Annotated in this window: 36 protein-coding genes and 1 rRNA gene (1 of these 37 running past the window's edge); 18 read left to right on the forward strand and 19 right to left on the reverse strand. The window is 46.2% G+C overall.

The features are described 5' to 3' along the window. Together CLV42_RS22715 and CLV42_RS22720 are read right to left on the reverse strand one after the other, a co-directional pair. Positions 1 to 424, reverse strand: the 5' portion of a protein-coding gene (locus CLV42_RS22715) for an N-acetylmuramoyl-L-alanine amidase (protein ID WP_106604254.1). It extends 404 nt beyond the left edge of the window; the window shows 424 of its 828 coding nt (coding positions 1–424); its start codon is at positions 422 to 424; its stop codon lies beyond the left edge, outside the window. A gap of 127 nt (positions 425 to 551) precedes the next feature. Continuing rightward, positions 552 to 2840 carry a GH92 family glycosyl hydrolase gene (locus CLV42_RS22720; RefSeq protein ID WP_106604209.1) on the reverse strand — a complete coding sequence of 763 codons (2289 nt, stop codon included), beginning with the start codon at positions 2838 to 2840 and terminating at the stop codon, positions 552 to 554. A 354-nt stretch (positions 2841 to 3194) separates the two neighbouring features. Here CLV42_RS22720 and CLV42_RS22725 point away from each other — a divergent pair, with 354 nt between their 5' ends. Continuing rightward, complete coding sequence (locus CLV42_RS22725; RefSeq protein ID WP_106604210.1) at positions 3195 to 4760, forward strand: S41 family peptidase; 1566 nt, start codon at positions 3195 to 3197, stop codon at positions 4758 to 4760. 2 nt (positions 4761 to 4762) lie between these two features. Here CLV42_RS22725 and CLV42_RS22730 read toward each other — a convergent pair whose 3' ends face one another. The 3 genes from CLV42_RS22730 to CLV42_RS22740 are packed head-to-tail and all read right to left on the reverse strand — an operon-like array spanning position 4763 to position 9662. Next, positions 4763 to 5659 carry an aldo/keto reductase gene (locus tag CLV42_RS22730; protein ID WP_106604211.1) on the reverse strand — a complete coding sequence of 299 codons (897 nt, stop codon included), beginning with the start codon at positions 5657 to 5659 and terminating at the stop codon, positions 4763 to 4765. Between the two features lie 23 nt (positions 5660 to 5682). Next, positions 5683 to 7971: a DUF2357 domain-containing protein gene (locus CLV42_RS22735; protein WP_106604212.1), complete on the reverse strand. Its 2289-nt coding sequence runs from the start codon at positions 7969 to 7971 to the stop codon at positions 5683 to 5685. 2 nt (positions 7972 to 7973) lie between these two features. Next, entirely contained in the window at positions 7974 to 9662 is a 1689-nt protein-coding gene (locus CLV42_RS22740) for an McrB family protein (protein ID WP_170117611.1), read from the reverse strand. A gap of 546 nt (positions 9663 to 10208) precedes the next feature. Here CLV42_RS22740 and CLV42_RS22745 point away from each other — a divergent pair. From CLV42_RS22745 to CLV42_RS22800, 12 genes are all read left to right on the forward strand, one after another. Next, positions 10209 to 10865, forward strand: a complete 657-nt coding sequence (locus CLV42_RS22745; protein ID WP_106604255.1) for a GIY-YIG nuclease family protein — start codon at positions 10209 to 10211, stop codon at positions 10863 to 10865. Positions 10866 to 11019: 154 nt separating this feature from the next. Further along, positions 11020 to 11826 carry a DUF6515 family protein gene (locus tag CLV42_RS22750; protein WP_106604214.1) on the forward strand — a complete coding sequence of 269 codons (807 nt, stop codon included), beginning with the start codon at positions 11020 to 11022 and terminating at the stop codon, positions 11824 to 11826. 589 nt (positions 11827 to 12415) lie between these two features. After that, on the forward strand, positions 12416 to 19399 hold the full coding sequence (locus CLV42_RS22755; protein ID WP_106604215.1) for a type I polyketide synthase: 6984 nt from the start codon (positions 12416 to 12418) through the stop codon (positions 19397 to 19399). A 20-nt stretch (positions 19400 to 19419) separates the two neighbouring features. Beyond that, entirely contained in the window at positions 19420 to 23652 is a 4233-nt protein-coding gene (locus CLV42_RS22760) for a type I polyketide synthase (protein WP_106604216.1), read from the forward strand. Further along, on the forward strand, positions 23640 to 23948 hold the full coding sequence (locus CLV42_RS22765; protein WP_106604217.1) for an acyl carrier protein: 309 nt from the start codon (positions 23640 to 23642) through the stop codon (positions 23946 to 23948). The genes CLV42_RS22760 and CLV42_RS22765 overlap by 13 nt, the downstream gene beginning before the upstream one ends. Continuing rightward, a complete protein-coding gene (locus CLV42_RS22770) occupies positions 23930 to 24757 on the forward strand; it encodes an alpha/beta fold hydrolase (protein WP_106604218.1) in 828 nt (275 codons plus the stop codon). Before CLV42_RS22765 ends, CLV42_RS22770 begins: the two co-directional genes overlap by 19 nt. Beyond that, positions 24724 to 25953: a glycosyltransferase gene (locus CLV42_RS22775; RefSeq protein WP_106604219.1), complete on the forward strand. Its 1230-nt coding sequence runs from the start codon at positions 24724 to 24726 to the stop codon at positions 25951 to 25953. Before CLV42_RS22770 ends, CLV42_RS22775 begins: the two co-directional genes overlap by 34 nt. A 13-nt stretch (positions 25954 to 25966) precedes the next feature. After that, positions 25967 to 27166: a glycosyltransferase gene (locus tag CLV42_RS22780; protein WP_106604220.1), complete on the forward strand. Its 1200-nt coding sequence runs from the start codon at positions 25967 to 25969 to the stop codon at positions 27164 to 27166. Between the two features lie 16 nt (positions 27167 to 27182). After that, positions 27183 to 28496, forward strand: coding sequence for a condensation domain-containing protein (locus CLV42_RS22785; RefSeq protein ID WP_106604221.1), 1314 nt, complete (start codon positions 27183 to 27185; stop codon positions 28494 to 28496). A 7-nt stretch (positions 28497 to 28503) separates the two neighbouring features. Beyond that, positions 28504 to 29778, forward strand: coding sequence for a condensation domain-containing protein (locus CLV42_RS22790; protein ID WP_106604222.1), 1275 nt, complete (start codon positions 28504 to 28506; stop codon positions 29776 to 29778). Further along, a complete protein-coding gene (locus CLV42_RS22795; RefSeq protein WP_106604223.1) occupies positions 29759 to 30256 on the forward strand; it encodes a hypothetical protein in 498 nt (165 codons plus the stop codon). Before CLV42_RS22790 ends, CLV42_RS22795 begins: the two co-directional genes overlap by 20 nt. Positions 30257 to 30337: 81 nt before the next feature. Continuing rightward, entirely contained in the window at positions 30338 to 31453 is a 1116-nt protein-coding gene (locus CLV42_RS22800) for a hypothetical protein (protein WP_106604224.1), read from the forward strand. Here the strand turns inward: CLV42_RS22800 and CLV42_RS22805 are convergent, their stop codons facing one another. The 4 genes from CLV42_RS22805 to CLV42_RS34000 form a co-directional block, all read right to left on the reverse strand. Further along, positions 31454 to 32080 (reverse strand): LuxR C-terminal-related transcriptional regulator, encoded by a 627-nt coding sequence (locus tag CLV42_RS22805; RefSeq protein ID WP_106604225.1) that lies wholly within the window; start codon positions 32078 to 32080, stop codon positions 31454 to 31456. 92 nt (positions 32081 to 32172) lie between these two features. Next, positions 32173 to 33387 (reverse strand): lanthionine synthetase C family protein, encoded by a 1215-nt coding sequence (locus tag CLV42_RS22810; RefSeq protein ID WP_170117612.1) that lies wholly within the window; start codon positions 33385 to 33387, stop codon positions 32173 to 32175. A gap of 59 nt (positions 33388 to 33446) precedes the next feature. Further along, complete coding sequence (locus CLV42_RS22815; RefSeq protein ID WP_106604227.1) at positions 33447 to 33635, reverse strand: hypothetical protein; 189 nt, start codon at positions 33633 to 33635, stop codon at positions 33447 to 33449. 38 nt (positions 33636 to 33673) lie between these two features. Continuing rightward, positions 33674 to 33832, reverse strand: coding sequence for a hypothetical protein (locus tag CLV42_RS34000; protein ID WP_170117613.1), 159 nt, complete (start codon positions 33830 to 33832; stop codon positions 33674 to 33676). Positions 33833 to 34071: 239 nt separating this feature from the next. Here CLV42_RS34000 and CLV42_RS22820 point away from each other — a divergent pair, with 239 nt between their 5' ends. After that, the gene (locus tag CLV42_RS22820; RefSeq protein ID WP_106604228.1) at positions 34072 to 37188 is read left to right on the forward strand and encodes a lantibiotic dehydratase; all 3117 of its coding nucleotides are present in this window, start codon (positions 34072 to 34074) and stop codon (positions 37186 to 37188) included. Here the strand turns inward: CLV42_RS22820 and bla are convergent. Both bla and CLV42_RS22830 read right to left on the reverse strand, forming a co-directional pair. Further along, a complete protein-coding gene (gene bla / locus CLV42_RS22825; protein ID WP_211303517.1) occupies positions 37181 to 38071 on the reverse strand; it encodes a class A beta-lactamase, subclass A2 in 891 nt (296 codons plus the stop codon). The two genes, CLV42_RS22820 and bla, sit on opposite strands and share 8 nt — an antisense overlap. 15 nt (positions 38072 to 38086) lie before the next feature. Beyond that, the gene (locus CLV42_RS22830; RefSeq protein ID WP_106604229.1) at positions 38087 to 40732 is read right to left on the reverse strand and encodes a non-ribosomal peptide synthetase; all 2646 of its coding nucleotides are present in this window, start codon (positions 40730 to 40732) and stop codon (positions 38087 to 38089) included. Between the two features lie 537 nt (positions 40733 to 41269). On the opposite strand from CLV42_RS22830, the gene CLV42_RS22835 reads away from it, so the two are divergent. After that, positions 41270 to 42091, forward strand: a complete 822-nt coding sequence (locus CLV42_RS22835) for a class I SAM-dependent methyltransferase (RefSeq protein ID WP_106604230.1) — start codon at positions 41270 to 41272, stop codon at positions 42089 to 42091. A 4-nt stretch (positions 42092 to 42095) separates the two neighbouring features. On the opposite strand, the gene CLV42_RS22840 is transcribed toward CLV42_RS22835, so the two are convergent. The 7 genes from CLV42_RS22840 to CLV42_RS22870 form a co-directional block, all read right to left on the reverse strand. Further along, positions 42096 to 42836: a polysaccharide deacetylase family protein gene (locus CLV42_RS22840; RefSeq protein ID WP_106604231.1), complete on the reverse strand. Its 741-nt coding sequence runs from the start codon at positions 42834 to 42836 to the stop codon at positions 42096 to 42098. Positions 42837 to 42848: 12 nt separating this feature from the next. Then, positions 42849 to 43973 carry a radical SAM/SPASM domain-containing protein gene (locus CLV42_RS22845; RefSeq protein WP_106604232.1) on the reverse strand — a complete coding sequence of 375 codons (1125 nt, stop codon included), beginning with the start codon at positions 43971 to 43973 and terminating at the stop codon, positions 42849 to 42851. A gap of 236 nt (positions 43974 to 44209) precedes the next feature. Continuing rightward, positions 44210 to 45595, reverse strand: coding sequence for a tRNA uridine-5-carboxymethylaminomethyl(34) synthesis GTPase MnmE (gene mnmE, locus CLV42_RS22850; protein WP_106604233.1), 1386 nt, complete (start codon positions 45593 to 45595; stop codon positions 44210 to 44212). A 96-nt stretch (positions 45596 to 45691) separates the two neighbouring features. Next, positions 45692 to 46531, reverse strand: a complete 840-nt coding sequence (locus CLV42_RS22855; RefSeq protein WP_106604234.1) for an energy transducer TonB — start codon at positions 46529 to 46531, stop codon at positions 45692 to 45694. 41 nt (positions 46532 to 46572) lie between these two features. Next, positions 46573 to 47172, reverse strand: a complete 600-nt coding sequence (locus tag CLV42_RS22860; protein WP_106604235.1) for an ExbD/TolR family protein — start codon at positions 47170 to 47172, stop codon at positions 46573 to 46575. Between the two features lie 73 nt (positions 47173 to 47245). After that, positions 47246 to 47890, reverse strand: a complete 645-nt coding sequence (locus tag CLV42_RS22865; protein WP_106604236.1) for an ExbD/TolR family protein — start codon at positions 47888 to 47890, stop codon at positions 47246 to 47248. 70 nt (positions 47891 to 47960) lie between these two features. Beyond that, positions 47961 to 48815: a MotA/TolQ/ExbB proton channel family protein gene (locus CLV42_RS22870; protein WP_106604237.1), complete on the reverse strand. Its 855-nt coding sequence runs from the start codon at positions 48813 to 48815 to the stop codon at positions 47961 to 47963. A 725-nt stretch (positions 48816 to 49540) separates the two neighbouring features. On the opposite strand from CLV42_RS22870, the gene CLV42_RS22875 reads away from it, so the two are divergent. From CLV42_RS22875 to CLV42_RS22885, 3 genes are all read left to right on the forward strand, one after another. Further along, entirely contained in the window at positions 49541 to 52102 is a 2562-nt protein-coding gene (locus tag CLV42_RS22875) for a zinc-dependent metalloprotease (RefSeq protein ID WP_106604238.1), read from the forward strand. Between the two features lie 152 nt (positions 52103 to 52254). Beyond that, positions 52255 to 53277, forward strand: a complete 1023-nt coding sequence (locus tag CLV42_RS22880; RefSeq protein WP_106604239.1) for a LacI family DNA-binding transcriptional regulator — start codon at positions 52255 to 52257, stop codon at positions 53275 to 53277. A gap of 30 nt (positions 53278 to 53307) precedes the next feature. Continuing rightward, positions 53308 to 54126, forward strand: a complete 819-nt coding sequence (locus tag CLV42_RS22885; protein WP_106604240.1) for a hypothetical protein — start codon at positions 53308 to 53310, stop codon at positions 54124 to 54126. A gap of 69 nt (positions 54127 to 54195) precedes the next feature. Here CLV42_RS22885 and rrf read toward each other — a convergent pair. Next, positions 54196 to 54298: ribosomal RNA gene (rrf, locus tag CLV42_RS22890) — 5S ribosomal RNA — on the reverse strand; the annotation flags it as partial.

Here is a 54298-nt window from a genome sequence, read left to right on the forward strand (position 1 = left end):
CAATGCCAATGGAGCAGGAGTTCATGTCGGTTACATTGCCCCATTTGGACAAACCAGCATGCCAGGCACGCAGATAGTCGTTCAGCATATGATTGATCGTTCCATCGCCACAGATCACGTAATGTGCGCTTACCTGTGTACGGGGCAGGGTGAAGGTGCGGAAAGTAGAATCGCAGGAGCCTTGTGCAGTATGATGAATAATAACATAATTAGGCTTCCTCATATTAAAATTCGTAGTACCGATCCAGTTCGCTGCTAAAGGAGCGCCGTCTGCAGGTACCGGGGCTGGCTGTACTTTCAATACATTGGCGTATTGTTTCGCCTGCTGACGGTACGCCTTATTGGTCGTTGCATAAGGTTTAGGGGCACAACTGTATATCGTTGCGACCATTACCCATAACATTAAACGTGGATATTGTTTCATTGTACTCATCTTTGGCATCTTAATTTAATGATTATCCGTTAATTAACAAGCCCGGCTCTATTAAAACGAGCCGGGCTTGTTGTTAGTATCTGTTGTTATCAGTCTGCGGACAGATATACAGATATATTTATTTCAGTTCCTGTGACAGGGAATAAGGAGCGTCCTTGTCAGCGGTACCTCTTGCTTTGTTAGGCACAGCGTCCATATCGAAGTTGATGGTTGCACCTTTCATGATCGCATTGTGGTCCAGCCAGTTGTTGGTATATGGCTTGCCGTTGAAGGTCATCCCTTTTACATAGCGGTTTGCTTCGCTGTTCTTAGGTGCGGAGATGATCAGCTGTTTCCCGTTTTCCAGGGTTACAGTGGTCTTTTTGAATAAAGGCGCACCTACTACGTACTGCTGTGTACCCGGACATACAGGATAGAAGCCCATCGCCGTAAATACATACCAGGCAGAAGTCTGGCCATTATCTTCATCACCGCAGTATCCCTCAGGAGTAGCAGAATACAGGCGGTTCATTACTTCTCTCAGCCAGTACTGTGCCTTCCATGGCTGACCTGCATAGTTGTACAGGTAGATCATGTGCTGGATAGGCTGGTTACCATGTGCATACTGCCCCATGTTCATGATCTGCATTTCGCGGATCTCATGGATGGTACCACCATAGTAACTATCGTCATATACCGGCGGCATTGCAAATACGGAGTCCAGCATTTCTGCGAAGATCTTTTTGCTACCCATCAGGTCAATCAGGCCCTGTACGTCGTGGAATACAGACCAGGTATAGTGCCAGCTGTTACCTTCTGTGAAAGCATCACCCCATTTGAAAGGATTGAAAGGCGTCTGGAACTTACCGTCCTTGTTCTTACCACGCATCAGCTTTGTTTCCGGATCGAATACATTGCGGTAGTTGCGGGCCTGTTTTGCGAACCTTTCTACTTCAGCAGCCGGACGTTTCAACGCCTTAGCCAGTTTATAGATGGTGAAGTCGTCATATGAATATTCGAGTGTACGGGCAGTGTTCTCATTCACATCTACATCGTAAGGCACATATCCCAACTCATTGTAGTAGTTCACACCTGCACGGCCAACAGAACTCAGTGGACCTGCATTATTTGCATTTTTCAGGATGGCTTCATAAGCAGTGTTCACGTCGAAACCGGTTACACCTTTTAAGTAAGCATCTGCGATCAGCGAAGCTGAGTTGGAACCGATCATACAGTCACGGTGACCAGGGCTCGCCCACTCAGGCAACCAGCCGCTTTCTTTGTAAGCATTCACCATACCTTCCATGATGTGCGCGTTCATAGACGGGTACATCAGGTTGAAGAATGGGAATACAGCGCGGAAAGTGTCCCAGAAACCATTGTCGGTGAACATATAACCCGGCAGTACCTGGCCATTGTATGGGCTGTAGTGTACTACCGCACCCTTGGCGTCATATTCGTAGAATTTACGCGGGAACAGCATAGCACGGTACAGGCAGGAATAGAAGGTACGAGTCTGATCAGAAGTACCGCCTTCTACCTTGATACGGCTCAGTTCTTTGTTCCAGGCAGTCTTTGCCTTTTCTTTCACCACATCGAAATTGCTGCTGCCGATCTCCTTCTGGAGGTTCAGCTCAGCCTGTTCAGGGCTGATAAAGGAAGATGCCACTTTTACGTTCACCTTCTCCCCTTTTACAGTAGCGAAACCAATTACGGCGCCTACGTGTTTGTCCTGGGCTTCCGCTTCGCCGGCTTTCAGTTCACCGTTTTTGAAGGTAGCCACATAAGTAAATGGCTTGTCGAAAGTCAGTACGAAGTAGTTCTTAAAATTAGCTGGTACGCCACCGCTGTTTTTGGTGGTATAACCTACTATCTTATGTTCAGCCTGTAATACCTTGATGTAGGAGCCCCTGTCCAATGCATCGATCACCACAAAAGCGCTGTCAGTCTTAGGATAGGTGAAACGGATGGCCGCAGCCCTTTCTGTAGGCGTGATCTCTGTGGTCACGTCATGGTCAGCCAGGTATACGCTATAATAGTATGGCTTGGATACTTCTGCTTTGTGAGAGAACCAGCTGGCCCTGTCATCTTCCTTGAATTTCACCTTTCCGGTTACCGGCATGATGGCAAACTGACCATAGTCGTTGATCCATGGGCTGGGCTGGTGGGTTTGTTTGAAACCACGCAGTTTATCAGCATCATAGGTATAAGCCCAACCGTCTCCCATTTTACCAGTCTGTGGCATCCAGAAGTTCATGCCCCATGGAGTGGCGATAGCGGGATAAGTGTTACCAGTAGACAGGGACCCTTTGGAATCGGTACCCATCAGTGGGTTGACCCATTCTACAGGATCGGTTACGCTGTTGACGGTTTGCGCCTTTACCCAGCAGGAGGCCAGCATAAGGGCGGAGAAAATAACTCTTTTCATGTTGAGACGGATGGAATTTTAGCTTTTTATAGTCTGTAAAAATAGCTTTTCAGGCGAAAAACAGCTATCTATTTTTTTTAATGGCGAAACCGTGACTGATAGCCAAGCTTAAATGATTTAGCTTTGCCTCCCGGAATGCCATCTTTATTAAAAAACTTAATATGTTCGTAGCCTGGGAATAAACCTGCCCCAATTTTTAAAGTCAAACGATAGAAATTGTCGTTTGACAGACGAAAAGAGGCTATGTGATGTTTCCTCATACGACAAGATGCCAATCTGCCGTTTAAAATTCAAATCAAATCGTGAAGTTCGCAAATCCCGTTTCAAGTCAACTACCTAAATGAACATGAACATATGAGCAAACATTTTACGCTAGCCATAAAAATGGTTGTAGTGAGTGTTGTTTTCAGTGCTGCCTTCAGCGCCTGCCGCAAGAAGGACAGCACCAAGGTGGACAATACCACACCGACTTCCTCCTCAGTAGTATCAGATGAAGATTCCCTCAAATATCTTATGTACCGCATCATGCAGGTAACATATGTAGATGGGGGCCGTAACAAGACCACCGACCTGCCAACTTATTTCTGGTACAACCAGGTGCCACAGCTAGACCCTTCCAGCAACACCTATGTAACAGCCGATGACCTGCTCAGTACCATGAGAACGTATTCGAAGAATAGCGCCGGTACCGTACTGGACCGCTATAGCTTCCTTGACCGCACAGGCTCATTGTCCAGTTCATTACAAAATGGTCTTTCGGAGACTTTCAATAAGGTAAGCGCTACCGGCAACTACGGTATGGAGGTCAGCTATGCCTCTGATGGCACCAAGTCTTATCTGTATATTGTCTATGCAGATAAAAATTCCCCTGCCGGCCAGAAAGGACTGACCCGCGGAGATGAGATCATTGCCGTGAATGGAGACAGCAACATCAGTTATGATGGTGCCAATGGTACCAACGTCTCCAAAGTAACCAATGCCATCTATTACTCCAGCTCCGTTACCCTAAAGGTAAAAAAGGCCATAACAGGCGCCGAGGTCACTTATAGTCTTACCTCAGGCTCTTTCACCATCAACCCTGTATTGTTTGATACCGTTTACACGGTGAACAGTCAGAAGGTGGGCTACTTTGTATTCTATACATTTACCAATACCTACAACACACAGGGGGCCAGTACATTGACGAAAAGTAAACTGGATGGTCTTTTCGCCAAATATAAATCCGCCGGTATTACCAATCTGATTGTGGACCTGCGTTACAACCAGGGCGGTTCCGTTACCACGGCTGAGTACCTTGACAGTGCAATTGCACCGGCTTCTGCTGCCAACAAGACGATGTACTACTATCAGTACAATGACAAGCTGACGGCTAACCTGGACGGTACAGGACTGGATGCCAGTGTGAAGTTTCCGAATGTTACCGGTGGACTGAACCTGAACAATGTGTTCTTCATCACAGGCGCTCACACGGCTTCTGCCAGTGAGCTGACCCTGAACAACCTGAAGCCTTATATGAGTGTGAAACTGGTAGGAGATACTACTTATGGTAAGCCAGTAGGTTTTATCACATTCAACATCTCAAAGTACGACAGCACACATACCAAGCAATACCTTGCCGACCTGTATGCTATCAACTTTGCTACGGAGAATGCTAACCATGTAGGCGGTTATTACACGGGTATAGTGCCTGACCAGGCGGCGAATGACTATGTCAATGTGCCCTGGGGATACAGGAATGATGATGAGAACCTGGACAGGATCTTCAACTATATTACTACGGGCAGCTTTGCCAGGACCTCTGCCAACGCCCGTGTGCTGACAGAAACCACGGCCAATCAGCGTGCCGCTATTCCTTCGTCTATCGCCTCTCCCCGCTTCAACGGGATGGTGGATTATCGTATAGGTAAACGGATTCAATAATATCAGCGATACTGGTCGTAATAATTTGCGACCAGCTCAAATCCCAATAGTACTCTGTCCGCTGACGTGAGCGGAGTGGTAGCAGGTAAGCCCGCCGCCTCTTCCAATTGCGTCAGCGTTCTTATTCCCACTACAGCCGCTCTCACTGCAGGTTCTCCCAGTACATAACAAATGGCGGTTTGCGCCGGGGTACGTTTATCTTCGGAGAATTTAGCTACTATTTCCGCCATCTTGCTGACCTCTTCTGCGCTATAGTTCAGATAGGCCGCTGCCGGTTTTCCTGCCAGCAGTCCTTTGGCAACACTGCCTCTTGCCAATACGCCAATGTTGTTCTTATCCAACAAACGGAACACTTCTTCTTCCGGTCTTCTGTCCAGCAGGCTATACTGCATCATTACACTGCTGATGTTCGATTTTTTCACATATTCCCTGATCACGTTAGGCCTAATGGAAGAAATGCCATAATACCGGATCTTTCCCTGTCTTTCCAACTGTTCGAAAGTCTCAATAATATCATCAATAGGATCATCCAGCGTACCGCCATGTAACTGGTACAGGTCGATATAATCTGTACCGAGGCGGCGCAGGCTGTCATCCACCGCTTTCTTAATGTATTCCGGTGAGGGATTCCAATCCCACCCGCTGCCATCTTTTCTCCACTGGTTACCTACCTTGGTGGCAATGATGGCATCGTTACGGCGCTCTTTCAATGCCCTGCCCAGCTGTCTTTCATTTTCTCCCTGCTGATAAAGGTCTGCCGTATCAAAGAAATTGATCCCTTTATCCAGGGCCTGATGGATCAGGGTTTCGTTTTCCGTAGCATTATTGCCTAAAGACATACAGCCGAAGGCGATCTCAGAGATGTCAAGCGTAGAGTTACCAAGAATATTGTAGTTCATGGTTCTAATTTAAGCAATTCTGCTTATGAACCGGATTGCTCTTTGTCGCGGCCGGGCCTGCGTACATCTTTTTCAGGAACTGTGCTGATAAAACCATCCTTCGGATTGTAGAGATGTTTTATCTGTGTATATCTTCTGTTACTGGCCATTCCCTTGATCCGTACGTAGTCGTCCAGCATTTCCTTACGCTTCAGCTTTAATACCATGCATTTCCGGCCTTCATCAAGGAACAAAGGATGTCCGGGTGAATGTGCCTTCCTACGAGGCATCATGTCGGAATACTCTATTTCATAAAAGCAGGTAATGCCCCTACGCTCTATATAGGGAGCAAAGTAGCGCACTCTCCCTGTTATCACAGCCGAGTCAAACTTCCTGCCGGCATAAATTACGGCCTCTCCTTCCACAAGGTCATTATATAATGCAGCATCCATCGCCGGCACAAAATCAACAAATACAAAAGCGTCAGACACTTTGTAAGCCTTACCTTTTTGCGGCTGCATTTTATCCAGCTGGCGTGCGGTATCTTCCGTTATAATATATCTCAGGTGTTTCCCCAGCAAGGCTGATCCTGCTTCATCACCCGGCAGGAAAGGAAAACCTCCGATATGTGATTTAAAGATGATCTCACGGTAATAACGGCCATGCAACTCCGCATTGCAAATGCCAGGGAACAATACATATCCCCCCATTACTTCCTTGGAATGCTCATTGTCTGCTCCGTCTTCCTCCTTTCTGTAAATAGACTCCTTGTAGTCACGCATCTGTCTCAGATCCTCCGGCAGCGGTTCATCCATTTTCTCTATCTCGCTATACCTGGTTGACTCTATCAGGCGGTATTTGGCATCAAACAGATAGGTCAGGTACAGGTTTCTCGGCTGATCCCTTCTTCCTATCCGTAGAATAATATCCGGGCACTTGCTTCCATCGAAGGTTCCTGCGTCATCGGCATCGAAGTTATTTGTATAACGCAATTCCTGGTAAAGCTCAATATTGATGCCATCAGCACATTCGAAAACCAGTTTGGAATGCATATCCTTATCTGGCGAAAGACGAAATGTGTTGCTCTTTATCGTTGGCATTTTTTTGACATCTGGCTTTACGCCCGTAATCTTCTCTATCATCTCTGTCATAGCGAAGAAGCACCAGAGCTGATAGAGATAAGCAATATTCTTCAGCTCTATTTCATACAATCCTTCCTGTAACTCAAATCCCATCTTCAGGGTTTCCCAGTCTTTTATCAGTCCTGCATATCCGACCCGTTTAGCAAGCACGGGAGAAAACCGTTTTCTATCCTTCAGTTTTCCTACACCTTTGAAAAAAGGGTGTACCAGTAAATGCGACATCGCTTCTTCCGCAAATTCCAACTGCATCCGGTATGCCTTGTCCATCCTTGTATTACTGCTGTCTTTCTGAACCAGCTTGTAAATACGTTTATATTGATCAAGTATGTCTGCTATGATATATTTTACATACTGGTTCTCATAATTGTCTTCCACCAGGAGTATCATGTCCACTTCAAAGTATTTGTCCGGACGTCCCTCAAATCGCTCCAACTTGTCCGCCAGCCGGCCTTTAGCCTTTTTTATCTTGTCTGCGCGCACAAACCCTTTCCCCCTGGATAACGCTTTATGGGGATCCTTCACAATAACTTTCAGGTGCCACAAAATGCGTCTGAAAATATTCCCGAAAATAGTCCACCAAAGAATATCACTTTCGCCACTGCCCTGTACCTCAAAATAGTGATAGGTTTTCCTGAGATAGTCGACCGCCAGCCGGGGATATATCTTTTCTATCTGCTTCACCATGGCAAGGTGGTCTTTCTGGGTATCGAGTTTTGATGAGAATACGGTGAACTGGAACAAGACGCTGAGTGAAACCGTTTTCAGCTGATAATCGATGATCAGGTCAAACTCTCCTGGTTCATTATCAAACTTCAGTTCTCCCGAAGCAAACTGGGTATCACCTTTTGTGGTCTTCACCTTAAACATGTTCCTCACATTCCTCACGCGTGAGTAGATGGAAGCAGATACTACCTCCGGTTGAAAATCGATGCTTACTGAATATCCTATATTTTCGAAGAATACCGGATGTTTTACAGCATAGATGTCTGCTCCTTCTACTTCCCCCGATGCAGGCTGCCATATCTCAAATTTTCTGAGCGGACCCGTAAAAAGATATGCTGTTTCAAAGTGCTCAGGGGCGTGCCTCTTCTTTGAGGTTTTAAATGTATTTTCAAAGTCGTCCACTCCACCAGGATTTAGCAGATCTATCTCGATGAAGAAGTCTTTGTGGTTGATAATTAATATATTCATGATCACCAGAATGATGTTAAGCCGGTTTTTCTTAACTGTTGCTGTATTCTTGATAATTTTCGCTGGCAGGCAGGATACTGCATAGTAGCCGTCTGTAATCTTTCAATAATCCCTCCGCAGTCAGCATCATCGCCAGCTATCCTTGTCAGGATTTTCATACAGATCGCTTCATCCAGGCAGATATTCAGCCAGTTTCCCGGCATAAGCCCGTTAGCAGCCAATGCCTCGTTATAAGCGCAGTATAGTATCACATCCTCCCTTACACGATAGGAAAGCGCAAATGGGGAATCTTCCAGTATTTTACTCAACCTTGTCAGTTCGTCGGTGATCCGGTCGACTGCTTTAGCGTTGTTGTTATACGCTTCCGATCCGCTTAATCGACCTGTTATCAACGCGGTTGCGGCTTCATATGTGTCTGGGTATTTCCACGTTTCCGCCGGGGAGGTCGCCCCATGTTTCATATCGACGCCCTGTATTTCAATCACCATCGTTCTGTCCAATACCCGCTGACTAATGGTGTGAGTTGTTTCATCCATGTTGATAGTCCCGATCACGATCAGATTGGCCGGCATAACGATGCCCCTTTCAAGAAAATAGGCCTGCAGATTAGTATCACCTTCTATCCCCAGTTTAGCCCAGAAACCGGGATCTTCCTGACTGTATAGGAACACATCGTGACTGCTGATGAAAGCATCATAAGCCATCATATCACCTTCCCACCGGGCTGTTTCGAGTATACTCAGGAAGTCTGAAAAATAATGCTCAATCCTGGCCAGATTCATTTCATCCAGGCAGGCAAAGAACGGGATATGCGGATACCGGCATGCCCTGACAATAAAGCGTAACAGGCCTGTACATTGATACCTGAAAATGCCGCCCTGGGTCACCAGATATCCCAGCAACTCGTTGGGTTCATGCCAGTCAGGTCTGACCCTGACCATCTCAAAGTTGCCGGGATGTTTAGTATTTCTCAGTGCAGCATCAGCACAGGTGATGTAGGCCAGCTTTCTGACCAGCCACGATTTTCCCGTTCCACTTACCCCACTCAGTAAAACAAAGGGCTTCGTTTTAACGGCCATGAGCAGCTGCCGGTAGGGATGACTGAACGTCAATCCCGTTTTCCCGTTTTCCAGCCCTTTTACGGCCTTTTTTGACCGGGGAGGGCCAACTAGCTTCATTTCTATTTTCTGCTCATTAACAGTCAGATTTACCCCCTCTACGTGCAGATTACACATTTCCAGCACCTCCGGTGCCGGTCCTTTGGGAAATAACTGCTTCAGATCATGTAAGCGGGTCAGCCGGGCCGTATTGTCAGCCGTTTCCGATATCGACAACTCAGCGATGTTATTCCGCCGGAGGGGGTGAGTCCATTTCCAGCCTGTGGGGATAGTGGCGGCCTGCCGCACCTTGTACATTCTGAACTCATCCCCCTCCTTTGCACCGTATATACTGCCCTTGTACTCGAATTCTTTCAGCCAGGAACGCCTGCTCCGGGCGCCTGTTCGCAGTACACTCGTCGCCACCGTGTACAGGACCTCCCTCTGCTCCCTGTTTACGAAAAAGACCACCTCTCCCGAACGGGTGTCTTTCAAGATGTCCTCATTCCAGAAAATGAAATCCCTGTTGTCAGATAACAGATTGCGATAGTCCGTATCCCCATTCCTGACATCATATACCCTTGCGCGTTTCATACAATGCAATTTCATCTCAATATCAGATCAAAAAATCATACATTCAATTAATTATCAATCTTTTATCAATATAACAATTACATTATTATGCTGATTCTGTAAATATTACTATGCACTTCCCGGCCACATTTCCTGGCCCGGTAATCCAATGCTACACGGGATTGTGGGTTTGTGACCGTTGTTAATCCCTTCATTGTAGCATCTGATCCCTATACTTCCATATCGCTTTACCGTCATTTCCATATCATTTCACCGTCATCTCTATATCGAATCGATATACATATGCCGGTAAAGTGATATCCAGATGACGGTATAGCGATATGGAGATATAGGGATCAGATGCTACCCAGCGCGAATCTGCATACAGAAATACTCATAGGTATCCCGGGCGTAGGCCCTATCCATGGCGCAACAACGCCGTTTAACCAGCCCCGTTCATTCAGAAACGCAGTATTTCTCAAAAAAAATCAGCAATTTGCGTTAGTAACCAGTGTCGCAGAACGGAAGTAAGTTTGTCATTATCACACCCATGAACTAATGAACCCGATGGAGCAAGTACAGATCGGTAAGTGCGTTTACATTATAAACACAGGGAAAAACCTCTATAAGATCGGCAAGACGCAGGATCTGCAGAAGCGTTTGGCCGCTTACCATACCCATCTGCCCGTTATGTTCCGGGTGATCAGGCAATACGCTTCCGCTAACATGACCGAACTGGAAGAATGCCTGCATATCATCTTCCAGCACAAACGCGTCAAGGGGGAATGGTTTGAACTAAGTAAAGACGACCTCGTCATTTGTGACAACATCGCCCGCAATTATGCCCTCACAGAACTCCACAAACAGGCCAGGAAGTATGCCGTGATCCGCTATAGCGACAATCCGCTGCTGCAGGTAATGGAAGCCAATGAGAAATACCTGCAGGATTATTCCCGCGTGGCACAGGATATAGAACTGGGCCTCAGCACTGACGAGATCTTCGAACTGAATGAAGGACAGACCAGCAAAGCCATCATCGAAACCGTCAGGCGACTCCTGAAATACCGTACCCCTAATTCCGAATTCCTCAGTAAATGGCTCCGGGTGGTGAATGACCTCGGGGAAGGACTGAGCGAAAATGCTATCCTCGAACGCTACAAAGGTCAGATCAGCCGTACCACCATCCAGATGATCAAAAGAATACTCCGCAACCAGCTATATTAGGAACAGCCCTGCTTCAACTAATTGATTATCAAATAACATTTATTTGGTATAAGAATTGTTAATTTAAAATTTAAGTTAAACCCTGCCGTTAAGTAAGTGTCTAACTACTAATAACAGGGAGAGACGATCTCTCTTTTTTAAATCATCTATCAACATGAAAAACAGGATATATTTACTGTTCTCACTCATTCTCCTGGCCGGGATGAGTACAGTAAGCAGCGCGTATGCACAGCGGGGACGTTTTGGAGGAGGACATGTGTACAGGGGGGCCGGGAGCAGGATCGTTTCATCACCACACGTGTCAGCAAGAGTTGGAGTAGGATTCGGATATGGCGGAGGTTATTATCACTACCGCGCACCAATCCGTTATTACCACGGATATGGCGGCGGATACTATTATCGCCCTCATTACTACCCATACCGTTATTACGGTCCGGCCATTGGTTTCCGTGTCAGCTTCCTGCCTTATGGCTTCCTGACATTTAACACCGGATGGGGTCCTTACTATTACTACGATGGTTTCTTCTATCGCCCATATGCGAACACACAAACGCAGACCGAACAATATGAAGTGGTTGATCCACCTATGGGTGTTGTAGTACCTACCCTGCCAAGCGGCGCGAAACAGGTGAAAATAGACGGCAACATTTATTATGAAAAGAATGGTACCTTCTACCAGGAAGTACAGCAAGACAATAAGACAAAATACGTAGTCGTAGGAAAGAATGGTGAGCTGAATACCGGTAGTGGTGAAGACAGCCAGGACCAACAGTACCAGCAGGATCAGAATGCACCTGTTCCCGGAGATGTGATGGCTACATTACCTGATGGTAGCCGCAGTGTAGAAATCAACGGTCAGCAACTGTATGTTTCTCCGGATGGCATGTATTATCAGGAAGTAACCAATCCCGATAATTCACGGGGTTATAAAATAGTCGGAAAAACATCCGCTGATAACTAAGCATTACGCTAAGTGAATGAACAAGTGTAACATAGTAGCTCACGCTATCATGTCACACTTGTTTTTTTATTTACATGAGTGCATATGCCTAATATTAACTTCACGTTACGCGCCAACTTAATTCAATTTGACACTTCTTTTATAAAAATTATTTTGTTAGTTTAGCATAGATTCATGCTTTTGCTCAAATAACCATAACACCATATTTGTTTTTTATGAAGACTATAACCCGACATGAAGACATCACCCGCAAGGGGAAGCCATTAGCACGATCTGCCGGTCCCGTCGAATGTCCATTAGAATAATAAGCATATTGAAATCTTGTCGTAAATACTGAACAGTGACTACAACACATGTGTGTTGCTCATGTGAGAGATTCGGGCCGTTTAGCCTATATTAATTCTGCGCTATGAAAAATCATCCTATTTCGAAAAACAGGATGGTTATGTCTTGTCTATGACGTCCCTCAGGGCATAACCAGGAATTACAGCCAGATATCTAAAATTAATACGTGCGGTATAGCTTTTATCGATGATTCGTAAATCATGGTCAGGATTAGTTATGCCTGTTACCTACTAAACGTCCAAGAATGGAAAATCCTACTATTATCGGGCTCACTCCGATGGAGTACCCCGACGTGCCATTGACCCTCGCATTGGCCAAAGCAAATGCGTTCCCTGTATTACATCTCGGACGCAACAAAGACATCGCAGTGAAAGCCCTTGAAGACCTGACACAACATGGTTATGCCTTTGGTGTCTGCTACGCGGAAAAAGAAATGACAGAGATCCCGTTACCAGAACAGGTTACACTCATCATCGCTCCCTATCACATTAAAGTAAACACGCGTAAGCGTACACGCATTCTGTACCAGGTACACACTTTATTTGAAGCACAACAGGCCGCACAGGACAAAGCAGATGGTATTATTATAAAAGGAAATGAAGGTGCGGGTAAAGTAGGTGATGAATCATCTTTCATTCTCTTCCAACAGATCATTAAGGCACTTCCTGATACAAAGATATGGGTACAGGGTGGCGCAGGTATTCATACTACAGCCGCACTGATGGCTACCGGCGCCAGTGGTGTGGTCCTGGACAGCCAGCTGATATTATTCCCTGAATGCAAAGCCCCTGCTGCTATCAAGCATGTATGTGAAAAACTGAATGGCAACGAAGCCCGGGTGATAGATGGATACCGTATACTGATACGCCCTAACTCACCTGCCCTACCGGAGAACGCTACACATGAAGATATAAAACCATTGCTGGGGATTGCAGATCTTGATAAAGGCCTCCTGCCTATGGGACAGGACGTTGCCATATCTGTCGATCTCGTAAAACGCTATAGAAAACTGGGCAGAATGATCGATGGTATACATGAAGCCATCCGTGGTCACCTCTTACAGGCAAAGACCGTGAATGTGATCAGCCCCGGTAATGCACTGGCTAAAGAGCTGAACATCACTTACCCTATTGCACAAGGCCCGATGACGCGCGTCAGCGATATACCTGCATTTGCAGCTGCTGTTGCGGAAGCAGGTGCATTGCCATTTGTGGCCCTTTCATTATTGAAAGGCACTGCTGCACAAGACCTCGTAAAACAAACAAAAGCACTCGCTAAAGACAACACCTGGGGTGTCGGCATATTAGGCTTTGCACCACAGGAACTGCGTGATGAACAGATCGAGATCATCAAAGAAGCTAAACCGCCCCTGGTATTAATTGCAGGCGGTCGTCCTTCACAGGCAAAAGCGCTGGAAGATATAGGTATCAAATCGTTCCTGCACGTACCATCAGCCTCACTGCTGGATATGTTCATCAAAGAAGGTGCTAAGAGATTTGTATTTGAAGGCCGTGAATGTGGTGGTCACGTAGGACCATTGTCCAGCCTTGTATTGTGGGAGAAACAGATCGAACGTTTGCTACAGGAAGAACAGGCGTCGCAGCTGAATATCTTCTTTGCGGGTGGCATACACGATGCATTGTCAACCGCTTTCATTGCCGTAATGACTGCATCACTAGCTACCAAAGGTGCAAAGATCGGTGTGCTGATGGGGACTGCTTATATCTATACCAAAGAGGCAGTGGAAACAGGGGCTATCCTGCAGCAATTCCAGGATCAGGCTATTGCACATACCGGCACGGTATTGCTGGAAACAGCTCCCGGCCATGAAACACGTTGCCTGCAGTCACCATTTGCTGATTTCTTCGAGGTAGAAAAGAACAAACTCAACGCTGCACAGCTGGACAAAAAAGAGATCTGGAGCAGGCTGGAAGCCCTGAATGTAGGCAGGTTACGTATAGCTGCCAAAGGAGTGGACAGAACAGAAAATGGACTCATAAACATCGATACCGCACAACAGCTGCAGGAAGGTATGTACATGATAGGTCAGGTGGCCGCCATGCGCAATACAACAGTAAGTATGACCGACCTGCACAAGGACGTGGCTGAAGATAATTTTACGCATATACAAAATGCCGTGCTACCTGCACCTATTGTACATCCGGAAAAGGCACTGGACATTGCCATCATTGGTATGGCTTGTATCTACCCCGGTGCACGTAATATAGAAGAGTTCTGGAGCAATATACTGGCGGGTAAGGACTGTGTAACAGAAGTACCTGATGAGCGCTGGAATAAGGAACTATATTATGATGGCAACTCTCCTGATGGAGATAAATCACCTTCCAAATGGGGCGGTTTTATTCCTAAGATAGATTTTGATCCGGTGACCTTTGGCATTCCGCCGCAGTCACTGGCTGCGATTGATCCCACACAGCTGCTGGCATTGCTGGTGGCGAAACAGGCACTGGACAATGCGGGATATGGCAACCCGGATCATAATACAGAAGATATCTCTGTGATCATTGGTGCTGAAGGTGGTAATGACCTCGCCAATAACTATGGCTTCCGTTCTCTCTACCGCCAGTTCCTGGGCGAAATGCCGGAAGAACTGGATGCAGCATTACCTAAGCTGACAGAAGATTCTTTCCCCGGCGTACTGGCCAATGTGATCTCAGGCCGTATCACCAACCGCCTGAACCTGGGCGGCAGGAACTATACCGTAGATGCTGCCTGCGCTTCTTCTCTGGCCGCTATCGACCTGGCCTGTCAGGAGCTGACACTGGGCAAATCGGAGATGGTGCTGGCCGGTGCAGCTGACCTGCATAACGGTATCAACGACTACCTCATGTTTGCCAGCACACATGCGCTGTCACGCAAAGGACGCTGTATGACTTTCGACTCCGGCGCTGACGGTATTGCATTAGGTGAAGGTGTGGCGATGCTGGTATTAAAAAGATATGCTGATGCGAAACGCGACGGAGACCAGGTATATGCCGTGATTAAGGGCGTCGGTGGCTCCAGTGATGGTAAGAGCCTCGGACTGACCGCTCCGCGTAAAGCAGGGCAGGTAAAAGCACTGGAAAGGGCCTATGAGCAGAGCGGTGTATCGCCGGCTGCACTTGGACTTGTTGAAGCACATGGTACCGGTACAGTGGTTGGCGATAAAACAGAACTCAGCGCTTTATCAGACATGCTGATACAGTCAGGCGCCATCGCCGGACAAACATATCTGGGTTCTGTGAAAACACAGATCGGACATACCAAATGTGCGGCAGGACTGGCGGGCATGATCAAGGCAGCCCTTTCAGTATATCATGGTGTAAAGCCTCCTACCCTGCATATCAAAGCACCTAACGCTTTCTATAATGAGGCTACCAGTCCTTTCCTGTTCAATACACAGGCCGGCGTATGGCTGGATGAACACAGGCTGGCAGGCATCAGTGCCTTTGGCTTTGGCGGCACCAACTTCCATGCAGTGATAGAGAATGATCCTGCAGGAAAGGAAAAGCCTGTTGCAATGACGGCCTGGCCGGCAGAACTGTTTGTATTCCGCGGAGAAAATGATGCGGATGTAAAACGCCTCGTGCAAGCCGTACACACGATCCTGGAATATAATGACCAGATAGCATTGAGAGATATTGCATACAGCCTTTACCGATATAATGAGGCTCCTGTTCGTTTGTTGATCGTTGCCTCCGGTCGGGAAGACCTCATGCTGAAAACAGACCTGGTATTGTCTGGTGCTACTTCTAAAGACATCCATGTCACCAGCAAGGTAGAGGGTAAAGTAGCTTTCATGTTCCCCGGACAAGGCAGTCAGCGTGTTAATATGGCGAGAGAGCTGTTTGTAGCTTTTCCGCAGTTACGTAAACTGCTGAAAGCATATCCGCAGTATGAAAAAATACTCTTCCCTTCTGCTGCGTTCAGCGAAAGCGCGTTACAGCAGCAAAAAGAGAAGATCAAAGATACCCGCATCACACAGCCACTGCTGGGCATTGTAGACCTGGCGATGGCTTCCTTTCTGAAAGATCTTGGCATCCTACCGGATATGGTAGCAGGACACAGTTACGGTGAATTACCTGCGCTCTGCTTTGCAGGTGCATTCGCCGAAGAACAATTGGTGCCCCTCAGTGAGAAAAGAGCCAAAGCTATCCTGGATGCTGTGGAAGGAGATAAAGGTGTGATGGTGGCGGTGAATATCACCAAAGAAGCACTGACCCCATTCACTGAAAAAGGAAGTGGTGTATATGCAGTGAACCATAATTCTCCGCAGCAATGGGTACTGGCAGGTGCAACGAAAGACATGGAACAACTCATGATCCAGCTGAAAGAGCAAAAGATCTCCTTCAAACAGATGGAAGTGGCCTGTGCGTTTCATAGTCCGCTGATCGCAAAATCAGCGACCCTGTATAAGGTAGCAATCGGTAAGACAACCTTCAGTAAACCAACTATCCCGGTATGGTCTAACACCACTGCAGCATTATATCCTGATACAGCAACGGCTATTAAGGAAAGATTGGCAGAACACCTGGTAAGCCCGGTACTGTTCTCTGAAGAAGTGGAAAAAATGTATGCAGCCGGCGCCAGGGTATTTATTGAGGTAGGTCCGGGTAAGGTATTAACTGGTCTGACCCGCGCCATCATCGGTAAAGAAGGGCTGGCATTACACTCAGAAGATAGTGAACCGAATGCTATCGCTCATCTGCTTAATACTATTGCAAAATATATTGCCAGTGGCAGGGATGTACAGCTGGATAAACTGTTTGAAGGTCGCACTACACAGACTATTCAGTTAGATACACCTGAACAGTATAAGAAGAGCGCTACTATCTGGCATGTGAACGGTCAGCTGGCGGTACCTACCACAGGCAAGCTGCCTGCACATGGCGCGCTGCCGGTATTACAGCCGATACAGCTGAAGACAGCAATGGCGGCGCAACCTGTTATTGTCAACGGGAATGCTGAGCATATGGTACAGGAATACCTGAACAGCGTTAAATACCTGATACAGGCACAACGCGATGTTATACTGGGCTACCTGGGACAAAACCCCGCTAATATCAGTCGCCTGGAAATTCCAGAAACACCCGTGGCCAAAGCAGCAACGCCTGCAAAGAAAGAACAGGAGCCAGCGACTACACAAGTGAAAGTATCTGTCAGCACGCAACCGGCAAGAGGGAAACAGGACGTGAAGAAGATCCTGATAGAAGTAGTCAGCGCCAAGACCGGTTATCCACATGAAATGCTGGGTATGGAGATGGATATGGAGGCAGATCTCAGCATTGACTCCATCAAAAGAATGGAGATCATCGGCGAGCTGAGAACGCAGATGGGCGGCTTTCACGCCAGCGGTAAAAGTGATGAAACCGCTGTAGAGCAGCTGGCAGGTATCAAGACCCTGAACGGACTGCTGGAGTGGATCGCCAATAATGTAGGCGATGCCCAGGCGGAAACAGGAGGTATCTCCTTACAACATGCCATTGAAAAACCAACTAATACCACGCCCGCCAGTCAAGGCTGGACGGAAAATGACATCAGAAGTACCATACTGCTGACTGTCAGCGAAAAAACAGGTTATCCGCAGGAGATGCTGGGAATGGACCTGGATCTGGAAGCAGATCTGAGCATCGATTCAATCAAACGCATGGAAATACTGGGCGAGCTGCGGATGAAGATAGGAGGATTAGCACAGTCTGACGAGAAAACAGAAGCACTGACCGGTATCAAAACACTGAATGGCCTGGTTAGCTGGATCTCCGCTAATATACCTGCTGCTACCGCACCTGCACCAGCATCTTCTGAGGAACCTGCCACTGTATTAACATCACCAGCATCCCTGTCGAGGATACGGTTTTCATTAGTGCCCAGCGGCTTCGATGAGAAAACAACAGTGAGCATTGCAGGTAAAAGCCTGGCGGTAACGGATGATGGCAGCCATCTGCCACTGGCCATTAAAAAACTGCTGGAACAACAGGGCGCCAAGGTAGACATCGTGACAGAAAAGGACCTGCTGGAAAGCTACCAGGGACTGATCATCCTGGACATGATATCTGCACCGGAACGGCCTGACATTCTCAGCACTTTTGCTACTATCAAGAAGCTACATCCCGACAATGTAAAATGGGTATACGCCATCTCAGGCTCCAGCAACAACGATACCCGGCAATTGCGTGAACTGCAGGGATATCCTGGCTTCCTGAAAAGCCTGGACAAAGAATGGGATCATGCAAAATGCAGAAGCATCAGCCTGACCGGCTCTGTATCACCGGAAAAAATCCCCGCCATCCTACTCGGTGAATTACTACATCCAGATACACCTGCGGAGGTCATCTATCACGATGGCATACGGCACATCTTCGACCTGATACCTACAGAGCTGAGCACAGGATCTACATCAGACATCAAGCTGAATAAGGAATCTCTGGTACTGGTGCTGGGTGGTGCGCAAGGCATCACGGCAGAACTGATGGTGCGCTTCTCGAAAGAGTATCCTTGTCACTATGTGCTGGTAGGCAGATCGCCTGATCCGCGGGAGCAGGACATGCCTAACTATACCGGGCTTACAACCAAAGACGAGATACGCCAGCAGCTGATCCTGGAAGGGAAACTGACATCACCGGCAGCTATCGAAAAACATGCATCAGATATCCACAAATCCAACCAGATACTGCAAACCATCCGGGGACTGGAAAGCAACGGCTCAACTGTTAGCTACCAGCCACTTGACCTGCGGAATGAAAGTGAACTAGGGACCTTCATCGATAAGCTGTATAAACAGTATGGAAAGATAGATGGAGTGGTACATGGTGCTGGATTGCTGGAAGATAAACTGTTCCGGCAGAAAACGTCCGACTCCTTCGAAAGGGTGTTCACTACCAAGGTTACACCGCTGAGGATACTGGCGGAGAAGTTAAAACCAGATACACAATTTGTTGTGCTCTTTTCAAGCGTAGCGTCTGTATATGGTAACCGTGGGCAAACCGATTATGCAGCCGCCAACAGTGTACTGGACCGTTATGCCTGGGAACTGAAGAATGTGATTAAAGGGAAGGTGACGACCATCAACTGGGGCCCATGGAAAGGCACCGGCATGGTATCGCCCACACTGGAGAAGGAATATGAACGCCGGGGCATAGCGCTGATACCATTACAGGCAGGCATGGAAACCTTCGTCAACGAGTTGAAATACGGCAATGAAAGCCAGGTGCTGATTATGGCAGAATAACCATCATTAAAGTCATGACAATGAAAAAACAGGTGGATGCTGCCATTATCGGTATGTCCGGGATATTCCCGGGCGCCGGAGATATACAAGCGTACTGGCAGAACATTATCAATAAAAGAGACGCTATACAAACTGTGCCCGGCAACAGGCTGGACGCCAGTTTCTTTGATACCCGCTCTAATGCGGTAGACCGTTTCTACTGCAGGAAGGGCGGATTCATCGACGATTATGCCTGGTTTGATCCTATCCAGTTTGGCATTCTGCCCCTCGCAGTGGAAGGTACGGAACCGGAACAACTCCTAACCCTTTCACTTGCCAAGCAGGCATTACAGGATGCCGGCGTGCCAGACAGCGCGCCGCTGGACAGGACGGGCATTATCATCGGAAAAGGTAACTATACAGGTCCCGGTGCTACCCGGGCTATTGAGATCGTACGTACCGGTGAACAGATCGTGCAGATCTTACAATCAGCCTTGCCCGGGCTAACAGAAGAAGAACTGGATAAAGTGAAGAAAGAGTTCCAGGTAAAGAAAGGACGCTTCGGACCTGATACGGCCATGGGACTTATTCCGAACCTGGTGGCTTCACTGGTGGCTAACAGACTTAATCTTGGCGGGGCTGCCTATACCATAGATGCCGCCTGCGCCAGCTCGCTCATAGCAGTAGATCATGCCATCGGGGAATTGAGTACCGGAAGGGCCAACATGATCATTGCAGGAGGTGTACATGTTTCACAGAATGCCCCTTTCTGGAGCATCTTTACTCAACTGGGAGCACTTTCCCGGCGTCAGCAGATCCGTCCCTTCGATCAACATGCGGACGGCCTGCTGATAGGAGAAGGCTGCGGCTTTGTAGTACTGAAAAGACTGGAAGATGCGGTGAAAGATCAGGACAGGATCTATGCCGTTATTAAAGGCACCGGCGTATCCAGCGATGGCGCTGGTACGAGTGTGATGAGCCCTTCTGTAAAAGGGCAGGCCATCGCCATCAGGCAAGCCTGGGAGGCTGCGGGTATTGATGTGCAGCAGGTGGGTTATATCGAAGCGCATGGCACAGGTACTCCATTGGGCGATAAAACAGAACTGGAAACACTGGCAGCTATATTCGGTCAGCCGGGTAAACTGCCTAAAGCAGGTATTGGTTCGGTGAAGTCTATGATAGGACATACCATGCCTGCAGCCGGTATTGCAGGTCTTATTAAAACAGCCCTGGCACTGTATCATAGTCAGCTGCCCCCTACCCTTCATTGCGATACACCGCTGGACATTATGCAACAGACACGCTTTGAACCGGTCAGGGAAACACAGGACTGGAACCTGCTGGACCTCCCGAAAAGAGCGGGTGTGAATGCTTTCGGCTTTGGTGGCATTAATGCACATGTGGTAGTGGAAGGCCTCACTGAAAGCAATCTCACGCCGAAGAAAGTCTTCAATGGTATTGCACCCGGCAAACCGCAGGTATTATTATTGGCGAGAGATAGTCAGCAGGCATTGATACAGGCGCTGGAACAAAAAGACAGTCATCCGGGACAAGGCGACTACCGTATTGCGCTCTTCGATCCCAGTGCTGAGCGTATCCGCAAAGCCATTAAGATCGTAGAGAGGAATACACCATGGAGGAACAAGCAGGATATCTGGTTCACCAATGAACCACTTGTGAGCAAAGGCGGTAAAGTGGCATTCTTGTTCCCCGGCCTGGATGGTCTGGCCGGCGGAGAGATCGATTCTGTGGCGGGGTATTTCGGATTGCAGTTATCTGGTCAGGCAAGTGCTAATAAAGAAGGCGTCTGGGACTCTGCCATACAGTTACTGGAGAAAAGCCATGTACTCGATACCGCCCTCAAAACATTGGGTGTGTATCCTGATATGAACGCAGGGCATAGTCTCGGGGAGTGGCTGGCAGGCCGTTCATCTGGTCTGGCGGCGGAAAGCTCTGTGCTGATGTTACTGCAGGAGTTAAACCCGGCAGCCTTTGAACAGAAGAACACCCGCTTCCTCGTGGTAGGTTGTGGATATGAGCGTTTGTCTCCCTTACTGAATGGAATAGCTGATATTCATCTCTCGATGGATAACTGTCCGCAGCAGGTCATCCTCTGTGGCACCAATGAAGCGGTTGACCAGCTGATACCTATCCTGAGAAGGGAGCAGATCTTTCACCAGGTATTGCCTTTCCAGTCAGGTTTCCACTCTCCTTTTGTAGCGAATAAACTTGACCTGTTGCTGGATGGGATCAATAAGGTACAGTTCCAGGATACAAAGATCCCCTTATGGTCTGCCACTACCCTGGATACTTATCCGCGGGAGTTTGAAGCGATCAGGCAACTGAGTATTGATCATCTTATTAAGCCGGTGCGATTCCGGGAGTTGATTGAGAAACTGTATGCAGAAGGCGTGAGTGTGTTCGTACAGGCAGGATCAGGTGGATTAACAGGCTTTGTAGATGATACGTTGAAAGGGAGGTCTTATAGTGCTGTTTCCGCAAATATTCCTACCCGTTCGGGACTGGATCAACTGCAAAGAGTATTGGCCGCCTTATTTGTGGAAGGGAAGGATATCAACCTGTCATTCCTGGGTATTCCCGCGGACAAAGAAGCGCCTAAAGGTATACCGGTGAAACTGGAATTAGGTTCTCCTATTGTAAGGGATATAAGCGCATTGAAATCGTTACGCCCGGTTCCAGCGAAGGTGCCTGTAATGGAAGAAGAAACACCGGTCCTACGTGCGTTTATCGATAACTGTGATGAGATCTCCGCTATACAGGAAGAGATCATTGCCTTGTTCAATCAGAGTACCATAGCAGCACCGAAGAGACTACCCGTCTCAAAAGACCTGGATATCTCACTGGAGAATACTCCCTATCTCATTGATCATGCTTTACTACGGCAAAAACCCGGATGGCATTGTGCAGATGATATGGACCCGGTTATTCCCATGACCATGATCTTTGAACTGTTTGCCGATATCGCAGCAGCCAATGCGCCGGGTACAAAGGTGAAAAGCATCTCCCAGATACAGGTATTCCAGTGGATGAATGTAGCCACTCCATTCAGAGCAACGGTAAAAGGACAATGGCAGGACCCGTATACTGTTTCCATGAGCATTGACAAATATGCCAATGCGCTGGTTACTTTGTCTGAGGCGTACACTATTCCTCCGCAACGATCCTTACACAGTGGGAAGTCTTTAGGCATTACCAGATCATCCGCAGAAATATATGGACAACACATGTTCCATGGCCCTGCCTACCAGGGCATCCGGAAGATAGTGGCCGTGGGCGATAAGGGTATTGCAGGTATCATAGAAAGCAGTTCAGGTAAAGGGTCTTTGCTCGACAACGCCGGACAGTTGTTTGGATTGTGGCTGCAACTCACCTTACAGAAAGACAGGATCGCCTTCCCTGTGAAGATACAGGAGGTAGCATTCTACGGAGATATGGAAGACCAGAGCGGCGTATTTGAATGCACCTGTGAACTGACAGATATCAATGATGATACCGCTACAGCAGATTTCATCCTGAAGCGGGATAACAAGGTGTGGGCCATCATCACCGGCTGGCAGAACGCAAGGTTGGAAATAGATGAACCGCTGTGGAAAGTATCAATGGCGCCATTGCATAACAGCCTCTCAGAAGAGATCGTGCCGGGTGTATTCCTGTTCCGCAATACCTATCAGCGTGTCGTATCCTGGGATTTCATTATGAAGCGTTACTTCAACCAGGCAGAGAAAGCTGATCTCCGGGCCATGTTACCCAATAAGCGCAAGGAGCGTATCATCAGCCGGGTAGCGGTAAAAGATGCCGTAAGGGCCTTGCTGAAGAAGGAAAAACAAGAAGCATATTACCCCATAGAATTTGAGATCAGGAACGATGAAGCCGGGAAACCATTTCCCGAAGGAACAATGACTAACAATATTCATGTCTCTCTGGCACATAAGGATAAAGAGGCGGTCGCTATTGCCCGCAGCGGTACACCGGTAGGTATCGACATAGAAGTGATCAGTGAAAAGAATGAAGGCTTTAATGGACTGGTCTTCCACCCCGAAGAACTGGCGCTAATTACATCTCCCGACAGGACCGAATGGATCATCCGCTGCTGGGTGGCCAAAGAAGCCTATGGCAAGTACCTGGGCAAAGGTCTGCAGGGCAACCCGAAAAAATATAAGATAGACGCGATAAACGGCACTACTCTCACGATCGGCGATGTTACTATTCAAACAATTAAACACAATAACTATATCATAGGATGGACGCTATAACTACACAACACAAACTGAGCAATGAAGAGATCTTTACTATTCTGAAATCATTCATCACAGAAGTAATAGGCGAAGAATTTGTAGAAGACATGGACATCTCCCGTGAAAGCTCATTCACCAGGGATCTTGAAATGGATAGTATTGAAATTGTTTCCTTCTCTGAGAAGGTGAAGTCACACTTCGGCGAGCACATCGACTTCACTGGCTGGCTGTCCAGCATGGACCTCGATCAGCTGATCAACCTTAAACTTGACGACATCATAAACTACATAGAAACATGCCAGTCATCCAAGTAAAAAACAAAAGCGTTCATATCCAGGAACTGAACAAGGGCGCGAGGGAAACCGTTGTGCTGGTGCATGGTATGTTCAGCAACCTCTCTGTTTACTATTTCAATATTGCGCCGGTACTGGCCCAGTCTTTCCATGTAGTGATGTATGATATGAAGAGCCATGGTATGAGTGAACGTTGCGAATATGGTTATGACCTGCTCTCCATGACAGACGATCTGCGGGATCTGCTGGATGCATTGCATCTTAAATCAGTATACCTGGCGGGATATAGTTATGGTGGACTGGTGGCGATGAAAATGGCTATGCGTTATCCATCAAGGGTGAAGAAGCTGGCCGTTATAGAAGCGCCTGATCCCAGCGACAATGAGACGCTGAGCATCATTGATATTTACAGCAAGGAGTTCCTGGTAGATTATATCAACAACTACACAGACACCACCCGTATGCGGATGGGCAAAAGACAGCTGGACAAAAATCACCGGATGTATGAATACCTGTTCTACGAAACAAGTATTAAAGAAGATATGCACAATGAGCGTTTCTTCTTTGCTGATGATGCTATTGGCAACATCGCTCATGATACGCTGCTGATATATGGTAAAAGCTCTAACTGTCTGCCATCCGGCCGGAAGCTGTATCATACGGTGCCACGTTCCAAAATGACACTGATAGAAGGAGATCATAATCTGCCTATCCAGCAACCGCTGGAAACCGCCAACAAGCTGAAAGATTTCTTTGTGGGATGGCAGGTGAAGTTCAAACAGATCAATCACAAATTATGGCAAGCTTTGCGTTTATCGTACCACCACTGATGGGGCATATCAATCCTACGCTCAGCCTGGGAGCCGCGTTACTGGGGCGCGGGCACCGCGTAGCCTGGATCAGCCTCGACGCCTCACTGGCAGACAGATTGCCACAGGGAGGAGAATTGCTCCTGGTACAATACGATCAGGATGATGTTGCTAAAAAGAACAGTGAACAATATCTTGATCAGATCACGAAGAAGAACGTGTCGGGCATAGAAAGTATCAAGTTCCTGTATGAGGAAGTGCTGATCCCTTTGAACAGGTTCATGTTTGATGGGATCATCACTATCCTGCAGGCATTCAAGCCGGATGTTATCATCAATGATCACCAATTATTTGCAGGCGCTATTGCAGCTTGTCGTTTACTAATACCCTATGCCACTTCCGTTACCGCGCCGGCAGCCATCAAGATGATGGAAGACCTGCCAGGTATACATGAATGGGAGATCAAACAGATCGTCGGACTGCAGCAGGAACTGGGCATTCCCGGAGACAGATCTGTAGCTACCTCCGAGGCCCTTACACTGGTGTATACTTCCAGGCACTTTTTCGGAGAGATGTCCTTACCGGATCATTACAAGTTTGTGGGACCTGTTATTCAAAACAGGCAGGTCATGAACAGTTTTGACTGGGAGCGGTTCCGCGGGATGGATAAACACCCGCGGATACTGGTATCCATCGGTACCACCTTTGACCACAGTTACAAAAAGGAATTCTTTGGGAAAGTGATTGAAGCATTGGGAAATGAACCGGTATCTGTCATTGTTGTATCGGATACAGCACTCTTTGACACGTGGCCAGACAATTTCCTGGTGCAGGAGAAAGTACCTCAGCTGGAGCTCCTACCTTATCTGGATGCAGTCGTGTGCCATGGCGGCCACAATACAGTATGTGAAACCTTATCTCACGGCCTGCCATTGGTGGTTATCCCTATAGCCTATGACCAGTCGCACGTAGCGGGCAGGGTGATACATGCGGAAAGCGGGGTCAGGCTGAACTACAAGAGATTCAAGGCCGTTCATCTGAAGGAAGCCGTATGGGATGTGCTGTCTAACCCGGCCTACAAGGCAGCAGCACAACGTGTGAGGCAGTCCTTCGAGCAGGCAGGCGGCGCCGCCACTGCCATTGATCTGCTGGAAAGACTGGCAGCACCGCCACCAGCCGGTGGACTGGCATTTGACCGTAAACGTTTCTATCACTAATCAACGTCAACGTATGTCTAAATTTATGTTCGTTGTGCCACCGTTCTTCGGGCACATCAGCCCCACCCTGAGCGTAGGAGGCAGTTTACTGGCAAAAGGCCATGAGGTAATATGGGTAGGTTTGAAAGAGCTGGCAGCAGAACATATTCCTGCCGGCGGACGATTTATTGTACCACATGCTGAACTGGCGGAACATCAGCCGGCCATACAGGCGATCCTGAAAATGCAGGATGATGGTCCGAACCTGTCGGGAGTGGAAACATTAAAGCTGGCGCTGGAAGGCACTTATATTCCTTTTGCGCGCTTTATGCTACCGGGTGTATCCAGGATAGCTGATGAATTCAAACCAGATGTGATTGTGAGCGATTGTATCACTTTTGCAGGCGCTCTCTGTGCTCATCTGAAAGATATTCCCTGTGTGACGACCACACCGGTGCCACCCGACGTTACAGGAGATGCCATGCAGTCGCCAAAGATCTTTGAATGGCAGCAAAGCCTCATCAAAAACCTCCAATACGAACTGGGTATTTATACGGATGAATATGTGATCCATTCCCGGGAAATGAATATGGTCTTTACTTCGAAAGAATTTGCAGGCAGTAAAGATCCATTACCACATTTGAAATTTGTAGGGCCGGTGAAGGGCCGTCCGAATAACACACCTTTTGACTGGGACCGGCTTTCCCGAGCCACAACACCGAAAGTATTTGTATCACTGGGTACCCTGCTGGTAGACATCCGTAAGGAGTTCTTCCAGAAACTGATAGATGCCTTTGCAGGCGAACCGCTCACTATTGTAGCCGCCACTGACCCGGCAATCTTTCCTGAATGGCCTGATAACTTCATTGTACAGGGCTTTGTACCACAATCGCAGTTAATGCCGCAAATGGATGCCGTGATCTGTCACGGGGGATTTAATACAGTGAATGACGCCTTCGTGAACGGGCTGCCCATGCTGATCACACCTATTGCCTATGACCATTTTCATACCGCATCCTTGATTGAAAATGCGGGCTGTGGTATCAAGTTGAGATATAAACGCCTGCGTGTACCTGACCTGAAGGCGGCCATGTGGGAAGTACTGAATAACCCGAAATACAGGCAGGCAGCACAACATATACGCGATACATTCATACAGGCCGGCGGTAATGATAAAGCAGTAGAGCTATTGGAAACATTTGCACAGGAAAGAAAGCGCACTTTATCTGTTTAACAAATTATTCTCTGTAATGAAACGCAAACTACTCCTACCAGAAAGGATCATGCTGGGAGATGGCGCCACGCCTTTTAACGGCGTATTTGTGATCAGGATCAATGGTACGCTGGCGCCCGAAAACCTATATAATGCACTCTCGAAGATACAGGCCAAACACCCGCTGCTGCGGGCGGGTATTGTGCAGGATAAGAAAGGCACACCCTATTTCACCATTCCTGAGGTCTATCATGCCATCCCGCTGACCATTAAAGAGCGCATCACAGCCGATGACTGGCAGCAGGAAACAAAGGCTGCCTGGGCATCCGTATTTGATATTCCCAACGGTCCACTGATCCGGATGGTATGGATCAAAGGCAGCGAACAATCGGAACTACTGCTGGCATTCCATCACTGTATGTGTGACGGAGGAGGAGGGTTGATGCTGGTCAGGGAAATACTGACTGTATTGGATGATCCTGATGATGATATAGGTATTCATCCCACTTTCACCACCCTGGAAGATATTGTGCCTAAGAACATCCTGACAGATACCCGCCAGATGCTGAAAGCCAAACTGAAAGGCGCGTTTATACGGGGTGTACTGACATTGTTGTCTGCTTTTATTTCCACCCGTAACAAGCAAGCCATCCGCAGGGAAGATGATTACCTGATACACTGGAAACTGGCCCCGCAGGCATCGGCGGCCCTGTTCCAGCATTGTAATATCCAGGCAGTTACTGTCAATACAGCGCTTTGCGTGGCCTTTCTAAGCGCTTTTAAACTCGTGAGAGGAGAACAGGCCATGAACAAGATCACCTGCCCGGTGGATATCCGGAAATTCATTCCGGAGATAAAGAAGGATGTGATCTTCTCTTTTGGGCTTTCGCTGGAGCTATCTATCAATAATGATCCGGATGTGCCTTTCTGGGAAAGGGTGCAACAGTTACAGACCATTGCCTCACAGAAGATCTCGAAGATGGACCCATACGATTTTATGCTGCCTTTTGAGCATGCACATGGTGGTATTAAACATATGCGAAAATTCCTGACCTATGGAAAACCTGTCTATGACCTGATGTTTTCCAATATGGGGAAACTGGATGTGCGGGATAAGTACCATTCTTTTGAAGTGGATACTATTTTCAGTCCTACGGTTGTAGGCCCGTTTGCTAATCCGACAACGATCATTACATCTACTTATAAAGGACAGATCGACTTTTCATTTGTATCCAACCATGCTGTCCTGGATCACCGGGATGCACTGGCCATTAAAGAGCTGGCAATGAAATTATTATTGGAAGACCTGCCTGTAGCGGTGCCAGCTCCGGCATTATCATCAATTATTTAACCATCTTATGAACAGACAATTAATACTGGGCGAACGGATCATGTATGTAGATGCCGGAGCAACTGTAAACTGTATTTTCACGGCAAAGATACGCGGCGCCCTTACCCTGGAAAGCCTGATAGATGCCCTGGGGAAGATACAGCAGAAACATCCCCTGCTGGGTGTGGTGATCAGGGAAAACGAGAACGGCAGGCCTTATTTTGTATCAGATACCAAGATCCCTCCTATTCCGGTGCAGATAGTGGAGCGCAAAGATGACGATCACTGGCAAGCGGTATCTGCCACTGAATGGCACCGTACCTTCGATGTACGTAAAGGCCCCCTCGCCAGAGTGATATGGTTACGTTCCAACCAGGTGTCTGAATTGCTGCTGGTGCTTCCTCACTGTATCTGTGATGGTACCTCCATCCTCACGCTGATGCGTGAACTGCTGCAGGTCCTGGACAAGCCGGAGACGACATTAATCCCCTACCCTTCTTTTGCATCTATTCACGACTTTATTCCGGATGCTTTATCCTCCAGCTGGAAATTAAAGCTGAAACTTGGGCTACTGTCGAAAATAGCGGGTATTGTATTAGCCTTAAAAACAAGAGGAGCACAACCTGTTCAGGGGAAACATTATATGGTAAACTGGAAACTGGATAAAACAGCCACAGCAGCATTAATAACTGCCTGTAAGATTGAGAATACCACACTTCATGCGGCTTTCTCCCTCGCCTTTATGGAGGCACACTACCAGGTAATGGGAGCCGCCTCCCATGGTAAGGTGATCTGCCCGGTTGACATCCGCCGGTTTATCCCGGAAATAAAACAGGACCATCTTTTTGCCTTTGCGCCTATTGCAGAACTGAGTATCAGTGATATAGATACTAACTTCTGGACAAAGGCCCGTCAGCTGAAAGCAGACCTGACCACTGCCATAGATAAAATGGACGTACGAAAACTGCTACTGACCAGTGAATATTTTCATACAACCGCTACACGAATGGTTGATTTTCTGAAAAGGACCGATGGTACGCATGATGTTACGCTGTCTAATATGGGCAAACTGGACATTCCGGACCAGTACGACACCTTTGAACTGGAAACGCTCTACAGTCCCAGTGCTGCTTTTCCATGGAAGAATGCCAACACCATGGTGATCAGCACCTTCCGGGGACAGACAGACTTTTCCTTTATTTCCTGCGAGACCTTCCTGGAAGAAACGAAAGCCAGGGCCATTGTTCAGAAAATGCAGGAGTTATTGCCTATAAACCCCGTTCATGAACCAGCCCATCACTGATAATAATATTTTAAAGAAGTTTACCCAGCGCCAGGTGATCTTTTATTTCACTACCAATGTGATCATTAATGCACTGGTGCCCTATTTCGGTTTTGACGATCTCAATACCGTTTACCTGTTCCGGGGAGAACATCCGGTGGCAAGGTTCTTCCTACCTATGGCCTTGCTGCTACCTTTATGTATCACCATTGACATATTAAATAAAACTACCACACTGCTGGAGAAGGAACAGCTGGTCACTTCCTTGCCACCCAAAAAGGTCAAGATCCGATTCATGCTAAAAACGGCGTCACTGAACGCAATAATCACCCTGTTTCTGACGTTAGCCGCTATGCTTGGTATACATGCCTGTTTACCCGAGAATTACAGCTTTAATGGTACGCTGCTGTCCATTCTCTCAGGGATACTGGCCGGGGGGATGGCGATCTTCTTTACCCTTCAGCCGATCCACAAGGTAAAAAAGCTGTATCCGCGCTAACAATCAGGAATATTACATAATTTAGTCATGGTAATTGCCTGATTGTTAATAGGACAATTCCCATTACTAAAACAACCATGCATGAAACGCATCATTGCAATATTAGCATTCCTCTTACCCCTTGCGATACATGCGCAGACTAAACTGGAAGATAAGCTCGCAGAAGACTTTTCCGATAAGTTCGCCAAGCGCTATGAAGTAAGGAACGATTCCCTTGTCGTTTTTGTGACAGAGCAGATGTCAAGAAGTGGCGCCGCCGGATTGGATATCGATAAAACGATGACCGAGCTGAAAAAAGATCCTGCTGCGCTGGATGCTGCCCTGAAATTTATTTATCAGTACAGTAATGCCAACAGGCAGCAATTCATCGCTCACCTGCGTGCAATGAACCTGCAGAGCAACAGTGTATTTCCACTGGCTACTTATGCAGTGAATAAATTCAAGGGAGAGACCAAGGAGCTGTTGGAAGAAAGATCCAGCCTTTATACCACCGGCGCTATTCCCGCTACCTTGCCACCGTTGCAGATAACACCGGCAGTAGCAGAGAACAATGCAACTACCACCGAGGGAAATAACGCTACTACTTCCAGCACCAATAGTGAAACGACTGCTTCCACAGCTGTTCCTGCAGAACCAGGTGCTACGCCTGCTACACCGGCTATACCAGCTTCTCCTGCGGCAGATAATTTCAACTGGGATGTAAGGCAGATCTTCAAACTGCGTCAGGCCGATCAGCTATATGCCCTATATGGCAAGGAGCATGTGGTGGAGCGCCAGGCACAGGATTTCGAGGGAAATGATATCGGCAATGCCTATTATGTATTCCCGGATACTGATAATGAAATGATCGTACAATTTGACGGTGAGAAAGGTACCAGTGTTTTCTTTACCAAGGAAAACTCCAAGTGGAAACCTCCATTCGGTATCAAGGTAGGCGATCCGTTAGATAAGGTAGTAAAAGTAAACGGCAGGGATTTCCGCATCCATGGTTTTGAATGGGATAATGGAGGTGAAGTAGCAGACTGGGAAGGCGGTGCCTTTGCAGGTAAAGGTGTGAATATTGCCTTTAAAGCCAATAACTCCAGTGATCCTAAATTGTACGACCAGGTAACCGGTGATAAGAAAGTAAAAACTGACGCTTCAGCTATGAAAAAGCTGGCGGTAGTGGTAGATAAAATTGCCTTCAAAAGCAATTGATCATACCAGCAGTTTGTTATCAACAGCGTACTTGATCAGCATAGCGGTATTCTTTACTTCCAGTTTGGCCAGTAATTTTTTCCGGTGAGTGTTCACAGTATCGGCGCTGATAAATAACTTCTCTGCAATTTCAACGTTCGTATTTCCTTCTGAGATCAGACATAAAACTTCTTTTTCCCTTCTCGTAAGAGGAGGGAAATTTTTTTGTATGCCTATCCGTTCGCTGCTCATGGCCTGTTTGATAGCCGGAGAGAGATAGATATCGCCAGCGGATACGGTGTGAATAGCGTATAGCAGTTCGTCCTTATCTGCCGTACTCAGAATATAACCGCTGGCGCCACATTGCAGCAGTTCAGCGATATACCTTTCATCCCTGTTGGAACTCAATACCAGTACAGAGACTGTTGGATATTCCATCCTGATGTTGGCACAAAGTTCAATACTATCTATATCTGGCAGGCAGGTATCGATAATGACGATGTCAACAGAAGTGTGCAGCAGGAATTTAAGACAGGTGCCGCCACTCCGGGCATGTCCTGTTAGCAAAACATCATGTTCGGGGCCCAGAAGGGAACGCAGGCCTTCCAGGATCAACGGGTGGTTGTTTACGAAATACAGGCGGATCATGGGTATCCAATTTAAGATGCCAATGTGGGCAGCAGCGGGCTACAAGCTACTTACAGCAGGTTTTCGGCATTCTATGTAATATAACGAAAATATCAACATAACAATATACAACGGTCCCACAAGGGATCCGTTTCCTCATCAATGGCGGCCATCAGGGCAAGGCCGATACCGGCTGCTCCTTCCAGGATGCCGTAACTGTTTTCATAGCCGTCTTTTCCGTAGAACCGGAAGCCCGCAGGAGCATCCTGGTGTGTATTCATTCGAAAAGTCTCTTGTAACCAATATGTTGCACCTGTTAATAAAGCGGGGTCTTTTGTCTGCAGCCAGGCACGCCTGTAGATATGTGCAATGCCGGCACTCCCATGACAGAGGCAGGCGTCATGTACGTTACCGTTCTTACTATTGCGATGAGACAGTGTATGGTGGAAAATTTGTAAGGCTTTCTCCTGATATGTGTTATCCTGTAACGAGATACCGGCGTTCAGCAGCATGGTGGCAATTCCCAGATCACCATAACACCAACCCAGGCGGCTCTGTTTACCCGTCAGCGCCTGATGCCCAGCATCCGTCAGCACCGGGAATAAGGAGGTCAGTTCCTCTTCAGGACTGTTTTCCGCTTTCAGTATCCAGGATATACCTTTCCGGACCAGGTCATTAGTTTGTTTGGGTGCAATTCCTTTTTGATGGATCATACTCAGAATGGAAATAATAGCAGGAACACCGTGGGCCAGGCCCATGTTGAAAGTCACTTCTCCGACAGGCCTTCCTCCCAGTCCGGTGAGGTGGTCCTGCCAGCTGATGCCTGCTGTTGTTTTCACAGCTGTAGACTCCAGGGTGGCTACCAGGGCGCTGAGATAATGCGTTGCCTGTGGATGCGGGGCTCTTTCGAGGAAATACAGCGCAATGCCCAATCCCTGATGCAGGAAATCGTGCTGTCCCTGTTGTACTGCACGTAACATCTCCCGTCCCAGTATGTCATCTACTTCTTCAAAGATATCGTCCATCCCTTCTTCATTCACAAAACCCGCTTTGATGAGATGCTGTATGTTCCATACCATACCAGCAATGCCGCTGCAGTGAGAGAATGGCAGCGCTGCTTCGGCCATATCTTCCACACTTCTTTCCAGCAGCTGGTGTACCTTCTTCAGGTATTTCTGTTTTCCTGTAAGCTGATAGTAATAAGCGAAGAATAACGCTGTACCCGTATAACCTCCTAATAAGCCGGGATAAGCTGTTTCTTTTGTAAAGGAGTCAAGGGAAAGGCTGATGTCCTGTAATATTTTTCCGGCGGTCTTTTTATCATTCATATTCATCATATAGAAAAACATGGTGCGGCCAACAACCACAGCTGCCGCACCATGTCAATTTAGAATCTGCAAGAGTCTACGCTGCAAATAGGCGCACCCTGGCTGATATCATCCGTACAAACTTTGAAGGAGAGGATAGTGGTAGTAGGCGCTGCTACTAAACCGTTATTCATATCCTGTTTGGCACGGTTTAAACTTCCAATCTTGATCTTTCCAAGATCCAGTTTCTTTTCTGTTTTCTTTTTCATAAAAAATGCGGTTTTAGATTTTGAATAAACTGCTGTACTTAGTTTCTGCCATCCTGCGGAGGAGGACATTTGAAAAGACTGCAACCAGTGTAGGTAGGAGCGAGAGCCTGTTGGTTAGCAACTTCCTGTTTTGTGGTGCTCAGTCTGGCAATCTTGATCTTGCCAAGGGTAAGCTTCCTGCTTGACGCTTTTTTCATAGTTAACAAGTGGTTTAAATATTAAGAAATGAATGATATCCTTTAGCGGTCAGGTTTTATATGTGGGAATGAGGGCACGGTTTTCATTATTCTTAAAGATAAGGATAAAGCCTGCTTCACTTCATCACTGGAAAAGGGGATTTTCTGTTCTTTTTTTCCAGTAAATGAAATATCACCTTTTAAGGGGAGTTTCAAATGCGTGTATAAAGGTTATCTTTTTATCTGTATTCACATGACTTATGATAACCAATAAAGGCTTTTACCTGCTCAGATCTCCACTGCTGCCGGTAGATTTTTTAACCCGTTTTTTACAGCTTCCATATGCCGCACTGGCCGACGAGATTAAACAGACGTTTACAGCTCCTTACCTGGCGGAAGCCATCTACATCGCATCGCCGGAACTGAGCAATGAGTTGCGGAAATGGCAAGAGGGATTGCTAAAAGGAGAAAAAGATGTTAATAAACTGGTATTATCTCTCTTCAGATATCTGCTTCGAATGAGCACCCGCTGTACGCCATATGGCCTGTTTGCCGGTTGTGCTACAGGGGCTTTCGATATAAGCACCGCTATCCGGCTGGAAGCATTCCAGCAACACCGGAAATACTGCCGGCTGGACATGAACTATGTGGCAGAACTGGCTGAAAAGATTGCCCTGATACCAGCTGTGCAGGAACAGCTGCGCTATTTTCCGAACAACTCCATCTACAGAACGGGAGATACTTACCGGTATGCCGCATTCACCATTAAAAACAAATTCCGGCAGTATGATCTTACAGCTGTCAACTACTCTGCCTACCTGGAGCAAGTACTGGAAAAAGCTGCTGCAGGCACCACTATCGCGGAACTCTGTGCATATCTTACCGGTGAGGACATTTCCCCTGAGGAAGCCCGGGACTTTATACAGGAACTGATAGACAGTCAGATCCTTATCAGTGAACTGGAACCAACTATCACCGGTGAGGAATTTTTTCATATACTGATCAGGAAACTACAGGCACTCCAACACGCAGAAGGCATTCATGATACATTGTCTGCTATTCAACAGTTGCTTGGCATGCCTGCCATCGGCATTGATAAATACCTGCAAACGCATGCACTTGTTAAACAACTACTGCCAGATACCAACAATAAAGACCTGGTGCAGACGGACCTATTCCTTTCCACTGCTGCCAACACTATTGGCCAGCAGGTAATTACAGAAATACAGGAACAGGTAACGGCCTTATGGAAGCTACCGGCACCGGAACGGAGTGGTGATCTGCAAAACTTTATCAAGAGTTTCCTGGAGCGATATGAGGAGCAGGAAATACCACTGGCCATTGCACTGGATACCGAAACCGGCATTGGCTATGGTGCTTATACCAGTCATTATTCAGCCTATGTTCCACTACTGGATGATATTGTTATTAAAAATAATGCCAGTCCGGATTCCATCTCATGGAATAAGATGCGGCAATTCCAGCTGAAGCGGTACATGGAATGCCTGCAACAGCAACAGATGGAAATAGCACTAACAGATGCGGATATAGCAGATCTTTCGACCGCTGATGACAAACCTATTCCAGACAGCTTTTACGTGATGGGAAGCATCGTCAGTGAAAGTGCGCAGGCGGTAGACAATGGAGATTATCTGTTTGACTTCAGCTCCTGCGGAGGACCTTCTGCCGCCAATTTACTGGGAAGATTTTGTCATGGCGATGAGCTGCTGAAAGAAAAGGTACAGGAGTGTCTTACAGAAGAAGCGCTACTACATCCGGATGTGATCTATGCGGAGATCATTCACCTGCCGGAAGCAAGAACGGGGAATATACTACTGCGACCACAATTAAGAGACTACGAGATTGTATACCTTGGCAAGGGAAGTGTTGCTGCAGATCATCAGCTACCGGTAACAGACCTGATGGTAAAAGTGGAGAACAATACCGTTGTCCTGCGATCACGTAAATTCAATAAAAGAGTGGTCCCCCGTCTGAGCACCGCCCATAACTTTAGTGCAGGTAGCCTGCCTATGTATAAGTTCCTGTGCGACCTGCAGTTTCAGCAACTGCATCGTGCTACCGGCTGGCAATGGAATCTTCCGGTGGAGGCAAATTTTCTGCCACGGGTGCGCTATAAAAAATTCATCCTGCATAAATGCACCTGGAGCCTGCATAAGAAAGATTATCCATCACTGGCAAAACAGGCGGGTGTGCAGGAGCATTTCAGGCTGTTCCAGGACATCCGCCAGGCCTTATGTTTACCCAGGTACTTATCTATTACCGAAGGGGATAATGAGCTGTTTATTGACCTGGATAATGAGTATTGCGTGCATCTGCTGGTAAGCACGCTGCTTAAAAAAGAGGAGATCACCTTACAGGAGATATTACAGACGCCCGATCAATGCTGGATCACCGGACCAGGAGGACGATTCACTAATGAGTTGATCATTCCATTTAAGAGCAGTACAGAGAAGTCCGCGAAAGTAGCAATGCCGGCAACTGGATCATCACTCCCACAACGGCATTTTCCGCCTGGTAGTGAATGGCTATACGTAAAAATATATGCAGGTATCAATACAACTGAAAAGATCCTGAAAACAGTGATTAAGCCACTTGTGGAAGACCTCAGTGAAAGAGGCATCATAGATCAATGGTTCTTTATCCGGTATACGGATCCCGATGATCATATCAGGGTACGTTTCCACCATGCCACTGATAAAAACTTCTGGCAGACCGTGCTTGCTGAACTTTACCGTATCATTTCTCAGGAGATAGATCCGGGGCTTATTCATAAGATACAAACAGATACCTATATCCGTGAGATAGAGCGATATGGAGCACACACGATGGAATGGAGTGAGCGGATTTTCTCTTATGACAGCGGGGCGGTATTGGGCTGTATCGATCTGCTGGAAGGGGAAGAAGGAGAGCACTACAGGTGGCTGCTGGCCCTTCGGGGAGTGGAAATGTTATTACAGGATTTCGGCTATTCACTACAGGAGAAATCTGCCTTCCTGAAAAGACTACAATATCACTTCTTCCAGGAGTTTGGTGGCGGTCAGACATTACAGACCCAGCTAAACGGCAGCTACCGGAAGTATATGCGTCAGATCAGCAGTTTCCTGGATCCGGAACAGGATGGGAACAACGAAATAGAAGACGCTATTGCATTATTAGCCATAAGGTCATCCCGCATCCGGCAGGCGATACAGGATGCACCTGTTGAGAGATGGGATCACCTTATGGGCAGTTATATCCACATGTTCCTGAACAGGATGTTGTTATCCAACCAAAGGAAACAGGAACTGGTCATTTATCATTTCCTGAATAAATATTACGAATCCAGGCTGGCGATGCAGAAGAAACAGCTTATTTAGCACCATCCCAGAACAAGCGGGTCAGCTGTGCAATGACACCTTCGCGGATAGCGGTATCAGCTTTTGTATCGCTGACGAAAACAACGATACCATAGTGCTTTCCGTTAGGTAAGGTTACAATACCTACATCATTTGTAGCAGCAGTAATGCCATCAGCATTGGTATCGGAAGTACCTGTTTTATGTGCAACCACAGCACCTTCGGGGAGCATTCCTTTCATTCTTTTAGGGCCTGTAGTGGTTGCTGTCATCAGCTTCAGGAGAAAGTCATTACTGGATTTTGACAGATACTTACCGGTGTGTACGCCTTTCAACAGCTGCAACATAGCTACTGGTGATGACCAGTTAGTATACTGTACGCCCCATGCCTTTGACGCTTGCTCTTCCGTTGCCCTGATGGCAATACTGTCTATACCAAGACTATGAATGTACTTCTCCACATAGGCCGTACCTCCTACCAGGCGGAATAATAAATCACAACCGCTATTATCACTCTGGGACACCGTATATGCCAGGATATCGCTCAGCTTCATATCAGTGCCTTCCGGGAATTTCTCACGGATGGGGCTCCACATATTTGGCAACAGATCTTCTTTATAGATGTGGATGACCTGGCCGAGAGAAAACTTACCCTTGTCCACCTGGTCGAGTACGGCTAAGGCCAGGGGAAGTTTGAATACGCTCTGCATAGGAAAACGGTCCTTTCCATTCAGGGTAATGGTATCTCCGTCTTCCAGTGACATCATTGCCATTCCTACATGACCGTGGGCGGTCTGTGCGATGTCATGGATCTTCTTTCTGACAGTATTTTTCTGTGCAATGCTTTGAAGTGTAAGCAATAAAAAAGGCAGTACTACACTGCCGGATAAAATACGCTTCATCATTTAGGTCATTGTGCTTTATGTATCGGCTTCCGGTTTCATGCGCTTGTCAACCAATCGCTGCAGCAAGATAGCAAAATCTTTATCATTGGGAGGCATCAGGAATGTCTTATGGTTTCCCTTTACATTGTGAACCACGAGGCCTTTCAGCGCATATGATTTCCATCCCAGATAGATAGGATCGTCGAGGAAATACAGGCGCGTATCTACCCTGAAAAGATCAATTATACAGGCATTGGAAGGCTGCATATGATACTTGCGGTAGGCAGCTTCATATTTTGCATTGATCTTGTCTTCTGCACTATCGGTAGACGGAGGGTTCTGCAGGCCCATATATACAGCGAACTCATTGTATTTACGCTTGAAAAAAGCCTGCTGGTAGCGGATAGTTTCCATCGGCTGCCGCATCAGGGAGTTGGTCACAAACATTAACTTAGGGAACTGGCGTTTCACCTTCCTGATATACCTGGGCAATCCGGTTTCAAAATGCCCCCTGTTGTAAGCATAGGTATCAAACATCGCCAGCATTTTCACGTGCTTACCCATGGCCTGTAATTGCCGGGCCATTTCAAAAGCTACAATACCTCCGTAGGAATACCCGGCCAGGGCGTAAGTATCACCAAAGTCTTTTTCCAGCAATGCTGCTATGTATTCCGCGGCCATGTCTTCCAGCGTCTCAAAAGGCTCGTCTACGCCGTTCAGTCCCTTTGACTGAAAGCCATATACCGGCTGATCTGGATCTACGTTACGGGCAATGTTATTGAAGAGCAGCACATTCATGTCAAGCCCGTTCACAATAAAGATCGGCGGTTTATTGCCGGTAGGTTTTACAGGCACCAGGAGGTCCCAGGAAATGGACAACTCGTCCAGTTCCAGTTGACTGGCCAACTTTTCCACCGTATTCGCTGTAAACAGTCCGGCCAACGGTAGGCGCCTTCCTGTTTCTCTTTCCAACCGGGCCATGATCTGCATAGCAACGATAGATGTACCTCCAAGTTCAAAGAAATCGTCTTTGATACCTACCTGATCTATCTGTAACAGCTCGCTCCATATGTCAGCGATCAGCTGTTCCTGTTCCGTTCGGGGTGCAATATATACCCTGTTAGCCTTCTCCATTTCCTGCCTGATGGCTTCCAGAGCATTCCGGTCTACTTTCCCGTTGGGCGACAATGGAAAGGCTGGCAAGGTGACGAAGTTACTCGGGATCATATATTCCGGCAGTGTCCTTCTTAATGCTTTCTGCCATTCAGCGAACCTGGCTCGCTGGTCTTTCTCCAATACCACATAAGCTACCAGGCGTTCGTCTTTCGGCAATACCACAACGTCCTTTACCCCTTTTTGTTTACCAAGGGTGTGTTCGATCTCTCCCAGTTCAATCCGATATCCCCGGATCTTCACCTGGTGATCTATCCTACCCAGACATTGGATCTCTCCTCCATTAACGATCCTGCCCAGGTCGCCCGTTTTATACATTCGTACCCCAGGCATATCGGAGAAGGGATCGTCCATAAAGAGTTGTGCTGTCAATTCCGGTCTGTTGAGGTACCCTTTGCCCACGCCTACTCCTCCCACAAAGATTTCGCCGACCACGCCATCGGGTACCGGCCTTAACTGACTGTCCAGGATATAGGCATACATGTTACCTATAGGACGTCCGACGGTGATGATCTCATCATCACCGTGTATCTGCTTGAATGTTGCCCATACAGTGGTTTCTGTGGGGCCATACATATTCCACAGAGAGTCACACTTTTCCAACAGCTTTTCCGCCAGCTTCTTTGATAATGCTTCACCGCCAATCAACACTTTTATTGGTAATCTCTTATCCCACGACTCCAGCATCATCCTCCAGGTAGCGGGCGTGGCCTGCATGACCGTCACTCCCTGTTTTTTGACAATCTCCATCAGCAAGCGCGTGTCTTTCGAAGTTTGTGCATCGGTCAGAATGATCTCTGCCCCGGTGATCAGCGGGAGATATAATTCAAGGCCTGAAATATCAAAAGAAATAGTGGTAAGGGCCAGTACACGATCATTTTCATCCAGACCCGGTTCATATTGCATTTCTACCAGGAAATTCACCAGGCCCCGCTGTGTGATCTGCGCGCCTTTAGGTTTCCCTGTTGATCCGGAGGTGTATAATACATACACCAGGTTGTCCATATCGATGTCTATCTTCGGAGGAGTGGTAGGATACTGTAATGCCTGCCTGAGCAAGTCTTCTCTCAGGATCATCTTGCCTTTGTACTGGAACCTGTCGCCATATTTTTCCTCTGTGATCAGAAAGCATGCCCCTGTGTCTTCAAGCATGAATTCAATACGTGCCTGGGGATATTCGGGATCCAAAGGAACATAGGCTGCGCCCGATTTAATAATAGCCAGCATGATAACGACCATTTCAGGAGAACGGTCCACAGCCAGGCCAACGATACATCCGTGTTTGATACCGTATTCAGCCAGCAACCTCGCGTATTGGTTGACGGAATTAGTTAATTTATGATAAGTTAAAACATGATCCCTGAAACGTAATGCGATCTTATCGGGGTACAATAACGCTTTTTCATGGATGAGTTCTGGCAAAGAACGTAATTCCAGTGGATTCGAATTGCGATGGTCGTCCGATATGAGTATGGGATTCCGTTCAAATTTTGTTTGTCTATCCCACATAGGCCTTCAGATATGTAGTACTGATTTATATTCTTCAAACAAGGAAAAACAGATTTGGTTCAATATGTATAAAAAACATATCTCTATCCGATACTGTTACAATTGATACTGCTCAGGATGCCACCGAACAATTATCGATTCATGAGTCATCCCCCTGTTACATTAAAGCTCTGGTCGTTGTAAAAATTCTTTGTTGTTAACAATATAAAAATACGAAATAGGCAATATTATGAACATTAGAAAGACGGAATTTTCCTTCCGCATGGATAGATATAGGGTCGTTACAAAACCGTAATACCTTGTGTGAACCAAACAAATATTATACACATACAGACAGCTTGTAGTTACGCCATATAAAGCGCAAGAACCAAATTATAATGAGGATGGTGGCATAAAAAACTGCAGACGCTGGTTGTTTTCATTGCTGATAAGTTAAGCCAGATTTAATAAAGTAAACTATATTGCTTAGGTAACATACATTAAATGGTTTTGCTTTGAATACTACTGACTTTATCATCTGTTAAAACCTAAACCATAATGCGTCCCCAAAAATCATCTATCACATGCAAAATCTGCAATACGGCGGCCACGTACTATCCTCTTAGTATAAAAGGAAGTAACATTTTTTACTGCAGAAATTGTACTGCTTTTATAAAAGATGCAAGCTATTCAGATATAGAAACACACCTGGACAGCCGGGGATATACAAATCTGAAAAATGAAGAACTACTCAGACAAAAACGAAATCATTTCTTTGATTATATTTTAAATACAACAAGTAAATATACTACTGCTTCCACCTGGCTTGACTTTGGCTGCGCCTATGGACATTTGTTGCAAAAGCTCCACTCCCATGCAATACAGGCATACGGAGTGGAGATAAACAAAAAGTTATATGATCATTGCAATAATCAGGGGTTACAGGTGTTTACAGCAATGGAAACGCTACCACATAATCTACATTTTGACGTGATAAGTGCTATTGACTCTTTCTATTATGACCCGGAACCTATTAAGACTATTACATCTTTTCATCGTCACCTTACGGACAATGGAGTATTGATACTGCGCATCTCAAACCTTAACTGGCTGATGAAATGTTACAAGCTGTTAGGACTAAAATTACCTGACGGAGGAATGGGAGATGCTTTCATTGCTTATAATAAAAAGGCTATTAAGAGAGTATTGGAAACCGGGGGATTCAAGATTGTAAAGTATCAATATGCAGAAAAGGGGAAAAAACAGTCACAATTTCACAATCTATTTTACAAATTCACGCATATCGTTTCGATGTTAAATTTCTATAAGTGGCCTATTACCCCAGGCATCATTATTATTGCCCGCAAAGCCACTGAATAACGGCTCATTCTGCATGATATAGTTCATACTCCCGTTTCCCTTTTTTAATGTTTGACCAGGCCTGCCGGAGATCCTTCATTGAGTGATACATTGACTCGAATAGATTATCCCGCCATCTGTGCGAATGGAGTAAGACATGGAGTCCCTGATCAAGCTTTGTTTCCTGTATCTGATTATACATGTTCAGGATACGGACGAAGGTGTCCCTGGCATGAATCATATTGAACCTGCGGGTGAGGAAATACGCTTCTCCCAGCAAATTTGTTTCCTTTATCAGTTCCGGATATTCCAGTATCAACTCATTGTTCAGCAGATAGCCATTCTTTGGAAGAAAAAGCTCCGAGTGACCGCAGACACTCTTTATATCTATTCCGATTTTCCTGAACAGGTTTACTTCTTTGATAAATAGTTTCCTTGCTTCTGGGAAATTCCCATGACAACGATCCAGGCATTCATAATGGAACCCCACTTCATGGTTCAGGGATTGAATCTCCCGCATGATAGATGGGATGAAAACATTACGCCTCGTGTGAAAGTAGAAAGTTGCGGGAAAATCGATTTCGGATAATTTACGGGCGAATCTCAGCGCTATCTCTGGAGAATTCTCCACATCAAACCGTAAGAGGAGAATATTCTCTTTTTCCTCAAGATTGTACAGCTCCGAAATCTTATACACTTTTCTTTGAGTCCGCTGGGTAGCCAGAACGTTAAGAACGTTGGAGAAGATATAAGGTTTTAAACGCATGGTGATAGAATTTTACTTTAAAAGATCTTTGGTATATTTATTCGCATACTTGTAATTATTCATAACAGTGGTATCATAGACCATGGGACAGCCATGGCAGAAAGAATGCTCACCGCATTTTTCCGCATGACGGGAGTTTGACACGACCTTTCTTAGTTCCTGGTAGGGTGCGCCATTCCATACTTGCGATAAGCTGGAGTTAAATATGTTACCAAGGGAAGGAGACTTTAACTTTTTTTCTTTGTGATATTGTTCACCAAGCCGGTAAGTACAGCAGGGAATTACATCGCCATTATATTTGATGACTGTACCCATATAGGGCCAATGGCATCTCGGGATAGCCTTAGTCTTTTTGGGCCCTTTAATGGCAAAGGTGCCTGGATCATAATCAGTGTAGTTATGCAAGCTTCCCCAGAACGTGGTGAACTGGTCCACTCCCATTTCGGTGAACAAAGTGCGTGCTGTTTCTATATCGTGAACGTTATGCTGATACTTTATATATTGTACTTCAATTCTCGGATATTCAAGGTGCATGTCTTTCTTTAACCTGCAAATGCGCGTCAGATTATCTATCACTACATTAATCCTTCCTCCAACCCTTGTAATTTCATAGTCCTCCTGTTTTAGTCCGTCAATACAGATTGTCAGATGGGTGAGACCGCTTAGCACCAGTGCTTTTATCTTCTCGTCACTTAGGTTAAAAGAAAAATTAGAGCTTATATGAGTATTTAGTTTTGCCTTGCTTGCTATAGCGCACATTTGGGCAAGATCCGGATGAATAAGTGGATCTCCCAAATAGTACAATGATACCAGTGTTGTTTTGCCCTTAATTTCATCTATAATTCTGCTAAACTGGGCGATATCCATTTTCTGATCTGCAGTGAAGCTTTGCTTCTGTATGTCTGTATTGGAAGAAGATTTCGCATGTACACATACTGTACAGGACAAATTACAAAGAGGTGAAATATCAATTTTTACGATGATAGGTTTTGCATGTACTCTGTTTTGCTTGGTGAGAAAAGCTAAAATCGCTCCTGCGCTGTTTAATGCTTTAGAGACTGAGAGATTATCGATGAACCGGCCAAGCCGCCTTTTAATTAGCTTTTTGTAGCTAACTTTTCTGGTTGGGAATGTCATGTCTTGGGGTATTTGTAACTAAAATGGAATTTGAGTAATTGAATTTACAATTTTGTCACCATAAAAAAAATATTCATTCCAACAAATATTACCTGCTTAATTCATAACAAGAGCCTTGCTAATAATAAGCAAGTGAATAACATTACAACGGGTAGTACCTTATAAAAGTTCTTAATAACCTTCCGACAAAAGAATGTCAAAACAAGATGAGTAGTTCTTCATTCTTATTCAGGAATCTACTTACCGATGCAAAACTTACTGAAAATAAAATCCAACTGATCTTCATTCGTGATCTGTCCTGTGATCTCTCCCAGATAATGCAGGCATCTTCTGATATCAAGTGCCAACAGGTCTCCCGGCAACTGACTATCCAGGCCGAACCTTACATCCTGCAGGGCGTTGAGCACTTCCTGTAAAGCGGCATAATGACGTGCATTAGTTACAATGGTATCTTCGGTATTGATATTACCACTCATTACTTTTTGCACCAAGCGGTCTTTCAATTCCTGGATATGTTCATGTTGTTTGGCGGAGATAAACAGAATGTCTTCTATGCCGGCGAACTTAGTTGCCGCAGCAGGTAGTCCTATGATGTCAGTCTTATTACCTATCAGCAGATAATTGACACTCTCCTGCTGAAATGCTGACACCTGGGTCTGGAGATCGGCCAGAGAGGTCTCGTTTACATCAAACAGGTATAGCACAACACCGGCCTCTCTGATCTTCTCCATCGTCTTCTGCACGCCTATGCTTTCAATAATATCTGCACTTTCACGGATGCCGGCTGTATCGATAAGACGGAACAGCACTCCCTGTATGTTTAAGACTTCCTCTATCGTGTCGCGTGTAGTACCGGCAATGTCACTTACGATAGCCCTGTTTTCATTCAGGAGGGTATTCAGCAAGGTAGACTTACCTGCGTTAGGTTTGCCCACAATAGCGGTATTTACGCCGTTTTTGATCACGTTGCCCATACGGAAGGAATCGACCAGGTGTTTTACCACTTCGGTCGCTTCATTGATAACGCGATATAATTGGGTACGATCAGCAAATTCGACATCTTCCTGGCTAAAGTCCAGTTCCAGCTCAATCAATGCAGAAAAGCTGATCAGCTGTTCCCGGAGGGCATATAATTCCTTCGAAAAACCACCTCTCATCTGTTGCATCGCTGTCTGGTGACTGGCGGCGGAGTTACTGGCAATAAGGTCTGCGACTGATTCTGCCTGGGTAAGATCCAGTTTACCATTGAGGAATGCCCGCATAGTGTATTCCCCCGGCTTGGCCATTCGGGCGCCTGCGTGAATACAGGCGTCAATGATCTGCTGCTGGATATAGGGAGATCCATGACAAGATATTTCAACAATATCTTCCCCGGTATAAGAGCGGGGAGCCTTGTAAAGGCTTACTACCACTTCATCGATGGCTCGTCCGTTTTCAACAATAGATCCGAAATGAAGTGTGTGGCCTGCTTGCTGATGCAGGTCTTTTGCCGGGAACAATTTATCACAGATATCGATGGCTTTCGTTCCGTTCAGGCGGATCACCGCAATCGCTCCTATTCCTGGCGCTGTAGCCAGTGCTACAATTGTATCATCGTATCCTGTAAGATTATTCCCTAGCATAACATGTCAAATTCAGGCAGCAATATACCCAATAAATAAAAAATCCCAGTCCCGGTTGTACCGGTACTGGGATTTAAGTAAATATCCTTGGATCTGCTACTCTTGTAAAGTAAAGCGGATTGGCAGGTTGAACTGTACAGACACCTGACGGCCGTTCTGTTTACCAGCTTTCCATTTAGGCATTATTTTTACCACACGGATCGCTTCTTCTTCCAGACCACCGCCTTTTGCAGCGCCTACAGTTTTTACATCTTTGATGTTACCTTCAGAATCTACTACGAACTGTACAAACACAGTACCTGAGATCGCATTTTCCTGCGCAACGCGAGGATAGTGGATGTTTTTGCTCAGGAACTTAGCCAGCGCTTCTTCACCACCGGGGAAGGTAGGCGGCTGTTCTACGAACGTAAAGATTTCTTCTTTCGGAGGAGGAGGTGGAGCTTCTACCACACCAGTACCTTTACTGTCTTCCAGCAATCCCGGGTCGATACCGTTAGGATCACCTTCTACAGTTTTAGTGCTGATCGCCTTATTTTCAATATCCTTGATTTTTGGCGGAACTTCATCTTCCGGTACTTCTTCATCCTTCTTGATTACAGGAGGAGTGAATTGTACGGAAGGCTTCACCGGAGGTGGCGGAGCAGGAGGTGGTGGAGGTGGTGGTGGTGTTTTCGGATCATCCGGTAACTTCACGTCCTCCATCTTGATCTGCTCTATCACAGGCTTCCTGTTAGGGTTTTCCCTTTCAACCTTGAGTATGTAATTATTAATTGCATAACCTCCGATAACAAGCAACATCAGTGCAGCACTGCCTATTATGGCGTTGCGTACCCTTTTGTCGTACTGTCGTCTGAGATCATAAGCCCCATATTCTTTATTCCTGTTTTCAAACAGGATATCCAGAAAATCGGACTTTAAGATTTTAGCGGTATCCATTGTTTAAATTTTAAGGATGGATGCAAAAGTTAATTTGTCAATTACTTGGAGCCACCACCGCCGCCGTTAGCTGCTTCAGTCTGACGGATCCAGGTTTTATCCTGATCGCTGATGTCAACTGTTGCATAACGTTGAATACGGTTAATAGCCATTTCGTCCAGAATGTCAACGAAATCCTTGTATGTAGCGTCATCATCAGCTTTAATGATTACTACCACATCTTCAGGTTCACCTTTTGCATTTCTCGCCTTAGAAACCTCATCACGCTTTTTAATAATTACGTCTCTGATACCCCCTTTGTTGGCAAAGGTAGTAGCCTTGAAGAAGTCAGGATTGGCTGATGCATTCGGGTCTTGTGCCAAACCTTCGTAATAATATACCCGGTCTTTTTTGCCAAGCAGTATAGTGAGGGCAGTACTTTCCTTTACTTTATTCTGATCTTTTTCATCCTTTGTATCCTTTGGCATGATCAGGTCCATTGTCTTGGGCTTGCTCATGGTTGTAGTCAACATGAAGAAAGTGATCAGCAGAAAGCCAAGATCCACCATCGGAGTCATGTCTACGCGTGTAGACTGCTTCTTTGATTTCGTACCCTGGTGTTTGCCTTTACCGCCACTACTGCTGGTATCCATTTCTGCCATAGTAGCTCTTTTTTTAAGTTTTCAATAGCAACTCAACGCCGCAGCGCTGCCTGCTGTTTACTTTTAAATTGCTTTATTTCTCATCACGAGCTAAAGCAGCTGCTGTTCCTGGCGGAGGTGCCTCCAGATTTGTAACCAGGTTCAGTTTCTGGATCTTCTTATCCTTGAAGGTGTCCAGAATGTCCTTAATCTTAGGATAAGGAGTTTGGTTATCGGCCTTTACGCAGTACTGCAGTCTTGGGTTTCCACCCTGTGCAGATCTTGCATACTCGATCCATACCGCAACCTCATTATTAGCTGAGTCAGTTGGAATACCTACTTCCAGACCTGCTTTCTTACGCTCTTCCGGTTTCATGGAGAGATAAGATTTCAGGTTTTTGATTTCAGTTCCTACGCTGGCGCCAATGATAAAGTTGTTCATTTCCTTGTCACTCAGTCCGAGCTTGTACTGGTCATTCAGATCCTGAATCAGTTTCTGCCTTTTAGGCTGACCGTCCATACTGAAGAATACCCTACCGTCTTTATCCACTGTCAGCATGATCACGTCAGAATCCGGCAGCAGTTTAGTATTGATGGAAGACGGAGTTACCACAGTCACCGGCTCGTCCGGTTTAAATTTAGTAGCCAACATGAAGAACGTGAGCAGCAAGAAAGCCACGTCACACATCGCGGTCATATCAACCAGCGTGCTCTTCCTGGGCATTTTAACTTTAGGCATCTTTACTCCTTTTTAGGTTTACTTTATATAGATTCAAAACTGCTAGTTTTCCATACAAATAATTAAAAAATTATTTGTGGTTTGCAGCGAAGCTCTGAGTTAAAGTAAAACCAGACTCGTCGATTGCATAGGTGATGCTATCGATATTGGTAGTAAAGAAGTTATACATGATGATCGCGATAGCGGAAGTACCGATACCCAGAGCGGTGTTGATCAACGCCTCGGAGATACCTAACGCCAGTTTAGATGAATCTGGAGCACCAGAAGCAGACATCGCGGAGAAGGATTTGATCATACCCAATACTGTACCGAACAGACCTAACAGGGTAGCTACTGAAGCGATAGTGGACAGGAACACCAGGTTCTTTTCCATCATTGGCAGTTCCAGTGCTGTTGTTTCTTCGATCTCGTTCTTGATAGTCAGGATCTTCTGTTCAGTATCCAGCTCAGTGTTAGTGATCATTTCTTTGTACTTCTTCAGACCAGCCTTCATTACGTTACCTACAGAACCTTTCTGTTTGTCGCACTCAGCCAGCGCTGCGTCTACGTTTTTGTTAGCCAGGTGGAACTGAACTCTTCTTACCAGGTCAGCACCGCTGAACTTACCTTTAGCTTTACTGATATACAGGAAACGCTCAATTACGAAAGTGATACAGATCAATAATACAGAAATAAGAATAGGTACAATAGCACCACCCTGATAAACTGTTGCGAACCATTTTCCGATACCTTCTTCAACTGGATGCGCGCCTACAATACCACCCTGGAAGTTATCTGGGCTACCCAGTACGAACAGGTAAAAGAGAACACCTATAACTATACAGATAGGTACAGCCAGCAATGCGAATACATTGGATGACTTTTTAACTTGATGAGAAGTTGTTTTGGCAGAACCTGCAGTCACAGTTGTTTTAGTCTCAGCCATGTTGATTGAATTTTAGTGTTAAAGATTAAACTATTGTTTTTTGTTATTTCTGCAATATAAATACGTGATTCGCAAAGTTATACGGTTGACCCAAAAAAACAAGTGCAGCTCTCAAAATCTCACAAAATTTAACGCTTGCACTGAAGGCCGCCAGCAGCCGGCCTTACCATCTCCTGTTTTGTTGAGCAAACACTTTAATTGTTAAATACAACCTATTTCAAATAATGGGTTACGCCCCTTATGATTAATATCCTTGTAACCTGAAATTTATTGATTTTTTTCAAAGTTGGACGCACAATTTAAGAAATTTTTTAAATGTTCCAACAGAAATTTTCCGACGTGATTTTTTCCCCTATCCCGCTACCATCCGCACTTTGAGTCACTTTCAGCTCGCTTTGCCATCCTTACAACGCCACACAATTACAGTTATTTACATATCCGTTTTACCCTGTCTAACGTGGAACCTGCATGTCTTTAGCCGGTGTAAAACGTTTGCAATGGCGCTATTGCTGCATTTCATTCACTCTGTAATATAAGCATAAAAGATACCATATCAACAAATTTATTCATAGACGGCAAACACAGTGTCTCCCCCTATATGTCCCTCATTTACTCCCCTCCATTCCTGTAACATTTTAAGCGCTCATGGAATTCCCCGATAAGTTACTGCTTAATATGTGTATTTTCAACACCTACCTGCCTAAAATCTGGTTATTAGAAAACAAATGAACAAACACTTTATCCGTACCATAGCCATCACAAGCGCAGGTACGCTGTTATTGATGCTGACTATCAATCCACTATCAGCACAAAAGAGAAAAAAGACAGAGCAACCAACTATCGCAGCTAAAGATTCTACCGCCCGTCCGCCTATGCCTGCTAAAAGCAGCCCTAAAACCGCTCCAAAAAAATTCGGAGAGGTGATCACTCCCGCCGCCATAGCAGATTCCGGCCTGTTCAATATCTACAAACAGGATGACAAGGTATTCTTCGAAATTGCTGATTCCCTCCTGAGTAGAGATGTATTGGTCGTGAACCGTATCTCCAAATCTGCCGCCGGCCTGCGTTCCTCTATGATGGGATATAGCGGCGATGAAATCGGAGAAAATGTCATCCGCTTTGAAAAAGGCCCCAACAACAGGATCTTTCTGAAAAACATTTCCTATGCTGAGATCTCGAAAGATTCCAGTCAGCCAATGTTTAACGCTGTCATGAATTCCAATATACAGCCCATTGCTGCTGCGTTTGATATTAAAGCGATATCTGATAATGGCAATAGCACAGTCATAGATCTGACAGATTTTATACAAGGTGATAATGACATCTTCTTTTTTGATTCCCGTGTTAAGGCCGGTCTGAAACTGGGCGCTGTACAACAGGATAAATCTTATATAGTCGATGTCAAATCCTACCCGATCAATACTGAGATCAAAACTGTTAAAACCTATTCGAAATCAGGCGGACCACAAGGACCAGGCGCACCTGTGCCAGGAGGGAATGCCACCCTGGAACTAAACTCTTCCATGATCCTGCTTCCCGCTGTTCCCATGCAGTCCCGGTATTTCGATCCACGTGTGGGTTTCTTTACTACATCCTTAACTGATTTCGACCTCGATCCACAGGGCGTAAAACGCCTGTCCATGGTAACCCGCTGGCGGCTCGAACCTAAACCGGAAGACCTGGAGAAATATAAACGGGGCGAACTGGTGGAGCCTGCCAAGCCGATCATCTTTTACATTGATCCCGCAACGCCGAAAAAATGGGTACCCTACCTTATTCAAGGAGTTAACGACTGGCAGTCTGCCTTTGAAAAGGCTGGTTTCAAGAATGCTATCATAGCAAAAGTGGCTCCCACCCACGAACAGGACTCTACCTGGAGCCTTGAAGATGCACGCTTCTCTGCCATCGTATATAAACCTTCTGATATTCCGAATGCAAGTGGTCCTCATATTCACGATCCACGTTCAGGAGAGATTATGGAAAGCCATATTAACTGGTATCATAACGTGATGCGTCTGCTGCGTAACTGGTACTTTGTACAATGCTCTCCTACCGATCCACGGGCCCGGAATATGCAGTTCAATGATACCCTGATGGGAGAACTTATCAGATTTGTTTCATCCCACGAAGTAGGCCATACACTCGGTCTGCGTCACAACTTCGGTTCCAGCGCTGCCTACCCTGTGGAGAAACTGAGAGATAAAGCATGGGTAAGAGAGAATGGACACGCTCCTTCTATCATGGACTATGCCCGCTTTAACTATGTTGCTCAACCGGAAGATGGCATTACCGGAAGCGATCTTTACCCACGTATTAATTTCTACGATAAATGGGCCATTGAATGGGGCTATCGCCTGATCCCCGGTGCTAAAGGTCCGGAAGATGAGAAAGCTATCCTTAACAAATGGACTATTGAAAAATTAAAAGATAAGAAATACTGGTTCGGAACAGAGATGAATCCAGACGATCCAAGATCTCAGAATGAAGACCTTGGCGACAATGCTATGAAAGCTGGCAGCTATGGTATTAAGAATCTGCAGCGCATCATTCCTAATCTGCTCACCTGGACCAAAGAGGATAACGAAGGTTATGCAAATCTTACTGAACTGTACCGCGAGGTGAATACCCAGTTCGGCCGATACCTGGGGCATGCTGCCAAAAACATCGGAGGTATCTATGAAACACCTAAAACGGTGGAGCAGGAAGGCGGTATTTATGAAGCTGTTCCCAAAACTATTCAACTGGAAGCCGTACAATTCCTCAACGAGCAGGTATTTACAACACCTAAATGGTTGCTGAATAAAGACATTCTTTCCCGCACCGGAAATAATGCTACCGCTATCATCAGCGCACGCCAGACACCGGTATTAGACAGGATACTGAGTGCGACTACGCTGACTAAGCTAATCAACAATGAGGCTAATGACGGTCCTGAAAGTTATCAGGCAGCTACTTTCCTCAATGATGTGAAAAAAGGCATCTTCAGTGAAATATATACACGGAAAAATATCGATGTCTTCCGTCGTAACCTGCAGAAATCATATGTTCAGCATATCATTCAATTAATATCATCAGGCGATTCCCAGCTTAGTAATCCGATGATGATCATGTTTGGCGTACAACCGGCAGATCCAACCAAATCTGATGTCAGCAGTATTGCCCGCGCCCATCTCGTATCATTACGTACAGATATCCGTGCCGCCGCCGCTGCTTCTCCGGATGCATTAAGCCGTTATCACCTTACAGATCTTGCCGAGAGGATCACCCAGGCGCTTGAGCCTAAATAATACTACTCATATGCATGAAAGAGGAAGGTCTGGCATTACCAGACCTTCCTCTTTTTTTATGTGATAATATTTAACTCGATGAAAATAATGCGGTTGCTTCTTATTAAAGTTGCTCAATATATCGCTATATTTATATACTGAACCTCAAGAATGTGAAAGAACGAAGTACCAAGATCACCATTTACGATATTGCCAGAGTGCTTAATTTATCTGCTTCCACGGTTTCGAGAGCATTACAGAACAATAAGCTGATCAACCAGGAAACCAGGGACAAAGTACGGCAAACAGCCACTGAAATGGGCTATGTTCCCAACTGGATTGCATCCAGTCTGAGAAGGAACCGTTCCAATATCATAGGATTGATAGTCCCGCGTACTTCCATGTATTTTCAAAGTACAGCGATCAGTGGTATTCAACATGAAGCACACAGGTATGGCTTCAGTATTGTGATAGGCCAGTCTGATGATACACTTGAAATGGAAAAAGAACTGGTAAATACCTTCTTTTCCCTGCGTGTGGACGGATTACTTGCAGTATCATCTATGTTTACAACTGCCTTTGAACATTTTACTCCTTTTATTAAGAACAATATTCCGCTTGTCTTCTATGACCGCGTTCCTGCAGACTTTCCCGGGTATACCATTACAGGAGATGATTTCAAAGGAGGCTTTTTGGCCACTGAACATCTTATCAGGCAGGGATGTAAACGGATCGCACACTTCTCCGGTAATCTAACCTGTAACCTCTACCAGCAACGCCTGCTCGGTTACAAGGCGGCACTGGAGAAATACAGTGTACCTTTTGATGAGCGTTTTCTATACGTGCACAACCTGACATCTGAAGCTGCCACTACTGCCTCCAGAGAACTGCTATCTAAAGATGAATATCCCGATGGACTCTTTGCCGCCAATGACACTTCTGCAGTAGCATTTATTCAGGAAGCAAAACGGCAACAGGTAGCTGTTCCGGGCGACATCAGGGTAGTGGGATACTCTAATGACCAGTCATCCAGGATTATCACACCTGCACTTACGACTATCGAACAATCCGGATATGAAATGGGAGAAAAAGCTGTAGACACTATCGTGAAACTGATCAACTACGGCGATACTATGAAAATCACGAAACACTTTGTATTTCCCGTTGAATTAATAGAACGGGAATCCAGCCAGTAACATTCAAAAACTATTTAAGCCTTATATTTTATGCGAAACTATCTCAACCTGACGATGTTTGCTTGTTGCAGCGTCGTCACATTCTCTGCGTGTAATCAGCATATCTATGTTCCGAATACCGTCAATGAACCGCTTTTAAAAGAGAAACATGAATTCAAAGGAAGTGTCTCCCCCAGCAACTACCAGGCAGCTTTCGCCCTTACCAATCACGTTGCAGTGATGGCCAACGGCCAGTATGTATATGACTTCCTCGATGGCGGCAATGATGAAGGATCAGATGTTATTGTAGACAGTGATACCAGAGGAGGCGTAATAGAGGGTGCTGTGGGCTACTTTACGCCCTTAGATCAAAAGAAAAGAATGGTGTTTGACGTATATGGCGGTTATGGAAAAGGCAGCTTTAAAACGCTCGCGGATGCGTATCAAAGCAGCAATAACAGAGTTGTGAATGACTACCTGCTCAGAACACATTTCAACAAGTACTTCATTCAGCCAGGTATCGGCTTCTCTCATCCTGTTATTGAAGCCGCATTCACATCCCGCATCTCCCTCGTAAAGTTTCACAACCTGTACGCAGGCTCTAAAGCTTTCGAAACTGACTCAGCGGAAAGGTCGAATTACATGAGTATCGGTAATAAAGTACTGCCCTTGTACGAGCCAGCGTTTACCTTCCGCGTAGGATATAAGTATGTAAAATTTCAGATGCAGCTATTATTTTCTCTGCTGATAAACGATGAGGCTTATGGGGGATATAATATCGACGATTATTTTCAGCCTGTAGCATTGAACATGGGAGTATCTGTCAATATCGCACACTGGTATGATGACTTCAGGAAAAAAAGAAGATAAAAACCTGCAATTAAAACAGGCATAAAATAAAAAAGCTCCGAGACGTTTGTCCGGAGCTTTTTTAAATAAATATGGCGGCTACCTACTCTCCCGCATGATAGTGCAGTACCATCGGCCATGAGGGGCTTAACTTCTCTGTTCGGAATGGGAAGAGGTGAACACCCTCGGCATA

This window comes from Chitinophaga ginsengisoli, from assembly GCF_003014595.1.
Classification (GTDB): Bacteria; Bacteroidota; Bacteroidia; order Chitinophagales; family Chitinophagaceae; genus Chitinophaga; species Chitinophaga ginsengisoli.

Coding starts and splice junctions, on each gene's coding strand:
- CLV42_RS22720 (WP_106604209.1), bottom strand. CDS start 2,840: ATGAAAAGAGTTATTTTCTCCGCCCTTATGCTGGCCTCCTGCTGGGTA.
- CLV42_RS22725 (WP_106604210.1), top strand. CDS start 3,195: ATGAGCAAACATTTTACGCTAGCCATAAAAATGGTTGTAGTGAGTGTT.
- CLV42_RS22730 (WP_106604211.1), bottom strand. CDS start 5,659: ATGAACTACAATATTCTTGGTAACTCTACGCTTGACATCTCTGAGATC.
- CLV42_RS22735 (WP_106604212.1), bottom strand. CDS start 7,971: ATGAATATATTAATTATCAACCACAAAGACTTCTTCATCGAGATAGAT.
- CLV42_RS22740 (WP_170117611.1), bottom strand. CDS start 9,662: ATGAAACGCGCAAGGGTATATGATGTCAGGAATGGGGATACGGACTAT.
- CLV42_RS22745 (WP_106604255.1), top strand. CDS start 10,209: ATGGAGCAAGTACAGATCGGTAAGTGCGTTTACATTATAAACACAGGG.
- CLV42_RS22750 (WP_106604214.1), top strand. CDS start 11,020: ATGAAAAACAGGATATATTTACTGTTCTCACTCATTCTCCTGGCCGGG.
- CLV42_RS22755 (WP_106604215.1), top strand. CDS start 12,416: ATGGAAAATCCTACTATTATCGGGCTCACTCCGATGGAGTACCCCGAC.
- CLV42_RS22760 (WP_106604216.1), top strand. CDS start 19,420: ATGAAAAAACAGGTGGATGCTGCCATTATCGGTATGTCCGGGATATTC.
- CLV42_RS22765 (WP_106604217.1), top strand. CDS start 23,640: ATGGACGCTATAACTACACAACACAAACTGAGCAATGAAGAGATCTTT.
- CLV42_RS22770 (WP_106604218.1), top strand. CDS start 23,930: ATGCCAGTCATCCAAGTAAAAAACAAAAGCGTTCATATCCAGGAACTG.
- CLV42_RS22775 (WP_106604219.1), top strand. CDS start 24,724: ATGGCAAGCTTTGCGTTTATCGTACCACCACTGATGGGGCATATCAAT.
- CLV42_RS22780 (WP_106604220.1), top strand. CDS start 25,967: ATGTCTAAATTTATGTTCGTTGTGCCACCGTTCTTCGGGCACATCAGC.
- CLV42_RS22785 (WP_106604221.1), top strand. CDS start 27,183: ATGAAACGCAAACTACTCCTACCAGAAAGGATCATGCTGGGAGATGGC.
- CLV42_RS22790 (WP_106604222.1), top strand. CDS start 28,504: ATGAACAGACAATTAATACTGGGCGAACGGATCATGTATGTAGATGCC.
- CLV42_RS22795 (WP_106604223.1), top strand. CDS start 29,759: ATGAACCAGCCCATCACTGATAATAATATTTTAAAGAAGTTTACCCAG.
- CLV42_RS22800 (WP_106604224.1), top strand. CDS start 30,338: ATGAAACGCATCATTGCAATATTAGCATTCCTCTTACCCCTTGCGATA.
- CLV42_RS22805 (WP_106604225.1), bottom strand. CDS start 32,080: ATGATCCGCCTGTATTTCGTAAACAACCACCCGTTGATCCTGGAAGGC.
- CLV42_RS22810 (WP_170117612.1), bottom strand. CDS start 33,387: ATGAATGATAAAAAGACCGCCGGAAAAATATTACAGGACATCAGCCTT.
- CLV42_RS22815 (WP_106604227.1), bottom strand. CDS start 33,635: ATGAAAAAGAAAACAGAAAAGAAACTGGATCTTGGAAAGATCAAGATT.
- CLV42_RS34000 (WP_170117613.1), bottom strand. CDS start 33,832: ATGAAAAAAGCGTCAAGCAGGAAGCTTACCCTTGGCAAGATCAAGATT.
- CLV42_RS22820 (WP_106604228.1), top strand. CDS start 34,072: ATGATAACCAATAAAGGCTTTTACCTGCTCAGATCTCCACTGCTGCCG.
- bla (WP_211303517.1), bottom strand. CDS start 38,071: ATGATGAAGCGTATTTTATCCGGCAGTGTAGTACTGCCTTTTTTATTG.
- CLV42_RS22830 (WP_106604229.1), bottom strand. CDS start 40,732: ATGTGGGATAGACAAACAAAATTTGAACGGAATCCCATACTCATATCG.
- CLV42_RS22835 (WP_106604230.1), top strand. CDS start 41,270: ATGCGTCCCCAAAAATCATCTATCACATGCAAAATCTGCAATACGGCG.
- CLV42_RS22840 (WP_106604231.1), bottom strand. CDS start 42,836: ATGCGTTTAAAACCTTATATCTTCTCCAACGTTCTTAACGTTCTGGCT.
- CLV42_RS22845 (WP_106604232.1), bottom strand. CDS start 43,973: ATGACATTCCCAACCAGAAAAGTTAGCTACAAAAAGCTAATTAAAAGG.
- mnmE (WP_106604233.1), bottom strand. CDS start 45,595: ATGCTAGGGAATAATCTTACAGGATACGATGATACAATTGTAGCACTG.
- CLV42_RS22855 (WP_106604234.1), bottom strand. CDS start 46,531: ATGGATACCGCTAAAATCTTAAAGTCCGATTTTCTGGATATCCTGTTT.
- CLV42_RS22860 (WP_106604235.1), bottom strand. CDS start 47,172: ATGGCAGAAATGGATACCAGCAGTAGTGGCGGTAAAGGCAAACACCAG.
- CLV42_RS22865 (WP_106604236.1), bottom strand. CDS start 47,890: ATGCCTAAAGTTAAAATGCCCAGGAAGAGCACGCTGGTTGATATGACC.
- CLV42_RS22870 (WP_106604237.1), bottom strand. CDS start 48,815: ATGGCTGAGACTAAAACAACTGTGACTGCAGGTTCTGCCAAAACAACT.
- CLV42_RS22875 (WP_106604238.1), top strand. CDS start 49,541: ATGAACAAACACTTTATCCGTACCATAGCCATCACAAGCGCAGGTACG.
- CLV42_RS22885 (WP_106604240.1), top strand. CDS start 53,308: ATGCGAAACTATCTCAACCTGACGATGTTTGCTTGTTGCAGCGTCGTC.